At 49.6% G+C, this 57,671-nt stretch carries 47 protein-coding genes and 1 riboswitch (1 of these 48 running past the window's edge); of the genes, 42 read left to right on the top strand and 5 right to left on the bottom strand.

Going from position 1 to position 57,671, the window contains the following annotated elements; translation table 11 throughout:
* Positions 1-945, bottom strand: the 5' portion of a protein-coding gene (locus tag ACLTOQ_RS12210) for an ammonium transporter (protein WP_412319553.1). The gene continues 849 nt to the left of window position 1, outside the view; only the first 945 of its 1,794 coding nucleotides appear in the window; the start codon lies at positions 943-945; its stop codon lies beyond the left edge, outside the window.
* A gap of 425 nt (positions 946-1,370) precedes the next feature.
* Between ACLTOQ_RS12210 and ACLTOQ_RS12205 the strand changes: the two genes are divergently transcribed.
* Complete coding sequence (locus ACLTOQ_RS12205) at positions 1,371-2,678, top strand: IS30 family transposase (RefSeq protein ID WP_412319097.1); 1,308 nt, start codon at positions 1,371-1,373, stop codon at positions 2,676-2,678.
* Between the two features lie 500 nt (positions 2,679-3,178).
* Positions 3,179-4,141: a hypothetical protein gene (locus ACLTOQ_RS12200; RefSeq protein ID WP_412319552.1), complete on the top strand. Its 963-nt coding sequence runs from the start codon at positions 3,179-3,181 to the stop codon at positions 4,139-4,141.
* Between the two features lie 136 nt (positions 4,142-4,277).
* Here the strand turns inward: ACLTOQ_RS12200 and purF are convergent, their stop codons facing one another.
* Together purF and ACLTOQ_RS12190 are read right to left on the bottom strand one after the other, a co-directional pair.
* Complete coding sequence (gene purF, locus ACLTOQ_RS12195; protein WP_412319551.1) at positions 4,278-5,687, bottom strand: amidophosphoribosyltransferase; 1,410 nt, start codon at positions 5,685-5,687, stop codon at positions 4,278-4,280.
* 24 nt (positions 5,688-5,711) lie between these two features.
* On the bottom strand, positions 5,712-7,811 hold the full coding sequence (locus tag ACLTOQ_RS12190; RefSeq protein WP_412319550.1) for a glutamine synthetase III: 2,100 nt from the start codon (positions 7,809-7,811) through the stop codon (positions 5,712-5,714).
* Between the two features lie 322 nt (positions 7,812-8,133).
* On the opposite strand from ACLTOQ_RS12190, the gene ACLTOQ_RS12185 reads away from it, so the two are divergent.
* On the top strand, positions 8,134-8,571 hold the full coding sequence (locus ACLTOQ_RS12185; protein ID WP_412319549.1) for a LytTR family DNA-binding domain-containing protein: 438 nt from the start codon (positions 8,134-8,136) through the stop codon (positions 8,569-8,571).
* Positions 8,572-8,583: 12 nt separating this feature from the next.
* Positions 8,584-9,030, top strand: coding sequence for a DUF3021 domain-containing protein (locus ACLTOQ_RS12180; protein WP_412319548.1), 447 nt, complete (start codon positions 8,584-8,586; stop codon positions 9,028-9,030).
* Here the strand turns inward: ACLTOQ_RS12180 and ACLTOQ_RS12175 are convergent.
* On the bottom strand, positions 9,027-9,494 hold the full coding sequence (locus ACLTOQ_RS12175) for an acyl-CoA thioesterase (RefSeq protein WP_021914463.1): 468 nt from the start codon (positions 9,492-9,494) through the stop codon (positions 9,027-9,029). The two genes, ACLTOQ_RS12180 and ACLTOQ_RS12175, sit on opposite strands and share 4 nt — an antisense overlap.
* Positions 9,495-9,684: 190 nt before the next feature.
* Positions 9,685-9,766: riboswitch (Fluoride riboswitch) on the top strand.
* A 343-nt stretch (positions 9,767-10,109) separates the two neighbouring features.
* Here ACLTOQ_RS12175 and ACLTOQ_RS12170 point away from each other — a divergent pair.
* From ACLTOQ_RS12170 to ACLTOQ_RS12140, 7 genes are all read left to right on the top strand, one after another.
* Positions 10,110-11,336, top strand: a complete 1,227-nt coding sequence (locus ACLTOQ_RS12170) for a cation:proton antiporter (protein WP_412319547.1) — start codon at positions 10,110-10,112, stop codon at positions 11,334-11,336.
* A 413-nt stretch (positions 11,337-11,749) separates the two neighbouring features.
* Positions 11,750-13,372: a CTP synthase gene (locus ACLTOQ_RS12165; protein ID WP_412319545.1), complete on the top strand. Its 1,623-nt coding sequence runs from the start codon at positions 11,750-11,752 to the stop codon at positions 13,370-13,372.
* A 15-nt stretch (positions 13,373-13,387) separates the two neighbouring features.
* A complete protein-coding gene (gene gltB / locus ACLTOQ_RS12160; protein WP_412319544.1) occupies positions 13,388-17,938 on the top strand; it encodes a glutamate synthase large subunit in 4,551 nt (1,516 codons plus the stop codon).
* A 15-nt stretch (positions 17,939-17,953) separates the two neighbouring features.
* Positions 17,954-19,438, top strand: a complete 1,485-nt coding sequence (locus tag ACLTOQ_RS12155) for a glutamate synthase subunit beta (protein ID WP_337672888.1) — start codon at positions 17,954-17,956, stop codon at positions 19,436-19,438.
* 146 nt (positions 19,439-19,584) lie between these two features.
* Positions 19,585-20,910 (top strand): type I glutamate--ammonia ligase, encoded by a 1,326-nt coding sequence (glnA, locus tag ACLTOQ_RS12150; protein WP_337598518.1) that lies wholly within the window; start codon positions 19,585-19,587, stop codon positions 20,908-20,910.
* A 12-nt stretch (positions 20,911-20,922) separates the two neighbouring features.
* Positions 20,923-21,471 (top strand): ANTAR domain-containing response regulator, encoded by a 549-nt coding sequence (locus ACLTOQ_RS12145; RefSeq protein ID WP_308728688.1) that lies wholly within the window; start codon positions 20,923-20,925, stop codon positions 21,469-21,471.
* Positions 21,472-21,482: 11 nt separating this feature from the next.
* Positions 21,483-22,706: an LL-diaminopimelate aminotransferase gene (locus tag ACLTOQ_RS12140; protein WP_412319543.1), complete on the top strand. Its 1,224-nt coding sequence runs from the start codon at positions 21,483-21,485 to the stop codon at positions 22,704-22,706.
* A 259-nt stretch (positions 22,707-22,965) separates the two neighbouring features.
* On the opposite strand, the gene ACLTOQ_RS12135 is transcribed toward ACLTOQ_RS12140, so the two are convergent.
* On the bottom strand, positions 22,966-23,820 hold the full coding sequence (locus ACLTOQ_RS12135) for a helix-turn-helix domain-containing protein (RefSeq protein WP_412319542.1): 855 nt from the start codon (positions 23,818-23,820) through the stop codon (positions 22,966-22,968).
* Between the two features lie 402 nt (positions 23,821-24,222).
* Here ACLTOQ_RS12135 and ACLTOQ_RS12130 point away from each other — a divergent pair, with 402 nt between their 5' ends.
* From ACLTOQ_RS12130 to spoIVB, 31 genes are all read left to right on the top strand, one after another.
* The gene (locus tag ACLTOQ_RS12130; protein WP_308728041.1) at positions 24,223-25,581 is read left to right on the top strand and encodes an ABC transporter substrate-binding protein; all 1,359 of its coding nucleotides are present in this window, start codon (positions 24,223-24,225) and stop codon (positions 25,579-25,581) included.
* Between the two features lie 78 nt (positions 25,582-25,659).
* Complete coding sequence (locus ACLTOQ_RS12125; RefSeq protein WP_021915478.1) at positions 25,660-26,544, top strand: carbohydrate ABC transporter permease; 885 nt, start codon at positions 25,660-25,662, stop codon at positions 26,542-26,544.
* Positions 26,537-27,343, top strand: a complete 807-nt coding sequence (locus ACLTOQ_RS12120; protein WP_262585861.1) for a carbohydrate ABC transporter permease — start codon at positions 26,537-26,539, stop codon at positions 27,341-27,343. The genes ACLTOQ_RS12125 and ACLTOQ_RS12120 overlap by 8 nt, the downstream gene beginning before the upstream one ends.
* Complete coding sequence (locus ACLTOQ_RS12115) at positions 27,340-27,801, top strand: hypothetical protein (RefSeq protein WP_308728042.1); 462 nt, start codon at positions 27,340-27,342, stop codon at positions 27,799-27,801. Before ACLTOQ_RS12120 ends, ACLTOQ_RS12115 begins: the two co-directional genes overlap by 4 nt.
* The gene (locus ACLTOQ_RS12110) at positions 27,752-29,065 is read left to right on the top strand and encodes a polyhydroxyalkanoate depolymerase (protein WP_412319541.1); all 1,314 of its coding nucleotides are present in this window, start codon (positions 27,752-27,754) and stop codon (positions 29,063-29,065) included. Before ACLTOQ_RS12115 ends, ACLTOQ_RS12110 begins: the two co-directional genes overlap by 50 nt.
* Positions 29,062-31,224, top strand: coding sequence for a 1,3-beta-galactosyl-N-acetylhexosamine phosphorylase (gene gnpA, locus ACLTOQ_RS12105; protein ID WP_021915474.1), 2,163 nt, complete (start codon positions 29,062-29,064; stop codon positions 31,222-31,224). Before ACLTOQ_RS12110 ends, gnpA begins: the two co-directional genes overlap by 4 nt.
* 420 nt (positions 31,225-31,644) lie before the next feature.
* A complete protein-coding gene (locus ACLTOQ_RS12100) occupies positions 31,645-32,676 on the top strand; it encodes a hypothetical protein (RefSeq protein WP_412319540.1) in 1,032 nt (343 codons plus the stop codon).
* Between the two features lie 130 nt (positions 32,677-32,806).
* The gene (locus tag ACLTOQ_RS12095) at positions 32,807-33,997 is read left to right on the top strand and encodes a radical SAM/SPASM domain-containing protein (RefSeq protein WP_412319539.1); all 1,191 of its coding nucleotides are present in this window, start codon (positions 32,807-32,809) and stop codon (positions 33,995-33,997) included.
* Positions 33,998-34,036: 39 nt separating this feature from the next.
* Positions 34,037-35,455 (top strand): aldehyde dehydrogenase, encoded by a 1,419-nt coding sequence (locus ACLTOQ_RS12090; RefSeq protein ID WP_412319538.1) that lies wholly within the window; start codon positions 34,037-34,039, stop codon positions 35,453-35,455.
* A gap of 201 nt (positions 35,456-35,656) precedes the next feature.
* Positions 35,657-38,407, top strand: a complete 2,751-nt coding sequence (locus ACLTOQ_RS12085; protein ID WP_412319537.1) for a cation-translocating P-type ATPase — start codon at positions 35,657-35,659, stop codon at positions 38,405-38,407.
* Positions 38,373-39,446, top strand: coding sequence for a stage III sporulation protein AA (spoIIIAA, locus tag ACLTOQ_RS12080; protein WP_412319536.1), 1,074 nt, complete (start codon positions 38,373-38,375; stop codon positions 39,444-39,446). The genes ACLTOQ_RS12085 and spoIIIAA overlap by 35 nt, the downstream gene beginning before the upstream one ends.
* Positions 39,434-39,991, top strand: a complete 558-nt coding sequence (locus ACLTOQ_RS12075) for a stage III sporulation protein AB (protein WP_412319534.1) — start codon at positions 39,434-39,436, stop codon at positions 39,989-39,991. The genes spoIIIAA and ACLTOQ_RS12075 overlap by 13 nt, the downstream gene beginning before the upstream one ends.
* 36 nt (positions 39,992-40,027) lie before the next feature.
* Positions 40,028-40,222, top strand: coding sequence for a stage III sporulation protein AC (spoIIIAC, locus tag ACLTOQ_RS12070; protein ID WP_021915466.1), 195 nt, complete (start codon positions 40,028-40,030; stop codon positions 40,220-40,222).
* A gap of 27 nt (positions 40,223-40,249) precedes the next feature.
* Positions 40,250-40,639, top strand: coding sequence for a SpoIIIAC/SpoIIIAD family protein (locus ACLTOQ_RS12065; protein WP_262585847.1), 390 nt, complete (start codon positions 40,250-40,252; stop codon positions 40,637-40,639).
* Between the two features lie 3 nt (positions 40,640-40,642).
* A complete protein-coding gene (locus tag ACLTOQ_RS12060; RefSeq protein ID WP_412319533.1) occupies positions 40,643-41,716 on the top strand; it encodes a stage III sporulation protein AE in 1,074 nt (357 codons plus the stop codon).
* Positions 41,717-41,727: 11 nt separating this feature from the next.
* On the top strand, positions 41,728-42,372 hold the full coding sequence (locus tag ACLTOQ_RS12055) for a stage III sporulation protein AF (protein WP_412319532.1): 645 nt from the start codon (positions 41,728-41,730) through the stop codon (positions 42,370-42,372).
* Positions 42,365-42,958, top strand: a complete 594-nt coding sequence (locus ACLTOQ_RS12050) for a stage III sporulation protein AG (RefSeq protein ID WP_412319530.1) — start codon at positions 42,365-42,367, stop codon at positions 42,956-42,958. The genes ACLTOQ_RS12055 and ACLTOQ_RS12050 overlap by 8 nt, the downstream gene beginning before the upstream one ends.
* A gap of 76 nt (positions 42,959-43,034) precedes the next feature.
* Positions 43,035-43,760 carry a SpoIIIAH-like family protein gene (locus ACLTOQ_RS12045; protein ID WP_021915463.1) on the top strand — a complete coding sequence of 242 codons (726 nt, stop codon included), beginning with the start codon at positions 43,035-43,037 and terminating at the stop codon, positions 43,758-43,760.
* Positions 43,761-43,993: 233 nt separating this feature from the next.
* Complete coding sequence (locus ACLTOQ_RS12040) at positions 43,994-45,589, top strand: peptide chain release factor 3 (protein WP_118495951.1); 1,596 nt, start codon at positions 43,994-43,996, stop codon at positions 45,587-45,589.
* Between the two features lie 18 nt (positions 45,590-45,607).
* Positions 45,608-46,966: a transglutaminase domain-containing protein gene (locus ACLTOQ_RS12035; protein WP_412319528.1), complete on the top strand. Its 1,359-nt coding sequence runs from the start codon at positions 45,608-45,610 to the stop codon at positions 46,964-46,966.
* Between the two features lie 99 nt (positions 46,967-47,065).
* Positions 47,066-47,455, top strand: a complete 390-nt coding sequence (locus ACLTOQ_RS12030) for an Asp23/Gls24 family envelope stress response protein (RefSeq protein ID WP_021915460.1) — start codon at positions 47,066-47,068, stop codon at positions 47,453-47,455.
* Positions 47,456-47,480: 25 nt separating this feature from the next.
* Positions 47,481-47,879, top strand: a complete 399-nt coding sequence (gene nusB / locus ACLTOQ_RS12025) for a transcription antitermination factor NusB (protein WP_021915459.1) — start codon at positions 47,481-47,483, stop codon at positions 47,877-47,879.
* Positions 47,876-49,093, top strand: a complete 1,218-nt coding sequence (xseA, locus tag ACLTOQ_RS12020; RefSeq protein WP_412319526.1) for an exodeoxyribonuclease VII large subunit — start codon at positions 47,876-47,878, stop codon at positions 49,091-49,093. Before nusB ends, xseA begins: the two co-directional genes overlap by 4 nt.
* Positions 49,069-49,284 (top strand): exodeoxyribonuclease VII small subunit, encoded by a 216-nt coding sequence (xseB, locus tag ACLTOQ_RS12015; protein WP_021915457.1) that lies wholly within the window; start codon positions 49,069-49,071, stop codon positions 49,282-49,284. Before xseA ends, xseB begins: the two co-directional genes overlap by 25 nt.
* Positions 49,274-50,191 carry a polyprenyl synthetase family protein gene (locus ACLTOQ_RS12010; protein ID WP_412319524.1) on the top strand — a complete coding sequence of 306 codons (918 nt, stop codon included), beginning with the start codon at positions 49,274-49,276 and terminating at the stop codon, positions 50,189-50,191. The genes xseB and ACLTOQ_RS12010 overlap by 11 nt, the downstream gene beginning before the upstream one ends.
* 14 nt (positions 50,192-50,205) lie before the next feature.
* The gene (gene dxs / locus ACLTOQ_RS12005) at positions 50,206-52,068 is read left to right on the top strand and encodes a 1-deoxy-D-xylulose-5-phosphate synthase (RefSeq protein WP_118495949.1); all 1,863 of its coding nucleotides are present in this window, start codon (positions 50,206-50,208) and stop codon (positions 52,066-52,068) included.
* Complete coding sequence (locus ACLTOQ_RS12000; RefSeq protein WP_262585840.1) at positions 52,065-52,946, top strand: TlyA family RNA methyltransferase; 882 nt, start codon at positions 52,065-52,067, stop codon at positions 52,944-52,946. The genes dxs and ACLTOQ_RS12000 overlap by 4 nt, the downstream gene beginning before the upstream one ends.
* Positions 52,947-52,969: 23 nt before the next feature.
* Positions 52,970-53,821 (top strand): NAD(+)/NADH kinase, encoded by an 852-nt coding sequence (locus ACLTOQ_RS11995; RefSeq protein ID WP_262585839.1) that lies wholly within the window; start codon positions 52,970-52,972, stop codon positions 53,819-53,821.
* A 25-nt stretch (positions 53,822-53,846) separates the two neighbouring features.
* The gene (gene argR / locus ACLTOQ_RS11990; protein ID WP_021915452.1) at positions 53,847-54,299 is read left to right on the top strand and encodes an arginine repressor; all 453 of its coding nucleotides are present in this window, start codon (positions 53,847-53,849) and stop codon (positions 54,297-54,299) included.
* A 13-nt stretch (positions 54,300-54,312) separates the two neighbouring features.
* Positions 54,313-56,004 carry a DNA repair protein RecN gene (gene recN / locus ACLTOQ_RS11985; RefSeq protein ID WP_412319523.1) on the top strand — a complete coding sequence of 564 codons (1,692 nt, stop codon included), beginning with the start codon at positions 54,313-54,315 and terminating at the stop codon, positions 56,002-56,004.
* Between the two features lie 188 nt (positions 56,005-56,192).
* Entirely contained in the window at positions 56,193-57,560 is a 1,368-nt protein-coding gene (gene spoIVB / locus ACLTOQ_RS11980; protein WP_412287313.1) for a SpoIVB peptidase, read from the top strand.
* The last annotated feature ends 111 nt before the right edge of the window (positions 57,561-57,671 follow it).

Here is a 57,671-nt window from a genome sequence, read left to right as displayed (position 1 = left end):
CACATGGAGCTTGTAATCCAGAAACCATACGCCAAAGACAACCAGAACACCGGCAACTGCGCCGATCACGATGGAACCAAAAGCATCTACAACATCACAGCCTGCGGTAATGGCAACCAGACCGGCAAGGGAAGCATTTAAGCACATCGAAACATCAGGCTTGCCATATTTTACCCAGGTCAGGATCATGGTAACAACGGTTGCAATGGCGGGGGCGATGGTTGTAGTAACAAAGATGGAGCCGAGCTCTTCAACGGAGGTTGCAGCAGCACCGTTGAAACCGTACCAGCCAAGCCACAGAATGAAAACGCCCAATGCACCGATCGGAAGGTTATGTCCGGGAAATGCGTTTACCTTTGTTACTTTGCCTGCCTTATCCTTTACAAACTTACCGATACGGGGACCAAGCATTGCTGCACCGATCAGAGCGGAAATACCGCCGACCATGTGGATGCAGTTGGAACCTGCGAAATCGTGGAAGCCGATCTGGGAAAGCCAGCCGCCGCCCCATGTCCAGTGTGCTTCGATCGGATAAATGACTGCGGAAATGACTCCGGAGTACACACAGTAGGAAATGAACTTTGTACGTTCTGCCATTGCACCGGATACGATGGTAGCGGTTGTTGCACAGAACACAAGGTTGAATACGAAGTTTGACCAGTCAAAATTTGCATAATCGGTAAAAATGTCAAATCCGGGTTTTCCGATGATGCCGGCCATGTCTTCTCCGAGCAGAAGGCTGAAGCCGATCAGAATGAAAACAACGGTACCGATACAGAAGTCCATCAGGTTCTTCATCAGGATATTGCCGGCATTCTTTGCTCTTGTAAAGCCGGTTTCCACCATTGCGAATCCGGCCTGCATCCAGAATACCAGCGCAGCGCCGATCAGAAACCAGACACCGAATACTTCGCCGTTTAAAACGCTTAAGATTTCTTCTGTCATAATAGTTCCTCCTCATTTTGTGGTATAAAAAAAACGATGCCAGGGATTTTCTGTGTTTCGAAGCCCCATTGCATCGTTTCAGGTGGATCTCAGACAATCCGGTTTGCCCAAGACCCGAAGTATGTTTATCCGACCGCATGCGAAATTGAGTTGGAATGTCGGATAAAAAAAAGGTGCTGCGACGTTTTGTCGTAGCACCTTTGCTATGTTGGCAGTATAGCACCGTGCTAAGAACGTGTCAAGGAAAAAATGAAAAATTTATAAACTTGAAAATCCAAACTCATTTGTAAAACTTACTTCCACCCCTATCTAATTCGATGTGGAACTTACTACCTCCAAACATCAGGTGTGGAAGTTACTTATTCTTAATGCTATCTTATTCTTATTCGTCCATCTCTAAGCTCCGGCCGGAACTGGAGAAACATATGAATAAGAATAAACATTTAGTTTTTGATGAAAGATACGTAATTGAGCATTCTCTTAATAAAAATATGAGTTTTAAAGCCATTGGCAAACAGATTCTTAAGGACTGTACCACTGTATCCAAAGAAGTGAAAGCTCATATCATATTTGAAAAGAAAGGTGCTCCTTATAGACCTTTTAACGACTGCCTGAACAGAAAGCACTGTTTCCATTACGGCGATATATGCCTTGCCTGCGAACGTCATAAAAACCGTAACAAATGCAGTGCCTGTGGGCATTGTACAACCTCCTGTTCGGACTACTCCAAAGAGGAATGTCCCAAACTATCCAAGGCTCCCTACGTATGTAATGGTTGTGATCTGTTAAACAGCTGCACCCTTGAGAAAAGATTCTATAAAGCTCTTTCCGCGCAAAAAGAGTATGAATTGGTGCGCAGCGAATCACGTTCAGGCTTTAATCTCTGCGAAGATGAATTGAAACAGCTTGATTCCGTAATAAGTCCTTTACTCAAAAACGGTCAATCTATCCATCACATACTTGCTAACAATCAGGACAAGATTTCCTGCTGTGAAAAAACCGCTTATATTTATGCCGATAGTGGTCTTTTTTCTGCCAGAAACATAGACATGCCCAGAAAGGTCCGATTTAAGCCCAGAAAGAAAAAGTCAGTCCCTCTCAAAGTTGATAAATCCTGCAGAATAGGCAGAACCTATGATGATTATAAGCTTTACAGAATGAACAATCCTTCGCTCCCTGTTACTGAACTTGATTCTGTAGAAGGGATAAAGGGCGGTTCTGTATTACTCACCATTCACTTTGTACTTCCAAAGCTTCAACTGGCATTTTTGCGGGAAGCAAATGACTCTAAATCTGTGACTGACATATTTGATCATCTATACGAATTACTTGGGTTTGATAACTTCACCAAACTATTCCCCCTATGTCTGGCCGACAACGGAACCGAGTTTTCAGATCCTTTCGGTATTGAAGTTGACTCAGATGGTGTGATAAGGTCTCGGGTATTTTATTGTGATCCCTCTTCTCCCGGTCAGAAGGGAGCTTGTGAAAATAACCATGAATTCATAAGAAGAATCATTCCAAAATTCACGGATCTTGGGCAGTACGCTCAGGCGGAAATCAATCTCATGATGGATCACATCAATTCCTATGGAAGACCTGAACTTGGTGATAAATCACCTTATGAAATGTTTGAATTCTACTATGGCAAGGAAATATTAGACTTACTCGGTATTCACAAAATACCTGCAAATGAAATCATTCTGAAACCGGAATTATTGAAACACAAATAAAGAAAGAAGCACTCTCTTTATCTGTGTGCATTGCACACTTCTATCCTTACTTCGCTTGATTAATACAATTCTGATGAGAATTAACTGTGTCAAGGCTGCCGCAGGCACCTTTTTAAAGCTTTGGCCTTGACACAGCTAATTTCATCAGATAAAAAGTACCCCGGCGAAGTAAGGATAAAGATTTCTGCATCTGCAGAAATTTCCTTATAAACAATCAAAAGGCCGGAGTCCTACGCAGTTGGATGAGTTTCCTATCGTTACCTTAAGGGGTGGAATTCACTAACTCTTACCAGGACCACGTGAATTCGACTTCTCATTTTGATGCGCATTTTTCCGGCTTTTGGTTTATTATAGATGCTTTTTGACATAAATACCACCATTTTTGTAAGAAAAAACTTCCACCCCGTGGAAGTTAGTCCTACAAGGTGGAAGTTACCCTTACAAAGTGGAATTAACTTTTACAAGTGACGCTTGAAAATCCAAAGAGCAAGTCCGTTTTTTTGGACACATTATCTGTTATGCTGGAATTGTTCCAGACAGGGACAGAAAGAGAGAAGATGAGTATGATCGTGCAGATGAGCAGTAAGTCAAAAATATATCACAGACCGGGATGTCAGTATTTGAATCGTATCAAGGAAGGATATCTGACATTAGTGGAGCTACAGAAGAAAACAGCTGGAAAATTATCTCCCTGTAAATGTTGCTGTAAGCTCAGCAAAATGTACAGGGACTACGAACCGGCGATGAAAAAGATTCTTGAAGAGATTGACGGATTAGCGAAGCTGGAAGAAAATCAGATCAAAATCCAGGCGAAAAATTATTGTTGGGAAATCCGGTTTGATCCAGCAAAGCAGCATTTCAGGCTGTATAAGAAAATTTGGGATGAGACGATAGGACGGACGAATCTGATACAATGCAGCGGATATGATGGGAAAGAAGAGACAGGGCAGCTTGAGAAGATAATAGCTTTGCTTGTAGGAAAAGAGAGAACAGCATCTTATCCGGAAGCTTACCGGAAAGCTGCGTGGAATATTGAGCGTCAGGCAAAAGAGCATCATATGAGTATTGAGTATGACGGAGATATTTTATATGTACTTACGGATATGGCTGCATGGAAAATAGTATTTTTTGACCGGAAGCAGTGTTACAAGCTGTTCCACTGTCCGTTTGGCGGGAAAAAGATGACAATGGAGCAGGCAAAAAAAGCCAGGTATCACAGACAGGTGGATGCAGGAGAAAATAGTCATCCTGCGAAATATCTGAAATATATTGCCGGTCATGACCGTGCTAAAAAGATTATGGAACAGGATTATCATTTGCTTCCGCAGAGAAGCAATAAAGAAAAAATGTATTATAATCAGGCGAGAAAGAGAGAGGCAAGGAAAAGTACCAGACAGGTCTGGAACCTGTTTGCGGAGCTGGAAGCACAACAGGAAGGCTTTCAAAAACTGTCGTTTTGTTGATAAGTAAAGAATTTTTACGGGACGTTTTTATTGTACATAACACCAGCCCGCAGAATTTCTGCGGGCTGGTATTTTCCATACCGGTGCAGTTCCGGTACAGATATATAAAGTATGCATTTGACAGTCAGGGGGAGAGTTATACAGGGTAGTGACTGTCAAAGCATGCTTTGCAAAGTGGAAGATCCCCGGTCATCTGCTTCAAGTCCTCCAGCTTCATGTAACCGAGGGAGTCTGCGCCGATAGAGGCGCAGATTTCGGCAGCAGTGTGGGAGGACGCGATCAATTGATCGTTGCTGGGAACGTCGGTTCCGTAGTAACAGGGGAAAAGAAAAGGAGGGGAGCTGATACGTACATGCACCTCCGTTGCGCCGGCATCCTTTAACATACGGATCAGGCTGGCCATTGTCGTGCCGCGGACGATAGAATCGTCAATCAGGACAAGACGTTTGCCTTTGACGACGCTGGAGAGTACGCTCAGTTTCAGGTGAACAGCGGACTCCCGCTCCTTTTGGGTGGGTTTGATGAAAGTTCTTCCCACATAGCTGTTTTTGTGAAACGCAAGGGCGAAGGGCAGACCGCAGGCCTGCGCATAGCCCATTGCTGCAGCCAGACCGGAATCCGGGACTCCGGTAACAAGATCCGCCTCAACCGGGTAGGAAGCAGCAAGCGCTTTTCCGGCGCGGATTCTGGCATCATATATGTTTACATTGTCCATCGTGGAATCCAGACGGGCAAAATAGATGTATTCGAAAATACAATGTGCATGAGGAATCTGTGCAGCTTTACTTTCCTCGATGAGACGGGAATCGGATTTGATCCCATTTTCGGTAATGGTAACGATCTCGCCGGGAAGAATATCACGTACAAATTCTGCGTCTACAGCTGTCAGGGCGCAGCTTTCCGATGCAAGAATGTAGCTGTCACCACGTTTGCCCAGACATAATGGTTTTAAACCGAGCGGATCTCGGACGCCGATCAGTTTTCTGGGGCTGATGATGACAAGAGCGTAACCGCCCTTTAATTTGCGTGCAGTCTGTAAAATTGCATCTTCCACACAGGAGGTGCGAGTTCTTTCCCGTGCGATATCGCAGGCGATGACCTCGGAGTCTGTCGTAGAGCGGAAAATAGCGCCGCCCTCCTGAAGAGACTGACGAAGCTCGGATGCATTTGTGATGTTGCCGTTATGAGCAAGCGCAAGCGTGCCTTTTAAATAGTTCAAGACGAGGGGCTGCGCATTTTCCACGATGCTTGCGCCGGTCGTGGAGTAGCGGACGTGCCCGATGCCGATATTTCCCTTCAGGGAATCCAGGGATTTTTCATGAAACACCTCGCTGACAAGCCCCATGTCTTTGTGCCAGGTGATATTTCCTTTCGGGCCATTTGTGTTACAGACGGCAATACCGCAGGCTTCCTGTCCGCGGTGCTGCAGAGCAGAAAGCCCGTAGTAGATAGAAGGAGCAGCGGCGCTGCCATCGGGATTATAAATCCCGAAGACGCCGCATTCCTCTTTCAGTTTATCCTCTTGTTCCGGATCAAAAAAACTCATTTTAAAGTGTCCCTTCCGGCTGTTTTAAACGGAAAACAGCAACTTCTCGTAGTTCGGGTAAGGCAGGATGCTGTCAGGAATATAGGTTTCTGCAGCATCTACAGCGCTGCGGACTGCATCCATATCAGGCAGGATTGTCTCGTGATAGAACAGGGACAGGGCAGGCTGATCGCTCATGCCTTCTGCTGTTGCAAGATCTGCTTCCAGCTTTTCTTCCGCGGTAAAAATGGCTTCGTAATAGCCGGAAAGTGTGGTCAGCAGTTTCTCCTGTGCGGTGCAGGGCAGTGTTGCAAGAACTGCTTTTTTCGCGGAGATCGATGCTGCAACCTCGTCTGTATAGGTCATCAGGGCAGGCAGGAAATCGCGGCGAACCATATCCTCCATGGTCTTTGCTTCGATATGGATGGTTTTGCTGTAGGTCTCCAGCAAAATTTCATATCTGGAGAAGATCTCTTCTTTGGAGAAGATGTGATGGCTGGTAAACAGGTCGATATTCTTCTCGTGAATGAAATAAGGAAGCGCATCAGGAGTGGACTTTAAGTTGTACAGACCGCGCTTTTCAGCTTCCTGAACCCATTCGTCAGAATAGCCGTTGCCGTTAAAGATAACCTTTTTGTGCTTCAGGATCGCTCTCTTTACCAGAGCGCGAACTGCTTCATCCATCTGATCTTCGGGGAAGGCCTTTAATTCTCCGTAGAACTGACGCAGTGCTTCTGCAACAGCTGTATTTAAAATGATGTTTGGACCTGCCACAGAGCTGGAAGAGCCAAGGCTTCTGAATTCAAATTTATTGCCGGTAAATGCAAAGGGTGAGGTTCTGTTTCTGTCGGTATTATCCTTAAAGAAATGAGGCAGTACAGTTGCGCCGGTATCCATCTGAACAAGAGGATGCTTGCCAAAGAAAGTATCATTTTCAATGGAATCCAGAACAGCAGTCAGCTCATCTCCAAGGAAGATGGAGATAATAGCCGGAGGCGCCTCATTTGCACCGAGACGATGATCATTTCCTGCGCTGGCAACGGAGATACGCAGCAGATCTGCATAATCGTCAACCGCTTTGATGACAGCCATCAGGAAAATCAGGAACTGTGCGTTTTCAGCAGGAGTACGTCCGGGCTCCAGCAGGTTTACACCAGTATTTGTAATCATGGACCAGTTGTTGTGTTTACCGGAACCATTGATACCGTCGAAGGGTTTTTCATGGAGCAGGCATACCAGACCGTGTTTGTCAGCAACTTTTTTCATGACTTCCATCGTCAGCTGATTGTGATCGACGGCAACGTTTGCCGTGTCGAAAATCGGAGCTAACTCATGCTGGGCAGGAGCAACTTCGTTATGCTTTGTCTTTGCAGGGATGCCAAGCTTCCAGAGCTCTTCATCCAGATCATGCATGTATGCGGATACGCGGGGCTTTAATGCGCCGAAATAATGATCTTCCATTTCCTGACCTTTGGGAGACATTGCGCCGAACAGAGTTCTGCCGGTAAAGATCAGATCTTTTCTCTGCTCATACAGAGCTTTGTCAACCAGGAAATATTCCTGCTCAGGACCGATGGTGGTGGAAACACTTGTAACATCCTTGTTTCCGAGCAGCTGCAGAATTCTGACTGCCTCTGTGTTCAGAGTTTCCATGGAACGCAGCAGAGGAGTCTTTTTATCCAGTGCTTCGCCGCTGTAAGAACAGAAAGCGGTAGGAATGTAAAGGGTTCCATCTTTAATAAAAGCGGGAGAAGTAGGATCCCATGCCGTATAACCTCTTGCTTCAAAAGTAGCGCGCAGACCGCCGGACGGGAAGCTGGACGCATCCGGCTCACCCTTTACCAGCTCTTTTCCGGAGAAATCCATGATGATCTGACCATCTCCGACCGGACTGATGAAGCTGTCATGCTTTTCAGCAGTGAAACCGGTCATGGGCTGGAACCAGTGCGTATAATGGGTAGCGCCGTGCTCAACGGCCCATTCCTTCATGGCAACCGCAACGGAATTGGCAACATCCAGTTCCAGATGGGTGTTATTTTCGATTGTTTTACGCAGCGCTTTGTAAATATCCTTGGGGAGCTTTTCGCGCATCACTTTGTCGTTAAAGACCAGGCTGCCGTAAATTTCAGGAATACTTTTTGACATAGATCAAATCTCCTTTCAACTGTAGGGTAAGCATTGTACATTTCGGTGTTTTGTCTGACGAAACGTTTCATTATGCAGAACATATCTTTAGAACGAAAAAAGGCACTTCGGAGAAGATTCTCCAAAGCGCCTTTGCTTTATGTGACGTATCATACTCACAAATAATAAAACTGTCAAGCCCCTTTTTTTAAAAAACGAAAATTTGTGCAGTAAAGCCATAGGTGCATTTGAGGGAGCTTTTTTGTCAACTTACCTCCGATTCTGAGACAAACCGCATGTTTTCGTGTATGCTTTTGTCAACGAAAGGAAAGGAGATCTGGGCATGAAAGTGAGCATTGAGCTTTCACCGGAATACCGGATTCCGTATGCAGTCATTTATGCGGATAAAATAACGGACGAAATTCAGAAGATTATGGAAATCCTCAGTCGGCAGAAAACGCCGATCACGGCACTGCAGAATGAGGAAAATCTCGTCGTTCTGCAGCCGGAGGATATCTATATGGTGCGTGTGGAGGTCGGGGATACGATTCTTTTTGGGGAGCATTTAAAATACCGTTCCCGAAAGAGACTCTATGAACTGGAGAAACAGCTTGGAAAGCAGTTTATGCAGATTTCGAAATCCACGCTGGTCAATCTTTCCTATCTGGACAGCATCGAAGCGGGTTTTAACGGAACGCTTCTTCTGAAGCTGAAAAACGGCTGTAAGGATTATGTATCCAGAAAATATTTGCCGGAATTTAAGAAATATCTGGGACTGTAGGAGGAATCGGGGATGAAAGCAATTGTAAAAGAAGCAGCAAAATATGCAGGAATCAGCACCGGGATTGCGCTTGGGATTTTCTGTTTTGTCGGAATGCTATTTGACCTGTATTATGGCGGAAATTTCAGCCTTTCAGGGTATCAGTTTACAAAGATGGTACTCGGTTGTGTGGTGGTCGGCTGGGGCTTTGGCGTTCCGGCTGTCGTTTACCGGAAAGAAAATCTGCCGATGCCGATCCGTGTTGTAATCCATATGGGAAGCGGCTGCGTGATTTATACGCTGGTCGCATGCTGGGTCGGCTGGATCGACCTGTCAGCGGGGCTCTGGCAGGGAATCGGCATGATTGCTGCCCAGCTGGCAGCAGCATTTCTGATCTGGTTTTTCTTTCTGCTGCATTACCGTCGGGAAGCGAAAGAGATGAATGAACGGATACAGGAGATGAAAAAAGGGAAGGATTAAAATCCTTCCTTATTTCGTTGGATGCGAAGCTCTTTTCTTTTCTGCCCGGCTTCCCATTCCGCCTGCTGACCGATGGATTCGATCAAAAGTCCCGGAACTTTGGTCGGTTTTCCGGTTTCGTCAACGGCAACGAGCGTGAGGTAAGCCCGGTTTACGGGATATCGTGTGCCGTTAAGTTTTTCCACATAGGTATCGACCCGGACTTCCATGGAAGTGCTGCCGACCCAGGTGAGGGTTCCGACCAGAACGACAAGGTCATTTTGAAACACGCCGCGGATGAATTTCAGGTTATCGACGGATGCGGTGATGACATTACACTGGGAATGACGGATGCCGACGAGCCCGGCGACTTCGTCAATCCACTCCATCAGCCTGCCGCCGAAAAGCCGTCCTGCACCGTTTAAATGTTCCGGGCGGATCTGATAGACCTGTTCCACGCGGGATTCGATTGCTCTTTTTTTCATAGTATTTTAGGAAGACCTCCATTCTGAGTACAGATTTTCCTGCAGGCGCGAAAATGGTCCGCAGGGAACTTAAAAGCCTTGAGATTATTTTATTTCTATAGTTTGGGACAGTCAAGTGGCAGAAGGTAAAGCGCGTCAGCGCGGGCTCACTCAATAATTTCCCTTTACACACCCGGGCAGTGTTGTTATAATACTTTCCGGGAATGAGGTTCTCCCGCGTCGTATGGCGAAACCGCTTGAAAGAATTTTAAGCTGATGGCTTCTGTGATTTTAGATGTGAAAGCGACAGACTTTGGGCATCGATGGCTGGCAGTAAATATCCGTAAAGATGTTTGCATGCAGCCAAAATCGCAGAGGGCATTGGCTTTTTTGATTTTTGACAGTAGAATGTTTGCAGAGCGTGTATTCTGTTATTTTACAGGAAAGCGGGAGAGCACACAGCCGAATAAAAAAACCAGCGCAAGAGGCTTTCAGTTTCGTTGCGTCCATCCCACAGGGAATAGAAAAGGAGAAAAGATTGAAAAATAAAATTTTTCAATCGCGAGATTTGTGTCTGCGCACACTTGACACAAACTCGGTATGCGCAAAAAGCGTGCGCAGAAATGAGAGGAAAATATGTTAACATCACTTGCGTTTATTTTTCTGGCAGGTCTTGCCATGGCGGCGGTCTGTGAGCGGATAGGGCTTCCGAGGATTATTGGAATGCTCTTTACGGGCATCGTGCTCGGACCGTATGTGCTGAATCTGCTGGATCCGTCGATTCTGGGCATTTCGTCGGAGCTTCGCCAGATGGCGCTGATTATTATTTTGTTAAAAGCTGGTCTGTCCTTAAATCTTGCGGATTTAGAGAAAGTCGGACGCCCTGCTATGATGATGGCATTTGTACCAGCGAGCTTTGAAATCTTTGCGTTCTTTTTATTTGCTCCGTATGTGCTTGGAATTACGCGCGTGGAGGCTGCCGTGATGGGTGCAGTGCTTGGAGCGGTTTCCCCGGCAGTCGTGATTCCGCGGATGGTGCAGCTGATGGAAAACAGTTATGGGACGCAAAAGAGCATCCCTCAGATGATTATGGCGGGTGCATCCTGCGACGATATTTTCGTCATCGTTCTGTTTACAACATTTGTGCGCATGGCGCAGGGAGGAAGCGCAAAGGCGTCGGACTTTGTGCAGATTCCGATTTCGATCGGGCTCGGCGTTGTGCTGGGAGCCGCTGCAGGTTATGTGCTGGCGAGGGCTTTTGAAACGGCATATGCCCGTGCCCACTGCGTCCGAAACAGCATGAAGGTGATCCTGGTGCTCGGTCTGTCGTTTCTTCTGATGGCAGTGGAAACGTGGCTGAAAGGAATCGTTTCGGTATCCGGGCTTTTGGCGGTTGTGAGCATGGCGTGCATGTTGAAGGCAAAATGTGTGCCGGAGGTTTCGAAGCGCCTGTCTGAAAAATTCGGCAAGCTCTGGCTGGCAGCGGAAGTCGTGCTGTTTGTGCTGGTCGGCGCGGCGGTCGATATCCGTTATACAGCAAGCGCTGGTGTGAGTGTGCTTTTGATGATCGGGATTGCGCTCCTGTTTCGTGCAGCAGGCGTGTTCTTGTGCATGGCAGGGACGCAGCTGAATAAAAAAGAGCGGCTGTTCTGTGTGATCGCCTATCTGCCGAAAGCAACCGTACAGGCGGCGATCGGGTCGGTTCCGCTGAGTCTCGGTCTGCCGTGCGGACAGCTTGTGCTCTCGGTTGCAGTGCTTGCGATTCTCGTGACCGCGCCGATTGGAGCGATCGGGATGGACAAAACGTATCGGAGGCTGTTGGTGCATGAAGGCGGCGCGGCTGGGGAGAACCCCGGCGCATGAAATTTGCCTGCGGAAAGCTACATGGGAACTGGAAAAATTAAAAAACCTCTTTACAAATGAAAAAAGATAGGGTAGACTACATTGCATGAAAAATAGTGTCGTACATAAGATGTAGGCTGACAAAGGGGTCAGGAAACTTGCATTGCAGGTTTCCTGACCCCTTTCTTTCTGTAACATGGGTTCCATGTTACAGAAAGAGGCACTGACGTGCCTGAGATGCGCACTCGCGCGAAGATGAAAAATGTCGCAAGCGACTGCGCTCGGCGCGAGAATGTGCCAAGGCACATTCTTTTGTGTGTAACATGGGTTCCATGTTACAGAAAGAGGCACAATCTTTTATGGATAACAAAGTATTTTTATGAACGGCACACTGACAGTAGGAAATGCTGTTGCAGGGCAGCAAGGAGGAGAGCATGGGCGTAAAATATGTATTTGTGACCGGCGGCGTTGTGTCCGGTCTTGGAAAAGGAATTACCGCAGCTTCGTTGGGACGGCTGCTCAAAGCGAGAGGATATCATGTAACCATGCAGAAGCTGGATCCCTATATCAATGTGGATCCCGGTACGATGAATCCGATCCAGCACGGAGAGGTATTTGTAACAGATGATGGCACGGAGACAGACCTGGATTTGGGACATTACGAACGGTTTATCGATGAAAGCCTGGATCAGAATTCCAACGTTACAACGGGTAAAATTTACTGGTCGGTTCTGCACAAGGAACGTCATGGAGATTACGGCGGCGGTACCGTACAGGTCATTCCTCATATTACAAACGAAATCAAATCGAAATTTTACCGGGAGAAGTCCCCGGAGGAAGATACCATTTCTATTATAGAAGTCGGCGGTACAGTCGGCGATATCGAAAGCCAGCCGTTTTTGGAAGCGATCCGTCAGTTTCAGCACGAGATGGGACGGGAAAATGCCATCCTGATTCAGGTTACATTGATTCCATATTTAAAGGCATCCGGTGAAATGAAAACAAAGCCGACCCAGATGAGCGTCAAGCAGCTGCAGAGTATGGGGATCTGGCCGGATATCCTGGTTTGCCGTTCGGATTATCCGATTGATGAAAAAATGAAAGAAAAGATCGGATTATTCTGTAACGTGAAAAAGGAACATGTTTTGCAGAATCTGGATGCACCGTCCCTTTATGAAGTGCCGATAATGATGGAAGAAGAGCATTTGGCTCAGGCGGTCTGTGAATGTTTGAATCTGCCCTGCCCGGAGCCGAATCTGGAAGACTGGAAAAAGATGCTGGAGGATCTGCATCATCCCACCAGTTCTGTCACCATCGCGCTGGTTGGCAAATATGTAGCTCTGCATGATGCTTATTTGAGCGTAGCGGAAGCCTTAAAGCACGGCGGCATCGCAAACCGCGCACAGGTCAACATCCGCTGGATCGATGCAGAAGAGCTGACACCGGAAAATCTGGAGGAATATCTGCACGATGTGGACGGCATTTTGGTACCGGGCGGATTCGGACAGAGAGGAACGGAAGGAAAGATTCTTGCAATCGGTTATGCAAGACGCAACAAAATTCCGTATCTTGGATTGTGTCTTGGCATGCAGCTTGCGATAGTTGAATTTGCAAGAAACGTAGCAGGACTTTCCAAAGCGGCGAGCATTGAGCTCGATCCCGAAACGCCTGATCCGGTCATCGCACTGATGCCGGAACAAAACGGAATTACCAATCTTGGCGGTACTTTAAGACTGGGCGCATATCCCTGTGTCCTGCAGCCGGAAACACTGGCCCATAAGCTGTATGGAAAGACAGAGATTTCCGAACGTCACCGCCACAGATATGAAGTTAACAATGATTACCGGGAAGTGCTGACGAAAAACGGCATGGTACTTTCCGGACTATCTCCGGACGGAAGAATCGTGGAGATGATCGAATTAAAAGAGCATCCGTTCTTCGTTGCAACACAGGCACACCCGGAATTCAAATCCAGACCGAACCTGCCGCACCCGCTGTTTGAGGGCTTTGTAAAAGCGGCAGTAGCATATGAAGCGGCAGGCAACAGCGCCGTTTAAATAAGGAGGACTACCATGGGAGAAAATCAGGTACAGCAGGGACTTTACAGCCAGAGCTTTGAACATGATAACTGCGGCATCGGAGCTGTTGTTAATATCAAAGGCAGAAAAGACCACCAGATTGTTGCAGATGCGTTAAAAATTGTAGAACAGCTAGAACACCGCGCCGGAAAAGACGCGGAGGGAAAAACCGGAGACGGCGTCGGAATTCTGACTCAGATTTCCCATCGCTTTTTTTCCAGAGTATGTCAGGAAATCGGCATCGAACTCGGCGGCGAAAGAGAATACGGAATCGGCATGTTCTTTTTCCCGCAGAACGAGTTAAAGCGCAGCCAGGCGAAGAAGATGTTTGAGATTATTGTAGAAAAAGAAGGCATGAAGTTTTTAGGCTGGAGAGAAGTGCCGACTGCACCGGAGGTGCTGGGACATAAGGCAAGAGAATGTATGCCTGTCATTTGCCAGGGCTTTGTCAAAAAGCCGGAAAATATTGCAGCAGGGCTGGACTTTGACAGAAAGCTCTATGTGGTACGCCGCGTATTTGAGCAGAGTAACGATAATACCTATGTGCCGTCCTTATCGAGCCGGACCATCGTGTATAAGGGTATGTTTCTGGTGGGACAGCTGAGAACCTTCTTTAAGGACCTGCAGGATGCAGAATATGATTCCGCGATTGCAATTGTCCATTCCAGATTTTCGACCAATACGAATCCCAGCTGGGAGCGTGCACATCCGAACCGGTTTATTGTGCATAACGGTGAGATCAATACGATCAAGGGCAATGCGGATAAGATGCTGGCGCGGGAGGAAACAATGTGTGCACCGCGGTTCTCGGCAGATGATTTAACGAAGGTGCTTCCTGTAGTCAATACAAATGGATCGGACTCCGCAATGCTGGACAATACACTGGAATTTCTGGTAATGAGCGGAATGGAGCTGCCGCTTGCGGTCATGATTACAATCCCGGAGCCCTGGGCCCACAATGATACGATTTCCCAGGAGGGACGCGATTTCTATCAGTACTATGCGACGATGATGGAGCCCTGGGACGGTCCTGCTTCCATCCTGTTTTCGGACGGTGACCTGATGGGCGCTGTTCTGGACAGAAACGGTCTGCGTCCCTCCAGATATTATATTACAGACGATGACAGACTGATCCTTTCTTCTGAAGTCGGTGTCCTGGAAATTCCCGCAGAGCATATTTTGAAAAAAGAGCGACTGCATCCCGGTAAAATGCTGCTGGTGGATACTGTAAAGGGCGAAGTTTTAACAGACGAAGAAATCAAGGAGACCTACGCGAAGCGGGAGCCTTACGGCGAATGGCTGGATTCCAATCTGGTTACGCTGCATGAGTTAAAAATTCCGAATGAAAGGATTCCTTCTTATAATAAAGAAGAACGGGCGCGTCTGCAGAAAGCGTTTGGTTACACCTACGAGGAATACCGGGAGGGTATCTGCTCGATGGCGTTAAACGGAACCGAACGGATCGGCGCGATGGGTGTGGATACACCGCTGGCTGTCCTTTCCAAAGAATATCAGCCGTTGTTTTATTATTTCAAGCAGCTGTTCGCGCAGGTAACGAACCCTCCGATCGATGCGGTCCGGGAAAAAATCGTCACTTCCACAACCGTATATGCCGGCAAGAACGGAAATCTTCTGGAAGAGAAGCCGGAAAACTGTCAGGTACTGAAGATCAATAATCCGATCCTGACAGACCTCGACCTGTTGAAGATCCGCACGATGAAAAAGCCCGGCTTTAAGGTTGTCTGTGTGCCGATCATTTTCTATAAGAGCACACCGATGGATCGCGTGCTGGAGCATCTGTTCGTACAGGTGGATAAGGCGTACCGGGAGGGTGCGAATATCCTGATCCTTTCCGACCGCGGTGTGGATGAAAACCATGTTGCAATCCCGTCGCTGCTGGCAGTTTCCGCCGTACACAAGCATCTGGTCAAGACGAAAAAATGTACGGCACTGTCCATTATCCTGGAATCCGGCGAGCCGAGGGAGGTGCACGATTTTGCGGCGCTGTTAGGCTACGGTGCGTGCGCGGTCAACCCGTATCTGGCCCATTCCACCATCGCAGAGCTGGTAGAAGACGGTCTGCTGAACAAAGATTATTATGCGGCAGTAGAAGATTATGACCATGCGATTTTGCAGGGCATCGTAAAGATTGCGTCCAAGATGGGCATTTCCACGATTCAGTCCTATCAGGGCAGCCAGATTTTCGAGGCGATCGGCATTTCGCAGGAGGTCATCGATGCGTACTTTACTGGAACCGTCAGCAGGATCGGCGGTATTACCTTAAAGGATATCGCAGCGCAGACGGATGCGCAGCATTCCAAGGCGTTTGATCCGCTGGGACTGGCAACAGACCTGACGTTGTCCTCCATGGGCAGACATAAGATGCGCAGCCAGGGCGAGGAACACCGTTACAATCCCCAGACGATCCATATGCTGCAGCAGGCGACAAGGGATGGCAGCTACGAAAAGTTCTGCGAATATACAAAGATGGTGGATAAAGAGGAAACCGGTTATCTGCGCAGCCTGATGGACTTCAACTTCCCGGAGACTGGTGTTCCGATTGAAGAAGTAGAGAGCGTAGAGTCCATCGTAAAGCGGTTTAAGACCGGTGCGATGTCTTACGGTTCGATTTCCGAGGAAGCGCATGAAGCGCTGGCGATCGCCATGAATAAACTACACGGCAAATCCAACAGCGGTGAAGGCGGCGAGAGCGATGAGCGTCTGGAATCCGCAGGAACCGATCATGACAGAAGCTCTGCGATCAAGCAGGTGGCAAGCGGACGTTTCGGCGTAACGAGCCGGTATCTGGTCAGTGCAAGAGAGATTCAGATCAAAATGGCCCAGGGGGCAAAACCCGGCGAGGGCGGACATCTTCCTGCCAAGAAGGTGTATCCCTGGATTGCAAAGACAAGACATTCCACACCCGGTGTGAGCCTGATTTCTCCTCCGCCTCATCATGATATTTATTCCATCGAGGATCTGGCACAGTTAATTTATGACTTGAAAAATGCGAATAAATATGCACGAATTTCCGTTAAACTGGTTTCGGAAGCCGGTGTCGGAACCGTTGCAGCCGGTGTTGCAAAAGCTGGTGCACAGGTAATCCTGATTTCCGGTTATGACGGCGGTACCGGTGCTGCGCCCATCAGCTCTATCCATAATGCAGGACTTCCGTGGGAGCTGGGACTGGCAGAAACCCATCAGACTCTATTGCAGAATGGTCTGAGAAACCGCGTTGTCATCGAGACAGACGGTAAGCTCATGAGCGGCAGGGATGTTGCGATGGCAGCGCTTCTGGGAGCAGAGGAATTTGGTTTTGCAACTGCTCCGCTGGTAACCCTTGGCTGCGTCATGATGCGTGTCTGCAACCTGGACACCTGTCCGATGGGTATCGCAACCCAGAATCCGGAGCTGCGCAAGCGCTTTACCGGAAAACCGGAATACGTCATTAACTTTATGACCTTTATTGCGCAGCAGCTGCGGGAGTACATGGCAAAGCTCGGTGTCAGAACGGTAGATGAAATGGTAGGGCGTACCGATCTGTTAAAGAAAAAGGATGGTCTGACCGGAAGAAAAGCGACGATCGATTTGAGCAGAATCCTGTACGAGGGTGCACAGGCGGAGAGAAAGGACAGTGTTTTCGATCCTGCATGTGCATATGATTTCAAACTGGACAAGACAAAGGATGAATCCGTTTTATTAAAGAAGAAAGAAGTAAAGACAGCCATTGCGGAAGGAACAGGAATTTCCTGCAGCGTGAAGCTGACCAATACCGACCGTACCTTCGGCACACTTCTGGGCGCAGAGATCACAAGACAGCATCCGGAAGGACTGCCCGAGGATACCATCACGATTCACTGTGAAGGCGCAGGCGGACAGAGCTTCGGTGCATTTTTGCCAAAAGGTCTGACCTTATCGCTGTGCGGTGACAGCAACGACTATTTCGGCAAGGGACTTTCCGGCGGCAAGCTGGCAGTCTTTGCACAGGAAAAAGCGAAATTTAAACCGGAAGAAAATATTATTATCGGCAACGTTGCCCTTTACGGCGCAACAAGCGGGGAAGCTTATATCGCAGGTGTGGCAGGAGAACGGTTCTGCGTCCGCAATTCCGGTGCAACTGCTGTTGTAGAAGGCGTCGGAGAGCATGGCTGCGAGTATATGACTGGTGGTCATGTGGTTGTACTGGGACCTACCGGCAAAAACTTTGCGGCAGGTATGAGCGGCGGCATCGCTTATGTACTGGATGAAGAAAGCTGTCTGTATAAAAACCTGAACAAGGAAATGGTACTCATGGAGAAGGTGGAGACCAAGTTTGACCAGGAGGAGCTCCGTGCCATGATCGAGGTGCATGTGCGCAATACCGGTTCCAAAAAGGGACAGGAGGTACTGGATCACTTTAAAGAGTATCTGCCGAAGTTCAAAAAGATTATTCCTGGAGATTACAAGCGGATGCTGCAGCTGTCCTCCCAGTTTGAGGAACAGGGCATGAGCCGCCAGGAAGCGCAGATTGAGGCATTCTATGCGAGTGTCGGCAGCAGAGCGTAACGGGAGGAAACAGTCATGGGGAAACCTACAGGTTTTTTGGAATATGAGCGTAAAGACGGACCGGTGACGGTTCCAAAGGAAAGAATCAAAAATTTTAAGGAATTTCACGGACAGCTGCCGGAAGAGGAGCAGCGTCTGCAGGGAGCGCGCTGCATGGAATGCGGCGTTCCCTTCTGCCAGGCGGGTACAATGATTGCCGGAATGGCTTCGGGATGCCCGCTGCATAATCTGGTGCCGGAGGTCAACGATCTGGTCTGGCACGGCAACTGGGAACAGGCTTATGTCCGTTTGTCAAAGACTCACTGCTTCCCGGAATTTACTTCCAGGGTCTGCCCCGCGCTGTGTGAGGCGGCCTGTACCTGCGGGCTGCACGCAAAACCGGTTTCCACGAAGGAAAATGAACGTGCGGTCATTGAATATGCTTACGCGAATGGTCTGGTAAAAGGCGAAGAACCAAAGGTACGCACCGGAAAGAAGGTCGCGGTCATCGGCAGCGGTCCGGCCGGATTGTCTGCAGCCTGGAACCTGAACAAACGCGGACACAGCGTAACGGTCTATGAACGTCATGACAGAGTCGGCGGTCTGCTGCGCTATGGCATTCCGAATATGAAGCTGGACAAGAGCATCATCGACAGAAGAATCGAAGTCATGAAGGCTGCCGGCATCAAGTTTATCTGCAATGCAGACGTTGGAAAAGATATTTCCGGCAAGGAGCTGGAAAAAGAATACGACCGCGTGATTCTTTGCGGCGGGGCCTCCCATCCAAGAGATATCCATGTGCCCGGCAGGGATGCAAAAGGCATCTGGTTTGCGGTGGATTTTCTGGGAACTGTAACAAAGCAGCTCCTGGATACAAATTTTGAAAAAGTGCCCTATGAGCTGGCAAAAGGAAAAAATGTGCTGGTAATTGGCGGCGGAGATACCGGAAATGACTGTGTCGGAACTTCGATTCGGCTGGGTGCGGCAAGCGTGACACAGCTGGAGATGATGCCGAAAGCGCCGGAGTGTCGGGCAGCATCCAATCCCTGGCCGGAATGGCCGAAGGTCTTAAAGACCGATTACGGTCAGGAAGAAGCGATCGATGTATTCGGTCATGATCCGAGACTTTACCAGACAACAGTAACAGAATTTAAAAAGAAAAAAGACGGAACCGTATGCAGTGCGGTGCTGGTAAGCCTTGAGCCGAAGAAGGATGAAAAGACCGGACGGCTTTCGATGGTTCCCATCGAGGGCACACAGAAGGAAATTCCGGTGGATCTGGTGCTGATTGCAGCCGGATTTTTAGGCAGTGAGGGTTACGTTGCAGAGAGTTTTGGTGTAAAATTAAATGCGAGAACCAATGTGGAAACCGTAAACGGCTCTTACCGCACCGGAAAAGAGAAGATTTTCACTGCGGGAGATATGCACAGAGGTCAGTCACTGGTCGTATGGGCGATTGCCGAAGGCAGGGAAGCCGCAAAGGAAGTGGACAAGTCGTTGATGGGATACACCTACGAGTGACACCACACCGGATCTCCGGCCCAAAAGCCGACCGTGCTTGCACGAAGAAGGCTTTTGGGCTGGAGACCCGCCGAAGCATTCGAAAATTCACAACAACAATTCAGGGAACAGGCGGACAGACTGTCCGCTAAAGAGGAGAGAGAAGCATGAAAACCAGAGAAGAAATTCTGCAAATGGTAGAGAATGAAGACGTTGAATTCATTCGTCTGCAGTTTACAGACATGTTCGGCACGCTCAAAAACGTTGCAGTGACCGCTACTCAGCTGCAGTATATGAAAGACAACCGCTATCTGATTGATGGTTCCTGCATGTACGGAGAATTGAGAACCGGGGAAGAGGATATGTATCTGTGCCCGGATTTGGACACCTTTGTAATCCTGCCATGGAGACCGCAGCAGGGAAAAGTTGCAAGACTTTTGTGTGATGTCTGCAGGGCAGATGGAACACCGCTTGCGGTCAGCCCGAGAGAAATCCTGAAAAAGACGATAGAAAAGGTCGAAAAGGAAGGATATACGTTTCAGATTGATCCGGAATGTGAATTTTTCCTGTTCCACGAGGACGAAAACGGCGTGCCGACAACCGTAACCCATGAAAAGGCCGGATATATGGATATCAGCCCGCTGGATCTGGGAGAAAACGCCCGTCGTGATATGGTGATGACGCTGGAGGATATGGGGTTTGAAATCGAATCCTCTCATCATGAAAAAGCGCCCGGGCAGCATGAAATTGACTTCCGTTATGCGGGTGCGATGGAAACCGCGGACCGGATTGTGACGTTCAAGACGGCAGTGCGTTCCATTGCAAAGCGGTTCGGTCTTTATGCGACTTTTATGCCGAAGCCAAAGGCTGGTACGGCAGGTTCCGGCATGCATATCAATATTTCTCTGTTTCAGGACGGAAAAAATATCTTCAGCGATCCGGAAGCGGAAGATGGTTTAAGTCAGGAAGCAAAATGGTTCATGGGTGGTATTATGGCCCATGTCAAAGGCATGTGTGCCGTGACGAACCCTCTGGTTAACTCTTATAAGCGTCTGACCTCCGGCTGCGATGCACCCAGAGATATCATCTGGACAACCAAAAATCATAATACCCTGCTTCGGATTCCTTTTATGCGGGGAGAGGATACCAGGATCGAGCTGCGTTTTCCCGATCCGTCTGCAAATGCGTATTTGACGATTGCACTCTGCATGGCCGCAGGGCTGGATGGAATCGCAAAGCATCTGGATCCCGGAGCGGAATCTGCGCGACTGTTTGCAAGCAGAACGGAGGCGGAAAAGGCCGCAGCCGGTATTGATCATCTGCCGGATACGCTGCGTGAAGCAGTTGCGTTCATGGAAGAGGATTCTTTTGTAAAAATGGTTCTCGGACAGGAGTTCGTGGATCTTTATGTAGAAGCAAAAAAAGCTGAGTGGAATGAGTACATGTCCCAGGTATCCGAATGGGAAGTAGATAAATATCTGTATCGCACTTAAAGGAGTGACAGGATGAGCAGCATCATAATTGTTTTGCCGAAGCTCGAGGACGCAAAACATATCAAAGACATCCTCGCCCGACGGGGACTGACGGCTGCTGCACTCTGCACAACAGCTTCCATGGCGCTTTCACAGGTACACCAGCTAGACAGCGGTGTCGTGATCTGCAGTTATCGGATCAGGGACATGCACTATACACAGCTGGCGGAATATCTGCCCGATTATTTTGATATGCTGTTGCTTGCTTCTACGTCGGAACTGGAAAGTGCGCCGCACGATATGGTGACATTGACATATCCGATTCGTCCAAACGATCTTGCCAGTACTGTGGAGATGATGCTGACACAGCTGGACAGACGGTTAAGGAAGCGCAAAAGCCAGCCGAAAAAGAGAACGGAACAGGAACAGAACTATATTAACAATGCAAAATGGTTGCTGATGGAAAGAAATCATATGACAGAGCAGGAGGCGTTCCGCTATATTCAGAAAAGCAGCATGGATTCCGGCACGAACATGGTTGAAACCGCGCAGATGATTCTGCTGCTGATTTATGACGGATGAGGAAAAAGAACATGTTTACAATCAATGAAAATTACTTAAAACTGCAGGGAAGCTATCTTTTTTCCACAGTAGCAAAAAAGGTGGCTGCCTACAAAAGCATGCATCCGGACAAAACAGTCATCAGTCTCGGGATCGGAGATGTGACGCTGCCGCTTGCACCTGCGATTATCGAGGCGCTGCAGAAAGCGGTTGCCGAGATGGGCACAAAGGAAGGCTTTCATGGCTATGCACCGGAGCGGGGCTATGATTTTTTATTAAACGCGATTGCAAAAGAGGATTTTGCAGCACGGGGCTGCGAGATTTCTCCGGATGAGATTTTTGTATCGGACGGTGCAAAGTGTGATGTCGGAAATATTCAGGAGATTTTTGGAACCGATAATCTTGTTGCGGTCTGCGATCCGGTTTATCCGGTCTATGTGGATACGAATGTCATGGCAGGCAGAACCGGTGTATATGACAAAGCGCTGGGCACATATGAGGGACTGGTATACATGCCCTGTACCCAGGAAAACGGCTTTGCACCGAAGCTTCCTGATAAGACACCGGATCTGATCTACCTGTGCTTTCCCAATAATCCGACTGGTGCGGCGATTACAAAGGAAGCACTGCAGAAATGGGTCGATTATGCAAATGAAATTCATGCGGTCCTTCTTTTTGATGCGGCATATGAAGCCTATATTACGGAAGAGAATATCCCACACAGCATCTATGAGTGTGAGGGAGCAAAGACCTGTGCCATCGAGATGCGCAGCTTTTCCAAAAACGCGGGCTTTACCGGACTGCGTCTCGGTTACACGGTTGTTCCCAAGGAACTTGTCAGCAATGGTGTGTCCTTAAATGACTTATGGCTTCGACGTCACGGCACGAAATACAACGGCGCGCCTTATATCGTCCAGCGCGCAGGTGAGGCGGTTTATTCGGAGGCAGGTAAGGCGCAGATCAGGGAGCAGATTGCCTACTACATGGAAAATGCCCGCCAGATACGCGAGGGCTTAATTGCAGCGGGTTATCAGGCCTTTGGCGGCGTCAATTCTCCCTATGTCTGGTTAAAAACCCCGGACAACCTGACCTCCTGGGAGTTCTTTGATAAGCTTTTAAATGAAGCACAGGTAGTCGGTACGCCCGGCTCAGGATTCGGCGCAAGCGGCGAAGGGTATTTCCGCCTGACTGGCTTCGGAACACATGAAAATACAAAAGAAGCGATCAAACGGATTCAGGCTTTGAAGACGAAATAAGGATTCAGCTTTTGATCCGGAGAAAAAAAATAAAAAACAACAGAATGTACGATCTGCGGACACTCTGTTGTCGAAAATTGAGAGGTTGTCGCACCTGCGGCAGCCTCTTTTTTATCGTATAGGAAACTTCGTTTCTATACGATAAAAAACGCTCCGCGAGGATGCGCACTCGGCGCAAGGGTAGATGGTTGCCGAAGCAACCGCGCCTCGGCGCGAGAATGTGCCAGGGCACATTCTTTTTCATCGTATAGAAACGCATTTATTTCGCAGTTGTCTCGTCCTGCCGGCTTGCCCTGCGAAATGCGCTGGGGGACATTCCTGACAGCTTTTTAAAGGTCTGGGAAAAATAGCTGGAAGAGGAAAAACCGCAGGAGCGGCTGATGACGGAGAGGGAAAAGTCTGTTGTGGAAAGCAGGGTTTTCGCTTTTTCGACGCGGGCGCGCATCAGATAGTTGATCGGAGAAATGCCGTACACGTTGGAAAACGCATGCACCAGATAGTATTTGTTGACGTGTGAAAACTGCGCCAGCTGCTCCAACGAAATATCCTCACTGCAGTTTGCGTCGATATAGCGCCGGACAGATTCACACAGGTGAGAGGATTTTTTATTGGTTGGCGTCAGGATGGTCTTAAAGTTTGTCTGTCTGCCAAACAGCACGATCAGGATTTCCATCAGATCCTGACAGACTGCCTCATAGCCGGGCGCACGGGTTTCAATTTCCCGGAGCATCATTTTCAGGTAAAAGTTCATCGTTTCTTTGATCTCCCGAAAGCTGACGATACAGAAATTTTCCCCTTCATTTGCGACGGACAGCTCCAGGTTTTCAATCCCCAGGACGATATATTTAAGCGGATTTGCATGAAAGCCAAGCTCTGTATGGGAAACGTTTGGATTGATAATGACGAGATCGTTTGCGGATACTGGGAAAATCCGATCCTCCACCTGAAACTGACCGACGCCGTCTAAAACATAGAACAGCTCAGAACAGTAATGTGTGTGGGGCGTGGAGATCCAGTCTCCGCCGTAGGTAGAGGAAGAGACATAAAGAAGCTTCGCCTTATCTTTCATGAAATAATCTTTTGGAATACTCAGATCATGCCGGTTATTACCCATCGAAAAATATCCTCCTATCAGAACAAATAAAACTGTCAGAACAAACAATAGAATGCACGCTCTGCGAGCATTCTATTGTCATGAATAAAAAAGGAAATCCTGATTTCATTATACTATAGAATGTATGGAAACCGGTACAATATATTGCCCTAAAATATTAAAATATTGCGCAGCAATAAAAGAAAATATATGGAAAAATGATGTGCAACCTGTATGTTGAAAAAGCGTATTATAGAAAAAATATAAAAAATATGACGAATGGAAAAGCTGAAAAATGCATTTTTTAATAAAAAACAGCAATATAATAATAAATTATAACAACATAGAAATTGAATCGCTGCCCAGGGACAGATATAATAAATACATCAACAAGTGATGGAACGTTTACAAGGAGGAACGGGTATGAAAAAGAAATTAGTAGGCGTGTTATTGACCGCAGCAATGGCTGTATCGGCACTGGCAGGCTGCGGCAGCAAGCAGGCGGCAGCACCTGCAGAAAGCAAGGCTGCAGAAGAAAAGACAGAAACCGTGCAGGAAGCGACAGAAGAAGCTGAGGCTGCAGAAGGGGAAGAAGTCCTGACTGTATGGTGCTGGGATCCTAACTTTAATGTATATGCAATGAAGCAGGCAGAAGCACTTTATCAGAAGGAGCATCCGAATTTCAAGCTGGATATTCAGGAAAAGGTATATACCGATATTGAACAGAGCCTGATCACTGCAGCAGAAGCTGGAAACTACGATACTCTGCCGGATATCTTCCTGATGCAGGATTATTCCTTTCATAAAGATGTTGCAAACTATCCGGAGATCTTTACAGAGCTGACAGATTCCGGCATCGATTTCTCTCAGTTCTCCGGCGGTAAGCTTGCAGATTCTACCGTAGATGGCAAGCATTACGGAATTCCCTTTGATAACGGTGCAACGATCATGGCGATCCGCTCTGATATGGTAGAAAAAGCAGGACTGACGGTAGAAGATTTCAAGGATACTACCTGGTCTGAATTTATGGAACTTGCAAAGAAGGTAGTAGATGCCAATGGCGTACCGATGCTGACAAGCTCCGGCGGTTCGGAAATCGTAATTGAAATGCTGCAGTCCGCAGGTGCGTCTCCCATGCAGGACGGTGAAGTGAAGCTGGTAGATAATGCAGCACTGAAGAAAGCGATCGAAGTATACAAACAGCTGATTGAGGAAGGCATCATGGTAGATTACACAGACTGGGATCAGTACATCGCTTCCATGAACAAAGGCGAGGCTGCCGGTGTGATCCAGGGCTGCTGGATCATGTCCTCTATTCAGGCTGCAGAAGACCAGAGCGGTGAATGGGCGATCGTGAACATGCCTGCACTGGACGAAATTGACGGCGCAACCAATTATGCAAACTGCGGCGGCGCAAGCTGGGCAGTATCCTCTAACTGCAAAAACACAGAGCTTGCATTTGACTTCTTAAATGCAACCTTTGGCAGCAGTGTAGACCTGTATGACGAGCTGCTTCCGAATGCAGGCGTGATCGCAAGCTACCTGCCTGCAGCAGCTTCTGATGCATATGGCGAAGCTTCTGAATTCTACGGCGGACAGGCTGTTTATAAGGATATCGTGGAATTTGCAGGAAAGGTTCCCGGAATCGATTACGGCGCATATTATTCTGATATCAGAAGCGCGTTGACTGATGCTATCACCAATGTCGTACAGAATGGTGCGGATGTTGAGACAGAAATCCAGAATGCACAGGATACGGTAGAATTTAACATCAGCGAATAAACATATGAACCAGTACCGGGAATGCAGCGTATTGCGTTCCCGGTATTTTTATCCAGGAAGTATACAGGAGAGAGCAGTATGCAGAAAAAAGCGAAGATGAGTCTGGAAAAAAGACATAATCTGACCGGTTGGGCTTTTCTGATCCCAGCGGCACTTCTGATCTTTATTTTTTGCTTTTACCCGATGGTGCAGGCACTGATCCTTTCTTTTTCCAAAAAAGGAACGGGTGGGAGCACCTTTGTCGGATTGGCAAATTACCAGAGAATTTTAAAGGATAAGACATTCCAGCAGTGTCTGTTCAATACCGTTTTTTATTTTATCATTCAGGTTCCGGTGATGCTTGTGCTGGCGCTGGGACTTGCACAGCTGTTAAATAATCCCAAGATCAAAGGAAAAGGTATTTTCCGTACGCTGATCTTTTTGCCCTGTGCAACATCACTGGTATCCTATTCGATGATCTTTAAATCTTTGTTTGCCCAGGATGGTCTGGTCAACAATGTGATCACTGCCATCGGTTTTTCCAGAATAGACTGGTTTCAGAATGCCTGGGCAGCCCGCTGGGTGATCATCCTTGCACTGATCTGGAGATGGACGGGCTACAACATGGTCTTTTATCTGGCTGGACTGCAGAATATTGACTATTCCGTATATGAAGCGAGCTATATTGACGGAGCGACACCGTTTCAGCAGTTTTTGAAGATTACGGTTCCGCTGCTGAAGCCTACGATTTTGTTGACTGCGATTATGTCCACATCAGGAACCCTGCAGCTGTTTGATGAATCGGTCAACCTGACAGCAGGAGGCCCTGGAAAATCGACGATGACGCTGGCACATTATATTTACAATATTTCCTTTGTAGAAACGCCGAAATTTAACTATGCGGCGGCATTATCTGTGTTTATCCTCGTCAGCGTAGCAATTTTGTCAGCCATTCAGATGAAAGTAGGTGACAAGCGTGACTAAAGTAAAAACAGCTTTTTCTTATGTGATTTTAATTCTTGCCAGTTTTTTGTCGGCATTTCCGCTTTACTATATGATCTGCGGGGCGACCAATACCAGTATCGACATTGTGCGCGGAAGATTACTGCCGGGAACCCATCTTCTGGAAAATTTCCAGACACTGATCGCGACGCAGAATCTCGGACGTGCGATGTTTAATTCCTTCCGAAATGCCATTGTCATCACGGTAGTTGCGCTGCTGGTCTGCTCGATCGCAGGCTATGGCTTCGAAATCTACCATGATAAAGGAAAAGATATTTTGATGAGCATCCTGCTGCTGGCAATGATGCTGCCCTTTGTTGCAATCATGATTCCGCTGTTTAAAATGTTTTCTGCATGGAAGCTGGTCAATACCTGGATTGCGCTGGCACTGCCGTCGATTTCGACGCCGTTTTTGATCATGATGTTCCGACAGGCTGCACGCTCTTTTCCACATGATATCATCGAGGCCTCCAGACTGGAAGGACTCAGTGAGATCAAGATCTTTTTTACGATGTTTCTTCCGATCATGAAGTCTACTTACGGAGCAGCAATGACGGTAACATTCATGAATGCGTGGAATAACTATCTGTGGCCGACGATTATTTTACAGGATAAAAATCAGATTACGATGCCGATGCTGGTTGCCAATTTAAAGAGCGGATACAGCGTGGATTATGGAATGCTGATGCTTGGAGTCCTGATCTGTACCCTTCCGACTGCGGTCATCTTTTTATGTCTGCAGAAGAGCTTTGCAAACGGAATTGCAGGAGCAGTGAAATGAGAAGAGCATACGCGTTATCAGAAGAGGAATTTTGCCGGGCAGAGGCAGAGCTTGAACTCGCGGTATCACTGGGGCTGATTGGGCAGGCGGGCTTTGATGCGCTGGAACAGCGGCGCCTGCAGAAAAACGAAGAAAACCGCAGAAAAAAAGCTGCCGGAGAAGTTTTTTACGGACCCTGCAGCTTTACCAGACCGATGTATCTGCAATATGAGCTGACCAGATTCCGACTGGAATTTGCTCTTCCTTCCAGGACAGTACGGGATTCTGGATATTGCCCTGAGATAACAGAAGCACAGAAAAGGACATTTTATCAGGAAAATCAGGATCTGCTGACGCGCGCGCAGGGAGATCTGTTTTCCTATGAAGAAATCGAGGCAGTGATCGAAAAAAGACTGAGGGAGGCGGCTTATGACAGACTGGTGCAGGACATATTATGTCAGTCAGAAACACGGGAATGACCAAAACAGCGGAAGAAGCAGTGCAGAGCCATATGCCAGTCTTTTTGCGATCAACCGTCTGAAGCTGCAGCCAGGCGACCGGATTTTGCTGGAAAACAATTCCGTATTTGCCGGACAGTTTTTACAGATTACGGACAGCGGGACGAAGGATTTACCGATTGTGATCGGTGCATATGAGGATCGGACGCAAGCAGAGCAGAATCCGCCGATTATCGCAGCAAACGGGCAGGGAATCTGGTATCAGGATTATGGATGCGAGCTGGATTCTCCGGCACATACCAGGAGCGGATATGTATCGTCTGCGGTATTGTTGTATGATGCAGAATATGTGACGCTGCAGGATCTCGAGCTGACAAACAGCGGGCAGGATATCATCGGGGAATGCTACAGTGCACCGGATAAAATGAACCGAACCGGAGTTGCCGTCGCTGCGAGGGATAAAGGTGTCAGAAGCGGGATTACGCTGCGCAATCTCGTCATCCACGACGTCAATGGAAATGTGTACGACAAGCATATGAACAACGGCGGTATCTATATGACGGCGCTGAAGCCGATCGCAAGGGACACAGAAGCTGCACGTTTCCGGAATGTGACAGTAGAAGGCTGTTATGTAGACCGGGTGAGCCGCTGGGGAATTGCAGTCGGCTATACTTATGCGCATGCCGCTTTTGCCGGAGCAGAGCTCTCGGAAGAAGCGTTTTTAAAGTATGGACACGAAAATATTACGATTCGGGATAATTATGTGAAGCGATCAGGAGGCGATGCGATTACTGTAATGTATGCGTTAAGACCTGTGGTGGAGCATAACTGTTCGGACAGCGCGGCGCAGGAGATCAACGACCGGATTTACCAGGAGCCTCAGAAGCGGGGCGGAAAAGTAGCAGCTGCGATCTGGCCATGGAAATGTAAGGACGCGCTGTTTCGGTTTAATGAGGCAGCAGATACGAGGCTGAATCAGGATGGAATGGCATACGATGCGGATTCCGGAGATGGGACGGTGTATGAATATAATTTCAGCAGGCAGAATGAGGGCGGCTGCGTGATGTTCTGTCTGGAGGAAGCAATTCACAGCCGGTTTTGCAACAATGTGAGCTTCGATGACCTTTCCGGGACGATCAGCCCGGCGCAGAATCCGGATGCCCTGCTTTCTCACAACAGGTATTATGTCCGGAAAGGAATACCGTTTGTCCGAAAAAATATGGACGGCGGAACGTATACGCAGAAAGCGGATGAAATTATTTTGCTGGAGGAGGAAGAACGATGAGGGAGCGGACAGGGAGAGTGACGATTCCGACAAATCTGGACATCGTGCCGGAAACGATAGAATTGATGAAACGATGGGGCGCAGATGCGATCCGGGATTGTGATGGAACAGAATTTCCCAGGGAGCTGGTTGAAACCGGTGCAAAGATTTATGCGACCTATTATACGACCAGAAAAGACAATGAATGGGCGAAGAAAAATCCGGATGAGGTGCAGCAATGCTATATCATGTCGGCTTTTTATACGGCGGTTGATAAAACGCTGAAAATTCCGCTGATGAAAGGCATTTCCAAAGAGTTGATGGAGGTCAATACACGGGATGATATTCGGCGCTGGTGGGAGGTAATCGACCGCTCGACCGGAGCTGTTGTGGATTGCACGCAGTGGGAATACGAGGAAGAAAGCGGAAATGTGATCATTCATGACGCAGAGCTGTTCCATGAATATACCGTCAGCTTTTTAGCCTATATCATCTGGGACCCCGTGCATATGTACAACGCCGTGACGAATGAGTGGAAGAATTTTGAACATCAGATCACCTTTGATGTCCGGCAGCCCAAAACCCACAAATATTCGATGGAGCGGCTGAAAAAATACTGTGAAGAGCATCCGTATGTGAATGTCATCCGCTATACGACGTTTTTCCACCAGTTTACGCTGTTGTTTGACGAATTAAAACGCGAAAAATATGTGGATTGGTACGGGTACTCCGCGTCTGTCAGCCCGTATATTTTAGAGCAGTTTGAAAAAGAGGTTGGCTATCGGTTCCGCCCGGAATTTATTATCGATCAGGGCTATTACAACAACCAGTATCGCGTGCCTTCGAAGGAATTTCTGGATTTTCAGGCATTTCAGCGTCGGGAAGTCGCAAAGCTTGCAAAGGAAATGGTGGATATCACCCACGAATACGGCAAGGAAGCGATGATGTTTTTAGGCGACCACTGGATCGGAACAGAGCCCTTTATGAAGGAATTTGCAACGATCGGTCTGGATGCGGTAGTAGGAAGCGTCGGAAACGGAAGCACGTTGCGCCTGATTTCTGATATTGAGGGTGTAAAGTATACAGAGGGAAGATTTTTACCGTATTTCTTTCCGGATACCTTCCATGAGGGCGGCGACCCGGTAAAGGAAGCAAAGGAAAACTGGATCACGGCGCGTCGTGCGATCTTGAGAAAGCCCATCGACCGGATCGGGTATGGCGGTTATTTAAAGCTCACGCTGGATTTCCCGGAGTTTCTGGATTATGTGGAAAGCGTCTGCAACGAGTTCCGGGAGCTGTATGAGAATATTCGCCAGACGACGCCGTACTGCGTCAAAAAGGTTGCAGTGTTAAACAGCTGGGGAAAAATCAGGAGCTGGGGCTGTCATATGGTGCATCATGCACTGTATCAGAAGCAAAATTACAGCTATGCCGGTATTATTGAAGCACTCAGCGGTGCACCCTTTGAGGTATCGTTCCTTTCGTTTGACGATATTTTAGCCGATCCGAGCCTGTTAAAGGAAATCGATGTCATCATCAATGTAGGTGACGGGGATACAGCGCATACCGGCGGAGCAGCGTGGGAAAATCCTGCGGTAGCGGCGGCAATCCGGAAGTTCGTATACGAGGGTGGAGGCTTTATCGGAGTCGGAGAACCCTCCGGACATGCATATCAGGGACATTATCTGCAGCTCGCTGACCTGATCGGTGTGGAAAAAGAAACCGGATTTACCTTAAACTATGACAAGTACAACTGGGAAGAGCATCCGGAACATTTTATCCTGCAGGATATCACAAAGCCGGTGGATTTTGGCGAAGGCAAGAAAAACATGTACGCCTATGCCGACACTGAGATTCTGGTGCAGCGCGACCGGGAGGTGCAGATGGCTGTCAATGAGTTTGGAAAAGGGCGCAGCGTTTACATCAGCGGTCTGCCCTACAGCTTTGAAAACAGCCGGATTTTGTACCGCAGTATTCTGTGGAGTGCCCACGGTGAGGACATCCTGCATTGCTGGTACAGTGAAAACTTCAACGTAGAAGTGCATGCATATGTGGAAAACGGAAAATACTGTGTGGTCAACAATACTTACGAACCGCAGGAAACGACTGTATACTGCGGCGACGGCAGCAGCTTTTTCCTGAAGCTGGAAGCTAATGAGATCAAGTGGTATAGCATCTGAGGCTGCATGTAAAAGGTAAAATTCGTATCCAGGCAGGAGACTGAGTTTGGCTTCTGTCGGGGCGGTACAAAACAGAAAAAAAGGAAAAATGGAAACCGGCAGGGCTGATTGGGCACCTGTCGGTTTTTTCGTTCATGACAATAGAATGCTCGCAGAGCGTGCATTCTGTTGTTGTGCAGTGGTGCGCCCGGCGGTGTTATTGGCACAAAGAACTGTTTTGTGCGATTCTTTCGGAAAGGATTGTGTAAAAGATAAAAACGGTGCATAATCGTAAAGAGACGGGTTGGCGCAGATCTGGCGCAGACCCGTCGTCGGGAATCGTATTTTCGGCAGCGATTGGCGGAGTTTTGCGCAGCACCGAAATCATATTTTTTGGCTGTACGGCAGCGGAAAATCAATTTTGGGACAGGAATTTTTGACATGACACAACAGGAAGCATATAAAATCCTTGGAATCACGGAGGAAGAAATCGAGGCGGCCGGGGCAGTGCCGGAAGGTAAAGAAGCAGCAGGAGCGAGTACGGAAACGTCCCAAAGCTTTGACAACGCGTTTCAAAATTTTAACCGACAGGCAGTTGAGCGCCTGATCAAGAAAAAATATCGGCAAAGGATACTAAGCGCACATCCGGACGTCCAGCCGGAGGAAGAGACGGAATACAGTGCGCAGCTGTTAAATTATGCGTATGCGTATTTGAAAAAGAACGGCTGGTATGATGGACATGTGTCTAAAAAGTCGTATCAGGTGAAATCCCGTGCGTCAAAAACACAGGTCTGGGATGCACCAGTCAACCTACGGGCGTGGCGCGAACGGGAAATTTATTCCTATGCGGAGGACAGTGAAGGCGAGAAAATCGGGTATTTTAAAATCGCAGCAGGAAAATATATCTGGAAGACAGAAGAGGATTTTTCCCTGTTCCAGAAAAGCATTTTCGCCTGCGCATCGCAGATTTTGGAAGAAGTAGAGCGCAAAAAACAGATATATAAAAGTGAGCGGCTCCGCATACAGACACTGGCGGCGCTGGTCTATTTATTGGCACAGCAGTTTCTGGACAGTACGGCGCTGTTAAAAGAGCTCGGACAGGAGCAGAAAGCGGACGCAGAAGGCAACTGGATTTTTCTGGTTCCGGCGATGCTGGAACTGACCGGAAACATCCAGGCAGCCGAGGGCGAAGTGATCTCCCCGAAGCGCCTGACCAAACACCGCCTTTATGTAAAAAACAGCCAGGGCGAAGAACTGGGCTACCTTTCGTTTCGGGACGATTGCATGTACTATGTTGTCATCCCGCTGATGGAACAACGCCGTGTAAAGGTTCGCATGAAAGCTGCTGAGGGCAAAAAGGCAGCCTGCCAGAAGCTGAATTTTTATGTAAAGCTTTTGGAAAAAGATACGGCAGGCATGCCGGAAAGCGTGAATCTGCAGATCGAACAGCTGCTAAACGACTATACGAGGTAGCGCGCAGCAAGAGAATGTCGCTTGCCCGAAACCGGAAAGCATAGTATGATGATATCAGGGATCCAAGTTCAGAAGCCGCCGTGCTTGCACGGGGCGGCTTCTGAATTTTAAATAGAAAAGGAGTATACGCATGTCAGAAAAAAAACTCAACGGAACTGTCATTGTAACCTACCGCTGTAACGCGAGATGTTCGATGTGCAGCCGTTATAAAAAACCTTCCAGACCGGATGAGGAAATTTCAATCGAAACGATAAAAAAACTGCCGAAAATGTACTTTACCAACATCACAGGCGGGGAACCGTTTATCCGCACGGATTTAAAGGACATCGTCCGGGAATTATATAAAAAGAGCGACCGTATTGTAATTTCCACGAACGGATTTTTTACGGATCGGATCGTTGATCTGTGCAAGGAATTTCCAGACATCGGCATCCGCATTTCGATCGAAGGATTAGAGCAGACGAATAACGAAATCCGCGGTCTGCAGGACGGTTTTAATAAGGGATATACGACCCTGAAAACCCTGCGGGAAATGGGCATGAAGGATGTCGGCTTCGGCATGACGGTGCAGGATAAAAACGCACCGGACCTCGTTCCCCTTTACGAGCTTTCCAATGAGATGGGCATGGAGTTTGCAACGGCGAGCCTGCACAACAGCTTTTATTTCGTGGAAGCCAAAAATATCATTCATGACCGCTCGATGGTGGCTGAAAATTTTGAAAAGCTGGTCAACGAGCTGTTAAAATCCAACAGCCCGAAAAAGTGGTTCCGCGCGTATTTCAACCACGGTCTGATCAATTATATTTACGGACAGAAGCGCCTGCTGCCGTGTGATATGAGCTTCGATACGTTTTTCATCGATCCCTATGGAGATGTCATGCCCTGCAACGGTACAAAGGACAAAGAAGTGATGGGCAATTTAAACACCCAAAGCTGGGATGAGCTGTGGAGTAGCCCGGAGGCGGAAGCCGTGCGCAAAAAGGTGCGCTGCTGCGACAGAAACTGCTGGATGATCGGTTCGGTTTCCCCGGCAATGCATAAATATATCTGGGTTCCGGCAGCATGGGTGATCTGGCACAAATTCAAAGCCCTTTTTATAAAAAAGCCTTACTCCATGTATGAAAATAAAATTGTCCGCGATTATCGGGACGGCAAGGTGACAAAGGAGCAGCTGGACCGCTGCAGCACCTGCGACCAAAATGCAAAGGTAAACGATGGCTTAAGCGCCGCATCTCGCGCACAGCTGGCGCATCAGACCGGAGAAGAAATCGTGGACGCAGATATCGCAAGACAGACTGTAGAGCAGAAAAAGCAACAATAGAATACACGCTCTGCAGGTAGATCGAAAGGGGAGGTTCGTATGCTGACCAAAAAGAAAGAGCTGTACAACCGCAGAAGGCAGAGAAGTGAGATTGATCGGATTCTGCAGAAGCAGCGCGCCTTTTTTGCAGAAGGAAAGACCTATGAGATCCGTTTCAGAAAGGCTGCCCTAAAACGGCTCGAGGCTTCGATCCTGGCGCACGAAAAAGAAGTCTGTCAGGCGTTGACAGAAGATCTTGGAAAATCGGAAACGGAAGGCTATATGTGCGAGGTCGGGCTGACGCTTGCGGAAATCCGCGGGCTGTACCGGAATATCAAAGCCTATAGCAAAACAAAACGTGTCCCGGTCAGCATGGCGAATTTTCCGGCAAAAGGATATCTGGTGCAGGAGCCATACGGCGTCACGCTTGTGATGTCCCCGTGGAATTATCCGTTTATGCTGGCGATGGAGCCGCTCGCCGGAGCAATTGCGGCGGGAAACTGCTGCGTGGTAAAGCCGTCCGCCTATGCACCTGCAACTTCGGCTGTCATTGCAGCGATTGTAAAAGAATGCTTCCCGGAAGGCTATGTTGCGGTGATCGAGGGCGGCAGGCAGGAAAACCAGGAGCTGCTGGAACAGCGGTTTGACTATATTTTCTTTACGGGAAGTGTCTCTGTCGGAAAGCTTGTTATGGAAAAGGCGGCAAAGCATCTGACGCCGGTTTCCCTGGAGCTTGGGGGAAAAAGCCCGTGCATCGTTGACCATACGGCGAAGCTGTCGCTGGCAGCAAAACGGATTGTATTTGGAAAATTTTTAAACTGTGGGCAGACGTGTGTTGCACCGGATTATGTGCTGGTGGAGCGCCGGGTGAAGGACGCATTTTTAAAATATCTGATCTACTGGACGAAAAAAATGTACGGCGAAAATGCGTTTGCAAATCCATCCTATGGACGAATCGTCAACCGGAAGCATTTTGACCGGATCAGCGGGCTGATAGAGGAGAACAAAGTCGTTTACGGCGGCAGGACAAAGGAAGAAACACTGCAGATCGAGCCGACGATCCTGTTTCCGGTTTCTGAAAAAGATGCCGTCATGCAGGAAGAAATTTTCGGACCTGTTTTACCGATCCTTGTCGTGGAAAATATGGACGAAGCGCAGCGCTTTGTGCAGAATCGGGAAAAACCGCTCGCCTGCTATATCTTCACTTCGAGCAGAAAGACGCGCAGAAAATTTGTCCGTTATACGTCCTTTGGCGGCGGCTGCGTCAATGACACCGTGATGCACCTGACAACGCCTAAGCTGCCCTTTGGAGGCGTGGGAAACAGCGGCATGGGCGCTTACCACGGCAAAAGGAGCTTCGAAACCTTCAGCCATCAAAAGAGCATTCTGGACAAATCTCAAATCGTGGACATTCCCGTGCGCTATCAGCCCTACCGGATGTGGAAAAAGGCGGTCATCCGGCTGATTGGGACGAAGTGAGGACATTCAAACCCGAATCAAACAATAGAATGCACGCTCTGCGAGCATTCTATTGTCATGAATATCATTTTTATAAACACACTACCGGATTTTTCCGATAGTGTGTTTTTTTCTCGTGCCGGATTCCCTATCATAAGCTGTCCTTTTTTTGCATAGGTTGTACCTGTAAACAGAAGTGTTCAGGGCAGAGTCGGAGGAAGCATGGTACAGAAACAGGAATTTTACCGGCAAACGATACAGGAGGCTGCAGCCAGCCTGCATACCGATCCAAAGCGGGGACTTTCTGCGCAGGAGGCGGAACGCAGGCTTTGGGAAAACGGAGAAAACCGATTGCCGGAGGCAGAAAAAAAGTCGGTGCTGCAAAGCTTTTTAGAGCAGTTAAACGATCCGTTAATCTATGTGCTGCTCGCAGCAGCGCTTATTTCCATGTTGCTTGGAGAATACAGTGACGCAGGAATTATTGCATTCGTTGTTTGCTTGAATGCTGCGGTCGGCGTTTTGCAGGAGGGGAAAGCGCAGCGGGCACTGGATTCCTTAAAGCAGCTGATGCAGCCGCGTGCGGTCGTGATCCGGGACGGTTCAGAGCAGGAAATTCCGGCGGCAAAGCTTGTTGTGGGTGATCTGGTCTGCCTGCAGGCGGGGGCGATGGTTCCCGCGGATCTGCGGCTTGTGGAGGCGGAGAATTTACAGCTCCAGGAGGCGGCGCTGACGGGGGAGAATCTTCCGGTGCAAAAACAGACGGCGAGACTTTCCGGAAAACAGGGCGGCAGGATCCCGCTGGGGGACCGGAACAATATGACGTTTTTATCGACGATGGTGAGTGCAGGGCGAGGGACGGGGATGGTCTGTGCGGTGGGCTTGCAGACCCAGATTGGAAAAATCGCGGCACTGATGCACGAAAGCCGGGAGGAGACGACGCCGCTGCAAAAAAAGCTGGGAGAGCTTGGAAAATTCTTAAGCCTGGGCTCCCTTGGAATCTGCATCGTGTTGTTTTTGCTGGCGATTGTGCAGAAGCGTCCGGTGTTCGATATGCTTCTGACGGCGATTTCCCTTGCGGTGGCAGCTGTCCCGGAGGGATTGCCGGCGGTGGTCACTTTGTGTCTGGCACTGAGCGTGACGCGGATGGCAAAGATCAATACGATCATCCGTCGTCTGCCGAGCGTGGAAACATTGGGCGCGGTTTCTGTCGTCTGCTCGGATAAAACCGGGACGCTGACGCAGAATAAAATGACGGTGGAAGCCTGTTTTGCAGATCAGAAGCTGTTGCCTGCAGAGCGGATGAACGTAAAAAGAAACAGGGAGCTGTTTCTGGCGATGCTTCTCTGCAACGACGCACAGATCGAAAAAAGCAGGGTAGGAGATCCGACGGAGCTCGCGCTGTTGGATTTCGGGGTGAGATATGGATTTGAAAAAAACGCACTGGGAACTTCTTTTGAACGGAAAAAAGAGAATGCCTTTGATTCTGACCGGAAAATGATGTCCGTGCTCTGCCGGGAACAGGGAAAGCTGACATGGTATGTTAAAGGCGCGGCGGATCGGATTTTAAAGCGCTGCAGTCAGGTGATGGTGTGGGGACAGCCTGTGCCGATGACGCAGGCGCACCGGCAGCAGATTTTGGCAGGAGTGGAAAAGATGGCGGCAGAAGAGCTGCGGACGCTGGCGTTTGCCTGCAGACCGTATCAGGAAGGGGAACCGGAAAACATGGCGGAGATGAACCTGATTTTTCTGGGAATAACCGGTATGCGGGATCCGATCCGCCCGGAGGCAATCCGTGCGGTGGCGGATTTTCAGAAGGCGGGCGTCAGCACGGTTATGATCACAGGAGACCATGTAGCGACAGCGTTTGCGGTCGGGAAAAAACTCGGAATCGTATCAAAACAAAGCCAGTGCATGACGGGAGAGGTATTGTCCGGATTGTCGGAGGATGATCTTGCAGGACATCTGGATGAGATCCGGGTGTTTGCGAGGGTTTCCCCGAAAGATAAGGTGAAAATTGTGCGGGCGTTCCAGAAACGGGGACAGATCGTGGCGATGACAGGGGACGGTGTCAACGATGCGCCGTCGTTAAAGGCAGCGGATGTTGGAATTGCGATGGGAAAGGGCGGAACGGATGTGGCGCGGCAGGCATCCGATATGATTTTGACAGACGACAACTTTGCGACGATTCGCAGGGCGATGGAGGAGGGCAGGGGCGTCTATGAAAATATCCGAAAATCAGTGCTGTTTCTATTGTCCTCCAACCTGGGGGAAATCCTGACGATGTTTGCAGCAGTGCTGATGGGACTTCCCTCGCCGCTGCAATCCGCACATATTTTGTGGATCAACCTGATTACGGACTCGCTCCCGGCACTGGCGCTCGGTGTTGATAAAAACGATGGAAAAAAGTTGATGGGCAGACCGCCCCGAACAGCGTCGGAAAGCCTTTTAGCAAACGGTGGACTTTCGGTAATCTGTTTTTACGGCGCACTGATTGCCGGCATCAGCCTGACAGCGTTTTTTACTGTCCCGTATATGCTGATGAAACAGGAGAGGGCGGATTTTTCGGTTGCGGTGCTGGCTGCGTTTCTGGAACAGAAAAAGGTGTTAAAACGGGCGCAGACCTATGCCTTTACCGTGCTTGGCATGTCGCAGCTGTTTCACGCGGTCGGAATGCGGGATGTGAGGCAGAGCATTTTTTCACGCAGGCCGTTTGAAAACCGGCTGATGCTGGTTGCCGGTGGGATTGGATTTTTGCTGCAGGCAGCGGTGACAGAGCTGCCGTTTCTGACCGGGGTGTTCGAAACGCTAAGACTCTCTGTAGGGGAATGGCTGTATCTGGCGGGGCTTTCCTGTTTTCCGCTGCTGGCCCATGAGCTGTTTGTCCTTTTGGAAAAGAACGGTACTCAGAAACCGATGGAAAAATTTGGGAGGGATGCGTATGAATCAGACAGAGATCATGAAAGAGCCGCGTGACTGTTTTGCAGTGCTGCAGCTGTTCCCGGAGCCATACCGGCAGAAGGTCCGCACGGCACTGGAGAGCGCCGGAGGCAGGGGTGTGCCGGACAGGCAACCGCTCAGTATCGGCGGCGCGTCACACAGCCGCCAGCGCTACACCTGTGGCCTGCAGGAAATCCGCTTCCGCATCGGACGTCCGGTTTTGTTTTACATAGACAGCGAGGAATGGTTCGCAACGGAGGACGGCAGTTTGCAAAAGACACTGCAGCCTGCGCTGCAGTGGATCGCCAGCCGGAAGGAGATTTTGCAGATCATTCAGCACATCTGCCGGTATTCCATGTATGCGTATGAAGAGGAACTGGGAAAGGGGTTTATCAGCACGGCGTTTGGCTGCCGGGTCGGCGTCGCCGGGGAGGTCTTAATGGGAACGGACGGCAGCGTCAAAAATATCCGCTGCATTTCCAGTCTGAACATCCGCGTCGCCTATGAAGCGAAAGGAATCGCGGGCGTGGTGCTGCCCTATTTATATGAAGAAAAAAAGCTATGCAGTACGTTGTTGATTTCTCCTCCGGGCTGTGGAAAAACGACGCTTCTTCGGGACATCATCCGGATGGTTTCCGATGGAAACAGGCTGGCTGGCGGAATGACAGTCGGCGTTGTGGATGAGCGGTCGGAGCTTGCAGGCTGCTGTGATGGGATTGCGGTCAATGATCTTGGAATGCGGACAGACATTTTAGACGGGTGTCTAAAAGCTGCCGGAATGCTGATGCTGCTGCGTTCCATGGCGCCGGATGTTGTGGCGGTGGATGAGCTGGGAGACCGGGAGGATACCACTGCGCTGGAGCAGGTGCTCAAATGCGGGTGCAGCGTGCTCGCTACGGTTCATGGAGGTTCGTATGAAGAGCTGAGCCGGAAACGGTTTTTACAGCCGCTTTTGCAGGCTGGCGCGTTTCAACGGTATCTGGTGTTAAAACACTGCGACGGCACCTTTTTCGTCGAGCAGGTACGGGACGGAGACGGACAGCTGCTGGCGTCCGGTCTGGCATGCTGCGCCTGATCGGTATCTGCCTGACGCTTGCCGGGAGCTTCGGGAGCGGGCTCGCCTTGTGCCGGGAAAAAAGCAGACATGCCGGAACGCTTTTTTTGCTGGCGGAGCTGTTTTTGCGGATGGCGGAGGAAATTGGCTACAGCGCAGAGCGCCTGCCGGACGTATTTTCCCAAATGTCAGTCTGGCTGGCAAAGGACGCAGAAAACGATAGTTTCGGAAAAGAAGAAGCGTCAGCGCTTGCAGAGGCACTCCTTCACTGTGCAGACCGCCTGGAGCAGGAGCGCAGCGAGCCACTGGAAGTAGTGTGGAACGCAGAACTCGGTGCATGGGCAGCTCAGACAGTGCTCTCGAGGGAAGAAGCCAAAAAGCTGCTTTCCTTTGCAAAGGAGCAGGGCTTTCCAGACCGGGAACGACAAAGACAGTGGATGCTCAGGCTGTCCGGCGAATTCAAAAGCCGGGCGGAATCTGTTTTTGAAAAGGCAGCGTCAGAAAAAAGGATGGTGTTGTCTGTCAGCCTGGCAGCTGGAGCGCTCGTGGTTGTGCTTTTTTGGTAAAAACAGATCATCTGAAAGAAGGGGTGCAGGGACTAGATGGAAGTTGGACTGATCTTTAAAATAGCGGCGGTGGGGATTTTAGTGACAATTTTAAGCCAGGTGCTCAAGCACAGCGGCCGGGAAGAACACGCATTTTTGCTCTCTCTGGCGGCGCTGATTCTGGTGCTAAGCTGGATTGTACCCTATATTTTCGATCTGTTTTCGACGATTCAGACGTTATTTTCCTTATGAATTTTTGAAAGAAAGGGAGGGATGCAGATGGAACTGGTGAAAGTGTGCGCGTTCGCTCTGATGGGAGTGCTTCTTGCACTGCAGTTTAAAGGTGGAAAACAGGAATATGGCATCTATCTGGGGGCAGCATTGGCGGTTGTGGTATTTTCCTGCACCCTTTCCTATATGGGACAGGCAAAAAAACAGCTGATGGGATTATGGCAGCAGCTTTCCGGCGGGCAAAGTTATCTGACACTTCTGTTTAAGGTGGTCGGAATTACGTGGATCAGCGAGCTGGTTTCCGGAATCTGTAAAGACAGCGGTTACAGTGCGGTTGCATCCCAGGTGGAGCTGTTTGGAAAAATCGCTATTCTGTTTGCCGGAATGCCGATTTTCCTTGCACTGGCGGAAACGATTGCAGGATTTGCAGGAGGGTAAGGGGTGGAACCTGGGAATACAGAGCATTATCTGGAACAGTTGAATCTCACAGAGCTGATGGAGCAGTTAAACCGGTGCTTTTCTTCTGCGTTTTTGGCAGATTTTAGTCTGGAGCAGATTTTTTCAGATATTCTGTCCGGAAATGGAAAGGAGGCACTGCAGCTTTTGGGGCGCCAGATCACAGGCAGCGTGGGACAGGAGTTTTCCGGGATGCGGCAGATTTTATCGGTTTTATTGCTGCTCGGCATCCTGTCGGTGCTGGTCTCCTGCCTGATGGGAAGCTTTGAAAATCAGCAGGTGGCGCAGATCGCCCATGATATGTTTTTTTTGTTGGTGTTGACCGTACTGTTAAAGGTATTTTCGGCGGTGTACCGGATTACCGGCAGCACGCTGGAAACGCTGAAGCAGTTTTCGCACCTGACCCTGCCGGCGCTTTGTCTTTCGTTGGGACCTGCAGCGGGCAGTGTGACGGCGGCAGGGTATTATGAGCTTACGCTGGGGTTCATTTTTCTGATAGAAAGGTTCCTTTCCGGGTTCTGCCTGCTGTTGCTTCCGCTCTGGATGCTGCTGGTCGTGCTGTCCGGCGTATGGGAGGAGGGGCGACTGAGTGCGATGATGGAGCTGGTGGAAAAATCCTTGTCCTGGATTTTGAAGTTTTGCCTCGGAACGGTGACCGGTCTTGGCGTGCTGCAATCGATGGTGGCACCAGCGCTGGATGCCTGGAAGCGGACGGCTGCGCAAAAGGCGATTGCTGCAATTCCAGGTCTTGGTGATCTGGCAGAAGGAACGGCGCAGGTGCTTTTAGGTTCTGCGGTTCTGGTTAAAAACAGCCTCGGCATGTTCGTCGGAATTTTGCTCGCTGTCCTGCTCATCGTCCCGCTTTTGAAAATCGCGGCATACGGTGTGGTGCTAAAGCTCGCCGGGGCGTTTGTCGGACTTGTGGCGGATAAACGTCTGACCGCCTGTATGACAAAAACGGCGGATGTGGTGTTTTCTTCGCTGAAGCTGGCGGGCACCGGCGCAGCATGCTTCTGGATACTGGCGGCGATTGTGAGCTGCCTTGCAGGAAGGCTATAGAAAGGAAGAGCATGGAAAATCTGCTGCAGGTATTAAAAGAGGCAACCCTGTTTATTCTGACGACACAGTTGTTTCGTCATCTGCTTCCCGGCAAAAAATATCTTCCATATGAAAATGTGATTTTATCGATGGCAGTGCTTTCGATGCTGATTGTGCCGATCCTGTCCGTCGCAGACGCAGATCTTCCGGGAGAATTCGGGGAGAGAGTTGCTTTGCTGGAGACGGAAAATGAGATGTTTTCGCAGCATCTGGAGAAGCTGGAGGAACAGGAAACGGGATTGTTTCGTAATAATATGGCAGATTCGATCGAGGTGCGTGTGCAAAAGGAGGCGGAGGCGGCAGGCGTCAGAGTAAAAGGAGTGCGGCTGCTGGAGGATGGGACGGTTTTTATCAGCGTTTCCGGGCAAAAGCACGCAGAAGGGGGAGGGCAGGCGGTGGGTGCGCCCGGTCAGAGCAGTGAAGAAGGGGCAGGGCAGGACTCCGGCATATCGGTCGAGCCGGTCAGACCGGTCGAGAGCACCAAAGCCCGGCAGGAACAGTTTGTCCTGGCGGATGGGGAAGCTTTAAAAGGCACTGCGCGGGAGGATTTAAAGGAGCGGTTTGCCGCCGTGATTGGAATCGGTCAGACCCAGCTGGAGGTGGTAGAAGTTGAATAAGCTGTTTTCCTGGTGTCGGAAAAAGATGACAAAAGAAAATATGATCGTACTGGCGCTGTCAGGCGTTCTTTTGATGGTGGTCGCGATTCCGACCGGAAAAGAAAAAAATAAGACGGACGAAAGCAAGTCCGTTCAATTGGACACCCAGATGGTTACAATGGATTCAGAAAGCAACAGTGCACAACAGGAAGCGATGGAAGAAAAGCTCGCTCAGTTTTTATCCCGGATGGAGGGTGCAGGCAGGGTGGAGGTACTGATCACCTACGCTTCCACAGAAGAACAGGTCATAGAAAAGGAGACGCCGTCTGTCACGAATTCGCAGACGAGTGAGAACGACGCAGGCGGCACGAGCCGGGTGATTTCCGAGTCCTCGCGTCAGGAAAACACGGTCTATCAGACCGGCAGGGACGGCAGTAAAACACCGTATGTGACCCATACGCTTTCCGCAAAGGTGGAGGGCGTGACGGTGCTTGCACAGGGTGGGGATTCCCCCGTTTTGAAGAAGAACATTACCGAAGTCATTGAGGCATTATTTGATATAGAGCCTCATAAAATAAAAGTAGCAAAGATGGCGGACACCCGGTAAGCCTGCTGTAATGCATACCGGAGGCGTGCCGGATCAAAACAAAGAGCAATGCGGAAGGGAGCAGGAATTGAAAAACATGTTCAAACGCAATCAGGTCATGATTACAGCACTTGCTATTATGATAGCGGTGGCTGGGTATCTGAATTTTGCAGGGACAAAGGTTGGGGAAGAAGAGCTGGCGGACGTCGGGGCGTCTGCCGGTCAGGAATCGGACATGGAAGCACTGTTGGAGCTTTCAGATGAAGATGGAAAAGAGGACATCGCAAGCCTGGATTCGGATACGGAGGATGTGGCGGCGGAGAATTTCCTGAATGAAAATATGCAGACGATCAGCGATCAGGATGTTGCAGCGTTGACGGATGACGCAGCAGATTCTGCGGAAGAGGCGCTGGATGCCGAGGTGCAGGAGGGAGAGATCCCGGGCGAAGCGGTCTATACCAACTCCGGTTCTGTCAGCAGCCTTTCCGGGGCGCGGCTTTTAAAAGAACAGACGCGTGCCAAAAATAAAGAGACGCTTTTAGAGATCATCAATAACGCCAACATCGCAGAGAATCAGAAGCAGGAAGCGGTCGATGAGATGATCGCGCTGACTGATCTGACAGAGCGGGAGACGGCGGCAGAAATTTTGCTGGAGACAAGGGGCTATGCGGACGCTGTCGTGACGATCACGGATGAATCTGCAGATGTTGTGGTCGGCATGTCCGTGCTGTCGGACGCGCAGTGTGCGCAGATCGAGGACATCGTGGCGCGCAAGACCGGAATCGCCGCGCAGAATATCGTCATCAATCCACTCTCCCGGTAGGAGAGGCGCCAAGCGCGTTGTCCCAGGCAGAAAAAGCAGCGTTGTTACGGCTGTTTCGAATCCCCAAAAGAAATGCGTGCCAAACAGAAGAAAATATGATACACTGATTCTAATTGTGCAGATATGCGGCTGCCTGCATGGAAGAATGGAGGCGGCTGGTTTGGATTATGAAGACAGGAGGCATCCGGCAGACGGTCCGGATGTTTCCTGATAGAAAGACGAGGAGAAATACGTTGGGCAATCTGAAAGAAGAAATCAACAGAAGAAGAACATTTGCAATTATCTCTCACCCGGATGCCGGAAAGACTACTTTGACAGAGAAATTCCTGCTGTACGGCGGAGCGATCAACCTGGCGGGTTCCGTGAAAGGTAAGGCGACAGCCAGACACGCAGTTTCCGACTGGATGGAGATCGAAAAGCAGAGAGGTATTTCCGTAACCTCTTCCGTCCTGCAGTTTGAATACGATGGCTTTTGTATCAACATTCTGGATACGCCGGGACACCAGGACTTTTCAGAGGACACATACCGTACCCTGATGGCGGCGGATTCTGCAGTCATGGTTATCGACGCGAGCAAGGGCGTAGAGGCGCAGACCCGAAAGCTGTTCAAGGTCTGTGTTATGCGCAAAATCCCGATTTTTACCTTTATCAATAAGATGGACCGCGACGCGAACGATACGTTTGACCTGTTGGACGATATTGAAAAGGAGCTGGGCATCGCAACCTGTCCGATGAACTGGCCGATCGGTTCCGGTAAGAGCTTTAAGGGAGTCTACGACAGAGAAAAGCGCTGTGTGATCACCTATTCCGATACCGAAAAGGGAACCAAGGAAGGCGAAGCAACCGAGATTCCGCTTAGCGAGCTGGACAAGCTGACAGGCTTTGTTGGCGAGAACTTAAAGGAAAAGCTTCTGGAAGAAATCGAGCTTTTGGACGGTGCGAGTGCAGAATTTGATCTGGAGCAGGTACAGGCAGGCGAACTGACCCCTGTATTTTTCGGTTCAGCGCTGACCAACTTCGGCGTGGAGGACTTTTTACAGCACTTTTTACAGATGACGACGACGCCTCTGCCGCGCCGCGCGGACATCGGACTGATTGACCCTGTAGAGCATGACTTCAGCGCGTTCGTGTTCAAGATTCAGGCGAACATGAACAAAGCGCACCGTGACAGAATCGCATTTATGAGAATCTGTTCCGGCAAATTTGAGGCGGATATGGACGTCAAGCATGTCCAGAGCCAGAGAGTTATGAGACTTTCCCAGCCGCAGCAGATCATGGCAAACGACCGAAAAATCCTGTCGGAAGCCTATGCCGGAGATATCATCGGCGTATTCGATCCGGGCATTTTCTCCATCGGCGATACGCTCTGTATGCCGAAAGAGCAGTTCGCATATGAAGGGATTCCGACCTTCGCACCGGAGCATTTTGCAAGAGTACGCCAGGTCGATACCATGAAGCGGAAGCAGTTCGTCAAGGGTATTACGCAGATCGCGCAGGAGGGCGCAATCCAGATCTTCCAGGAGTTCAATACCGGTATGGAAGAGATCATCGTCGGTGTTGTCGGCGTCCTGCAGTTTGACGTTTTAAAATTCCGTCTGGAAAGCGAATATAATGTTGAAATTCGTCTTGAGCCGCTTCCTTATGAGCATATCCGCTGGATTGCAAATAAAGAAGAGGTTGATTTGACGAAGTTAGTCGGCACCTCCGATATGAAGAAGATCAAGGATATGAAGGGCAATCCGCTGCTCCTGTTTGTCAATTCCTGGAGCGTCGGCATGGTGCTTGACAGAAATAAGGGACTGGAACTTTCCGAATTCGGGAAAAACTAAACAGACCGGGAGATGCCTATGGAAAAAATCCTTGCAGGCGGAGCAAATACGGATGGAAAAGAAATCGCTGCCTTTGAACAGAAAGCTTCTTTTAAAATTCGCGTTGTACGAAACGCCTACAGGTTCTGCAGTGTCATATTCACAGCTCTGCTGCTGTGCCTTGCAGGCTGCGGCAACGAATGGGATGTGTCCAAAGACTTGACGATTGGACAAGACTGGCTTGAGGAAGCAGAAACGGATACGGCAGATCGACTGGAATCAGACCTGTTCCGGGAAGACGAAGGCAGCGAACCGCAGTCCGGCTGGACGAACACTGCCGACGGCGCTCCGTTTGGCGAAAAGGACCTGTCGGTACAGTCCGATACAGACTTTTCCTACGGGTATTCGCAGCTGTCCGGAGACGAAGAGCAGCTGTACCGGGAGATTTTAAACAGCCTTATAAGCTATCAGGAAGAAACGGAGCTTTCTGTAAAGGATCCGGAAATGGTAGAGCGCGTGTTCCGGTATGTGATGGCGGATCACCCGGAAATTTTTTATGCGGACGGCTATGAGGTGACGACTTATCGGCTTGGAACAGAAATTCGCAGGATCACGTTTACCGGAACCTGGACGCTGGAATCAGACGAAGTTCTTTCGCGCCGGGCACAGCTGGAAGCGGCTGCAGCGCTTTGGCTGGAAGGGCTGCCGGACGGGACGGACGATTTTGAAAAGGTGAAATATATTTACGATGAACTGATTTTGCGCACGGAATACGAGCAGGGCAGTGCGGACAGCCAAAATATCTGCTCCGTTTTGTTAAACCAGCGTTCCGTCTGCCAGGGCTATGCCAAGACATTTCAGTATCTGTGCCAGCTTGCAGGGATTCCTGCGATGCTCGTTACCGGAGAAGTGAACGGGGAAGGACATGCCTGGAATATCGTTTTCCTCGACGGGGACTGGTATTATATCGATCCGACCTGGGGAGACGCTTCCTATCAGAGAGAAGAAGGGGAAGAAACGCCCACGCTGACGGAAACGGTCAACTACGATTATTTTTGCGTGACGACACAGGAGATCGAACGGACGCATTCGATGGATGACAACCAGCTGCTTCCGGTCTGCAATGCGGTGCAGGATCAGTATTACCGCCATGAGGGACTGTATCTGCAGAGTGCGGACAAAGAAAAAATCGACGAAATCTTTGCACGTGCAGCGCAAAAGGGCGCGCCGATGGTTTGTTTTCAGTGTGCGGACGATACCGTTTATCAGGAAGTGTACCGGCTGTTAATTGAGGAACAGGGGATCTTCGCATATCTGCCGGAGTCGGAAACAACGGCAGCGTACCTTGATTCCGACAGAGAAAGGACGTTTTATTTCTGGTTTACAGGTGTCTCGTGACGGATGCCGGACAGATTTCGTGCCTGTACAGGAAACGAAGTCTAGCCAAACCAGAAGGATTTTGTTATAATGAGATGTGAGAGTAAAGGAGGCGCCATTATGGGAAAAGAAACCGTTAAAAATACCTATGTACTGCAGGAGGATGAAAACATCGGCACTGTTCAGATTGCTGATGAAGTTGTTGCAATTATCGCATCTTTGGCCGCTACGGAAGTAGAAGGTGTTTCTTCCATGGCAGGCAATATTACCAACGAGCTGATGAGCAAGGTTGGCGTAAAAGGTCTGACAAAGGGCGTAAAGGTAGAAGTGTTCAACCATCAGGTAAGAGCTGAGCTGGCAGTACTGATGGAGTACGGATACAACATCCCTGCTACCAGCCAGAAGGTACAGGAACGTGTTAAGAATGCAATTGAAAATATGACTGGTCTGACTGTAACGGATGTTAATATCCGTATTGCAGGCGTGAATATGAGTGCCGGAAAACACTGATGCAGAAAGCCGGATGGGAGAACAGATGAACAGAAGAGAGCTGAGAGAACAGATTTTTATGCTGCTGTTTCGGGTAGAGTTTAATCAGAAGGACGATATGCCGGAGCAGTGTACCCTTTTCCTGGAAGATGGAGATACCGAGATTTCCGAAAAGGATGCTGCCTATATCCGTTCCAAATATGAAAAAATTGCAGAGAAACTGCCGGAGATTGATAAGCTGATCAATGAAACAGCGATAGGCTGGGATACCCAGCGTATGGGAAAGGTGGAACTGACGATCATCCGCCTTGCGGTTTATGAGATTCGGTTTGACGAGACGGTTCCGACCGGCGTCGCAATCAACGAAGCAGTAGAGCTTGCAAAGAAATTCGGACAGGAAGGTTCCTCCGGATTTGTAAACGGTATTCTGGCGAAATTTGCATGAAAAATGTCTATACAGTAGCCCAGGTAAACGGATATATCAAAAATATGTTTACCCAGGATTTTTTACTCCAGTCCATTCTGGTCAAAGGCGAAGTGAGCAATTGTAAATACCATTCTTCAGGGCATATTTATTTTACCCTGAAGGATGGAAAGGGCGCAATTGCCTGTGTTATGTTTGCCGGCAACCGGAGCGGACTGAAATTTCATATGCAGGAAGGACAGCAGGTCGTCGTCGGAGGGACGATCGACGTGTTTGAACGGGACGGCAGATATCAGCTGTACGCAAAGTCGATTACGCTCGACGGGGCAGGACAGCTGTATGAGCGTTTTGAACAGCTCAAGCGGGAGCTGGCGGAGCAGGGGCTGTTTGCACCGGAATATAAACAGCCGATTCCTCGTTTTGTCCGGACGCTCGGCGTTGTGACTGCACCGACTGGAGCTGCAGTGCGCGATATTATCAACATTGCGACGCGACGCAATCCATATGTGCAGATTATCCTGTATCCTGCGATCGTGCAGGGAGAGCAGGCGCCTGCGAGCATTGTCAACGGAATACGGGCGCTGGAACGCTGCAAGGTTGATGTGATGATTGTCGGGCGTGGCGGCGGTTCCATTGAAGACCTCTGGGCATTTAATGAAGAGATTGTCGCACAGGCGATTTTTGACTGCAGCGTTCCGATTATTTCCGCAGTCGGTCATGAAACGGATACGACAATCGCCGATTTTGTTGCAGATCTGCGTGCGCCGACGCCGTCTGCAGGTGCAGAGCTTGCAGTTTACGATTATTCGCTGATGCAGACGCAGCTGGATGAGCTTGCACTGCGCTATACCAGACGGATGAAACAGCAGATCGCATCTGCGAGGATGCGCCTGTCGAACGACCAGATCCGCCTTTCTCATTTAAGCCCGGCAGGACAGATCCGGGAGAAGCGAAGCTATCTGGTTTCCCTGGAAGAAAAGCTGGAACGGCAGATGCAGGAAAAGCTTCGGGAACGCAGGTATCAGGTATCCTTATATGCGGAGAAATTAAAAGGCCTGTCGCCACTGGAAAAGCTCAGTCAGGGATTTTCCCATGTGGCGGACGCAGAAGGGCGGACGGTAACCGACGTCAATCGGATACAGGTCGGAGAGCTGGTGACGATCCATGTCAAAAACGGACGGATTGTTGCACAGGTGAAGGAGAAAGAAGAATGGAAACAGCCGAAAAAGAGCTGACGCTGGAAGAAGCATTCTTACGTCTGGAAGAGGTGACAAGGGCGCTGGAGGATGAAAATATCTCTCTGGAGGAGTCCTTTACCGTATACCAGAAGGGAATGGAGCTTTTGAAATACTGTAATGAAAGCATTGATAAAGTGGAGAAAAAGGTTCTCGTCTTAAACGGGGAGGGAAAACTGGATGAATTTTAAAGAAACGCTTGCGGAGAAAACAGTTCATGCAGAAGACGTTTTAACAAAATATCTGCCGGAAGAAAAAGGCTATCAGAAAAAAGTCATCGAGTCGATGAATTATAGCGCCCTGGCGGGTGGAAAACGTCTGCGCCCGATTCTGATGGAAGAGAGCTTCCGGCTGTTTGGCGGGAACTCTGCAATTGTGGAGCCTTTTATGGCAGCGTTGGAAATGATTCATAACTATTCCCTGGTACACGACGACCTGCCTGCGATGGATAATGACGAATACCGCCGGGGACGCAAGACAACCTGGAATGTGTATGGCGAGGGCATGGCGGTGCTGGCCGGGGATGCGCTGTTAAACAAAGCGTTCGAGACGGCAGCAGAAGCGTTTTCCATGATCGGGGAAGCAGCAGACATCGCAGCCCGGTACGCTGCTGTCGCAAAGGCACTGCAGATTCTCGCCAACAAAGCGGGCATCTATGGTATGATCGGCGGACAGTGCGCGGACATCTGCGCAGAAGAGCTGCCGGCAGATCAGGTGACGAAAGAGCTGCTCTGGTACATCCACAAAAATAAAACGGCAGCGCTGATTGAAGCGGCGCTGATGATCGGAGCCGTTCTGGCAGGAGCACCGGACGAGGCGGTAAAGAAGCTGGAGCAGGCGGCGGAAAATATCGGCATCGCATTCCAGATTCAGGACGATATTTTAGATGTGACCAGTTCTCTGGAGGTGCTTGGTAAACCGGTTGGAAGCGATGAAAAGAATCATAAGGTAACCTATGTGCGGTTAAACGGACTGGAACAGTCGAAAAAAGATGTGGAAGCGCTGTCGGAAGAAGCACTGAAGATTCTTTCTTCCTTTGACCGGCGAAATGAATTTCTGGAAGATTTGGTTCGCGCACTGATTACAAGAGAAAAATAAAGAGGGGGCTGCTTATGCTTCTGGAACAGATACAGCAGACAAATGATATCAAAAAAATAAATCCAAAGGATTATCCGCTTCTTGCAGAGGAAATCCGTCAGTTCCTGATTGAGAAGATCAGTGTAACTGGCGGGCATCTCGGCTCGAATCTGGGAGCTGTCGAGCTGACGATGGCGATGCATATCGCGCTGAATCTGCCGGAAGATAAGATCGTATGGGACGTCGGGCATCAGTCCTACACCCATAAGCTGCTGACCGGCAGACGTGAGGGCTTCGACCATTTGCGCAAATACGGCGGAATGAGCGGATTTCCGAAACGCAAAGAGAGCGACTGCGACAGCTTTGATACGGGACATTCCTCCACTTCGATTTCTGCCGGACTGGGACTTGTGCGCGCAAGAGATATTCAGGGTAAAACCAATACCGTTGTTTCCGTGATCGGAGACGGTGCGCTGACAGGTGGAATGGCATACGAAGCGCTGAACAATGCGGCGAGGATGGAGACGAACTTTATCATTATTTTAAATGATAACAACATGTCTATTTCCGAAAATGTGGGCGGTGTTTCCAAATATCTGAACAACATCCGTACTTCGAACGCCTATTTGGACATCAAGGACAACATTTACGACGCACTGCGCAACACGCGTTACGGAGACGGCGTTGTGACCGGTGTGCGCCGCGCCAAAAACAGCTTAAAACAGCTGGTGATTCCGGGTATGTGGTTTGAGGATATGGGGATCACCTATTTAGGGCCTGTGGATGGACACGATGTCAACGGACTGGTTCGGGTCATCCGCGAGGCGAAGCGGCGCAAAAACTGCGTCCTGATCCATGTTCTGACCCAGAAGGGCAAGGGCTATGCTCCGGCAGAGAAGCATCCGGCGAGATTCCATGGGGCAGAGCCCTTCGATGTGGCAACCGGTGTTCCGGTAAAGAAAAAAACAAAAGCCAACTATACAGATATTTTTTCTACCGTCATGGTAAAGCTTGCGGCGCGCCATCCCGATGTGGTGGCGATTACGGCGGCGATGCCGGACGGAACCGGATTAAAGCGTTTCCGTAAGGCATACCCCGAACGTTTTTTTGACGTTGGCATTGCGGAAGAGCATGCAGTGACCTTTGCAGCAGGTCTGGCGGTTGGCGGACTGCATCCGGTTGTGGCGATTTATTCTTCGTTTTTGCAGCGTGCCTACGACCAGATTTTACACGATGTCTGTCTGCAGAATGTTCCGGTAATCTTTGCGATTGACCGGGCGGGGCTGGTCGGAAGCGACGGTGAGACCCATCAGGGCATTTTTGATCTGTCGTTTTTATCGTCCATCCCGAATATGCACATCATGGCGCCCAAAAACAAATGGGAACTTTCCGATATGATGAAGTTTGCCTATGATTTCAAAGGGCCGATCGCAATCCGGTATCCCCGCGGTGAGGCGTATGACGGGCTGGCGGACAAGCGTGCGGACGTTGAAATGGGCAAGAGTGAGATGCTGTTCGAAGAAGAAAAGATTGCTCTGTTTGCAGTCGGCAGCATGGTAAAGACTGCGGTAGAGGTGCGGGAAGCATTGAAAGAAAAAGGCATTTCCTGTACAGTTGTCAACGCAAGATTTGTCAAGCCCATCGATGAGAATATGGTTCGATACCTTGCAAAGAACCACGACCTGATCGTGCCGATGGAAGAAAATGTGGCGAGTGGCGGTCTGTCTGAAAAGGTAATTACGCTCGTGGAGCAGGAAAAGCTGCCGATCGAGGTACTGCCGATTACGATTCCGGACGAATATGTAGAGCACGGCAATGTAGATATTTTGAAACAGGAGATCGGAATCAGTACATCCGCTGTCCTGGAAAAGATAGAAAAGGAACTGGAAGCAAAATGAAGGAACGCTTGGATGTCCTGTTAGTGAAGCAGGGACTTGCAGAATCAAGAGAAAAAGCCAAGGCTGTGATTATGGCGGGAGAGGTCTTTGTCCAGGGACAGAGAGAGGACAAGGCGGGAGCCATGTTCGATGAATCGAAGGTGACGATCACGGTAAAGGGAAGCTCGCTGCGTTATGTGAGCCGCGGCGGTCTAAAGCTGGAAAAGGCGATGGCGTGCTTCCCGATCACACTGGAGGGTGATATCTGTATGGATATCGGTTCTTCGACCGGGGGCTTTACGGACTGCATGCTGCAGAACGGGGCGAAAAAGGTTTATTCCGTCGATGTCGGACACGGTCAGCTCGCGTGGAAGCTGCGGCAGGACGAGCGCGTTGTCTGCATGGAAAAGACGAATTTCCGGTATCTGACGAGGGATCAGATTGCGGATGACCTCGATTTTGCATCGGTGGATGTTTCCTTTATTTCCCTGACGAAAATCCTGCTTCCGGCATGGAGACTTTTAAAATGCGGCGGACAGATGGTTTGTCTGATCAAACCACAGTTCGAGGCAGGTCGGGAAAAGGTCGGGAAAAAGGGTGTTGTCCGCGATCCGGCAGTGCATCGCGAGGTCATTGCAAAGGTTATGGATTTTGCGGCGCTTTTACATTTTTCCGTGTTGGGGTTGACCTGGTCGCCGATCAAGGGACCTGAGGGAAATATTGAATATCTGATTTTTATACAGAAAGAAGAGCAGCCGGAAGCCTATGAAAGCGAACAGGCGGCAGAGGCTGCACTGGAAGAGACACAGGCTGCTAAAGGCGGTATTTCCGAAACAGAAGAAAATCGCCAGCTGATTGCGAGGATCGTAGAGCAGGCACACGAGACGCTCAAAGAATAAAAATCCGGGCAGGGGAAAGAATTATGAAACATTTTATTATCATTACGAACCGCCCGAAAGATCCGGATCTGGAGATCACCCGACGAGTGCAGGAGCTGTTGAAGCTGCGGCAGGCGTCATGCAGTGTTTATGCGGACGAAATTCCGAAAGAGGAATGGAAGCGAATTCTTCTGAGGGAGGGAGACCGGACAGATGCGATTTTGGTACTGGGTGGGGACGGGACGATGCTGCGGGCGGCGCGGGATACGGCGGATAGCCAGATTCCGATGCTCGGGATCAATCTGGGAACCCTCGGCTATTTGACAGAAGTAGAAAAAAGTGGAATGGAAGATGCAATAGACCGGCTGGTGGCGGGCAGCTATCAGGTAGAAGACCGAATGATGCTGTGCGGACAGATTTACCGGCAGGGTAGGATGGAAGAGGAAAACAGTGCACTAAATGATATCACGATCACGCGCTGCGGCCATCTGCGAATGTTGTATTTTCAGATCTATGTAAATGGAAAATTGTTAAAGGAATATCATGCGGACGGCATTATCATTGCGACGCCGACTGGTTCAACCGGGTATAACATGTCGGCAGGCGGTCCTCTGGTAGAGCCGGGCGCTCAGATGATTCTGCTGACGCCGGTTTGTCCGCATACCCTGCAGACGAGAAGCATCGTCCTGCGGGCGGACGATGAGATTATTATCCGGATTATCGGCAAGGCGGGGCGGGAAGAGACCGGGATTGAGGCATGCTTTGATGGGGCGAGAAACGTGGAGCTGGCTCCGCTTGACGAGGTGCGGGTGACCAAAAGCATTAAGACGACTTCGATTATCAAAATCAGTGAAGCCGGTTTTTTGGACGTGCTGCATCGGAAGATGAGCGATTAACCGTCTGTAAGGGGAGAAAACAGGAATGAAACAAAACAGACATCAGAAAATTGCAGAGCTGGTATCCCGCTATGAGATCGAAACCCAGGAAGAGCTTGCGGAAAAATTAAAAGAAGCCGGATTTACGGTGACGCAGGCGACAATTTCCCGCGATATTCGTCAGATGAACCTTTCCAAGCTTCCGACCGGAAACGGGCGGCAGAAATATGTGATTCTGAAAAAAGAAAATGAGCTGCTGTCGGACAAGTATATCCGCGTGCTGCGGGACGCCTTTGTATCGATGGATATGGCGCAGAATATTTTGGTCATGCGGACGGTTTCCGGAATGGCGATGGCAGTGGCGGCTGCGCTGGATGCCATTCATTTCGGGGAAGTGGTCGGCTGTATCGCAGGCGATGATACGATTATGATTGCAGTTCGTTCCGTAGAGGATACCCGAATTCTGATGGGAAAAATCCGGGAACTGATGAAACAGTAAAGGGAGTACAAGATTGAGCCAAACAATGTTAGTGAGTCTGCATGTCAGGAACCTGGCGCTGATTGAAGAGACGGAAGTGTTCTTTCAGCCGGGGCTGAACATTCTGACGGGCGAGACGGGCGCCGGAAAATCCGTCATTCTTGGCTCGGTGGCGCTGGCGCTTGGCGCAAAGGCGGATCGGGATATGATCCGGACGGGTGCGGAATATGCGCTGATCGAGCTGACCTTTGAAGGGTCAGAAGAAGTGAGGGAGGCACTTCGCCGGATGGATCTTCCGGCGGAGGACAATCAGATTATTTTACAGAGAAGGGTCATGCCAAACCGAAGTATCTGCCGGATTAACGGGGAGACTGTACCGATCCGCCAGATGCGCGAACTGGCAGGGCTTTTGATCGACATTCACGGACAACATGATAGCCAGATCCTCTTGCAGACGAAGAGGCATCTGGAAATTCTGGACGCATATGCGGAAAAAGAGCTGCCCCATGTAAAAGAAGCGTATGCTGCCTGCTGGCATGAGCACAGCGCGATTCTGCAGGAGATTGCGGAAAACGAGCTGGACGAACAGACACGTAAACGGGAAATTTCCCTCGCGGAGTTCGAGCGAGATGAAATTGAAGAAGCAAATTTGCAGGCAGGTGAGGACGAGCAGCTGGAACGTGATTACCGTAGGATGGTGAACGGGCGCAAGATTGCAGAGACGTTGAATCTGGTACACGGACTGACCGGAGAGGAAGAAGGAAACGGAGCCGGGGAGCTGACCGGGCGTGCGCTTCGGGAGCTGTCACAGGTATTATCCTGTGATGACGGACTCGGACAACTGGTACAGCTGCTGGCGGATGTGGACGGACTGTTGAACGATTTTAATCGGGCGGTTTCGGAATATCTGTCCGATCTCGAATTTGATGAAGAACAGCTTTCAGAGACGGAAAATCGTTTAAATACAGTCAATCACCTGAAAGATAAATACGGCAGCACTATAGAAGAAGTTTTGGCTTACGCAGAGCAGAAAAATAAGGAGCTGGATCGCCTGCTGCACCAGGAGGAATGGCTGGAACAAAAGCGCGGGGAGCTTTCCGAGAACGAAAAAATGTTAGCGCAGCTGGCACAGAGTCTGACAGCGCTTCGAACAAAGGCGGCGCAGGGGTTTCAGAAGGACATGGAAAGCGCATTACAGGATATGAACTTTCTGCATGTGGAATTTCAGGTTTCCCTGACGCAAAAAGACAGCTTTGGTGCAGAGGGAAAGGACGAGGTTGTATTTTTGATTTCGACCAATCCCGGAGAGCCGGTCAAACCGCTGGCGGCGATTGCAAGCGGCGGCGAGCTTTCCAGGATCATGCTTGCACTAAAGACGATTACGGCGAAGCAGGAAAAGATCGGCACGTTTATTTTTGATGAAATTGATGCCGGAATCAGCGGAAAGACCGCCTGGAAGGTTTCGGAAAAATTGGGAATTTTAGGCAGAACGCACCAGATTATCTGCATCACACATCTGCCGCAGATCGCGGCGATGGCGGATCATCATTTTTATATTGAAAAAAATGCAACCGACCATTCCACGGCGACGACGATCACAGAGCTGTCCGAGGCAGACAGCCTGAAAGAGCTTGCAAGGCTTTCGGGAGCGGCGCAGCTGACAGAGTCGGTGCTTGCCAATGCAAAAGAAATGAAAGATTTGGCAGAAAAAAAGAAACAGAACTGAGCATACTAAAGAGGACGTCAGAGATGATGTTCTCTTTTTTTATCGTACAGGAAACTTTGTATCTATACGATAAAAAACGCTCTGCGGGGATCGCATATGCGGCGGAGTGGAATGATGTCGCTTATGCGACCCGCCGCAGGCGCAGGATTCTAGAGGCTATTGGAAGGAAATCAGAAAGGAGAAGCTGCATGGAGAAAAAAGACGTTGTCAAAAAACGGAATCCGGAAAACTGTATGCAAAACAGTGCAGCTTCGCTGCCCCATGCACCAAGCAGCGTTTTTTCTGCGCATGCAGCTGGGAAGAAACGAAAGCCTTGTCTTCGGAAGATTTTAGCATTCTGGATTTTGATGGCGGTGCTTGGTGGTGCTGGCGGCTGGATTTACCAGACCTGGCAGAAAATTCCCTCCTCCATCCGGATTCGCGCCGGAGAAGAGCAGGAGTTGTTTTTGGATGTGCCGGTGAGCGGAACGATTTACGGCGAAAAGACGGCGCAGAAGGACGTGATTCCGGTCAATTTGAACAGACCGCTGACCGTGCAGGCGAGTCAGATTCAGGATTACACGATGGATGTAAAGCTGTTTGGAATCGTGCCGTTCAAACAGGTGGACGTCCATGTGGTCGAAGGACAGCGGTTGATTCCGGCAGGCGTCCCGGTGGGAATTTACATCAAAACCGAGGGGATTCTTGTGATCGCAGAAAGCGATTTTGAAGGATTGGATCATAGCAGAAAGGAACCGGCAAGATACCTGTTGAGGGCGGGAGATTACATTTTAAAGGTGGACGGAGTAGAACTGGAAGGAAAAAAGCAGTTCACTGAGCAAGTGGCAGCGTCGGAGGGAAAGGAGCTGTGTCTGACGATCTGTAGGGACGGACAGACCTTTGATGTGACGGTTACGCCGCAGCAGAACACAGAGGGGGTATACAAGCTGGGTATCTGGATTCGGGATAACGCGCAGGGCGTGGGGACGATGACCTATCTGGATGAGAAAAACGGCTTCGGCGCACTGGGACATGGAATCAACGATACGGATACGGCGGACTTGATGGAGGTACAGAGCGGCAGTCTTTACAAAACCAAAATCGTCAACATTCGAAAAGGCATTAGTGGAACGCCGGGAGAACTGACCGGAGTGATCGATTATAAGAAAGAAAACCGGATCGGCGCGATCTCTATAAATTCTGTCGAAGGAATCTTCGGCACCCTGAGTCAGGAAGAAGCGGACGAAATACAGGGCGAAGCACTGCCGGTTGGATTGAAACAGGAAGTAAAAAAAGGAGAAGCACAGATCCTGAGCTGCCTGGAGGAGGACGGAGCGCCGCAGCTCTATACGATCGAAATCAAAGCCCTTCACCTGGATCACGACAACATCAACCGCGGAATCGAAATCCAGGTAACGGATGAAAGACTGCTGGAAAAAACCGGTGGAATCGTCCAGGGTATGAGCGGTTCCCCGATCCTCCAGAACGGGAAAATTATCGGTGCCGTCACCCACGTCTTTGTAAATGACCCCACGCGGGGATACGGAATCTTTATCGAAAATATGCTCTCCCATTGAGCCGGGCAAAATACTGTCCAGACTGCTCCGCTTGCAAGTTTACTTGCAGCGGTGCATCTGGACAGTATTTTAAGGGGCGAAAGCCCCACAGTCATCAAAGCGCCAACAGCG

This window comes from Gallintestinimicrobium sp. (assembly GCF_046968865.1).
GTDB classification, from domain to species: Bacteria; Bacillota; Clostridia; order Lachnospirales; family Lachnospiraceae; genus Gallintestinimicrobium; species Gallintestinimicrobium propionicum.
This window is presented reverse-complemented; position numbering and strand designations above follow the sequence as displayed.

Bases quoted from the DNA above. Each gene is read 5' to 3' on its own strand.
- ACLTOQ_RS12205 (WP_412319097.1), top strand. From the start codon at position 1,371: ATGAATAAGAATAAACATTTAGTTTTTGATGAAAGATACGTAATTGAG.
- purF (WP_412319551.1), bottom strand. From the start codon at position 5,687: ATGAGTTTTTTTGATCCGGAACAAGAGGATAAACTGAAAGAGGAATGC.
- ACLTOQ_RS12190 (WP_412319550.1), bottom strand. From the start codon at position 7,811: ATGTCAAAAAGTATTCCTGAAATTTACGGCAGCCTGGTCTTTAACGAC.
- ACLTOQ_RS12185 (WP_412319549.1), top strand. From the start codon at position 8,134: ATGAAAGTGAGCATTGAGCTTTCACCGGAATACCGGATTCCGTATGCA.
- ACLTOQ_RS12180 (WP_412319548.1), top strand. From the start codon at position 8,584: ATGAAAGCAATTGTAAAAGAAGCAGCAAAATATGCAGGAATCAGCACC.
- ACLTOQ_RS12175 (WP_021914463.1), bottom strand. From the start codon at position 9,494: ATGAAAAAAAGAGCAATCGAATCCCGCGTGGAACAGGTCTATCAGATC.
- ACLTOQ_RS12170 (WP_412319547.1), top strand. From the start codon at position 10,110: ATGTTAACATCACTTGCGTTTATTTTTCTGGCAGGTCTTGCCATGGCG.
- ACLTOQ_RS12165 (WP_412319545.1), top strand. From the start codon at position 11,750: ATGGGCGTAAAATATGTATTTGTGACCGGCGGCGTTGTGTCCGGTCTT.
- gltB (WP_412319544.1), top strand. From the start codon at position 13,388: ATGGGAGAAAATCAGGTACAGCAGGGACTTTACAGCCAGAGCTTTGAA.
- ACLTOQ_RS12155 (WP_337672888.1), top strand. From the start codon at position 17,954: ATGGGGAAACCTACAGGTTTTTTGGAATATGAGCGTAAAGACGGACCG.
- glnA (WP_337598518.1), top strand. From the start codon at position 19,585: ATGAAAACCAGAGAAGAAATTCTGCAAATGGTAGAGAATGAAGACGTT.
- ACLTOQ_RS12145 (WP_308728688.1), top strand. From the start codon at position 20,923: ATGAGCAGCATCATAATTGTTTTGCCGAAGCTCGAGGACGCAAAACAT.
- ACLTOQ_RS12140 (WP_412319543.1), top strand. From the start codon at position 21,483: ATGTTTACAATCAATGAAAATTACTTAAAACTGCAGGGAAGCTATCTT.
- ACLTOQ_RS12135 (WP_412319542.1), bottom strand. From the start codon at position 23,820: ATGGGTAATAACCGGCATGATCTGAGTATTCCAAAAGATTATTTCATG.
- ACLTOQ_RS12130 (WP_308728041.1), top strand. From the start codon at position 24,223: ATGAAAAAGAAATTAGTAGGCGTGTTATTGACCGCAGCAATGGCTGTA.
- ACLTOQ_RS12125 (WP_021915478.1), top strand. From the start codon at position 25,660: ATGCAGAAAAAAGCGAAGATGAGTCTGGAAAAAAGACATAATCTGACC.
- ACLTOQ_RS12115 (WP_308728042.1), top strand. From the start codon at position 27,340: ATGAGAAGAGCATACGCGTTATCAGAAGAGGAATTTTGCCGGGCAGAG.
- ACLTOQ_RS12110 (WP_412319541.1), top strand. From the start codon at position 27,752: ATGACAGACTGGTGCAGGACATATTATGTCAGTCAGAAACACGGGAAT.
- gnpA (WP_021915474.1), top strand. From the start codon at position 29,062: ATGAGGGAGCGGACAGGGAGAGTGACGATTCCGACAAATCTGGACATC.
- ACLTOQ_RS12100 (WP_412319540.1), top strand. From the start codon at position 31,645: ATGACACAACAGGAAGCATATAAAATCCTTGGAATCACGGAGGAAGAA.
- ACLTOQ_RS12095 (WP_412319539.1), top strand. From the start codon at position 32,807: ATGTCAGAAAAAAAACTCAACGGAACTGTCATTGTAACCTACCGCTGT.
- ACLTOQ_RS12090 (WP_412319538.1), top strand. From the start codon at position 34,037: ATGCTGACCAAAAAGAAAGAGCTGTACAACCGCAGAAGGCAGAGAAGT.
- ACLTOQ_RS12085 (WP_412319537.1), top strand. From the start codon at position 35,657: ATGGTACAGAAACAGGAATTTTACCGGCAAACGATACAGGAGGCTGCA.
- spoIIIAA (WP_412319536.1), top strand. From the start codon at position 38,373: ATGAATCAGACAGAGATCATGAAAGAGCCGCGTGACTGTTTTGCAGTG.
- ACLTOQ_RS12075 (WP_412319534.1), top strand. From the start codon at position 39,434: ATGCTGCGCCTGATCGGTATCTGCCTGACGCTTGCCGGGAGCTTCGGG.
- spoIIIAC (WP_021915466.1), top strand. From the start codon at position 40,028: ATGGAAGTTGGACTGATCTTTAAAATAGCGGCGGTGGGGATTTTAGTG.
- ACLTOQ_RS12065 (WP_262585847.1), top strand. From the start codon at position 40,250: ATGGAACTGGTGAAAGTGTGCGCGTTCGCTCTGATGGGAGTGCTTCTT.
- ACLTOQ_RS12055 (WP_412319532.1), top strand. From the start codon at position 41,728: ATGGAAAATCTGCTGCAGGTATTAAAAGAGGCAACCCTGTTTATTCTG.
- ACLTOQ_RS12045 (WP_021915463.1), top strand. From the start codon at position 43,035: ATGTTCAAACGCAATCAGGTCATGATTACAGCACTTGCTATTATGATA.
- ACLTOQ_RS12035 (WP_412319528.1), top strand. From the start codon at position 45,608: ATGGAAAAAATCCTTGCAGGCGGAGCAAATACGGATGGAAAAGAAATC.
- ACLTOQ_RS12030 (WP_021915460.1), top strand. From the start codon at position 47,066: ATGGGAAAAGAAACCGTTAAAAATACCTATGTACTGCAGGAGGATGAA.
- nusB (WP_021915459.1), top strand. From the start codon at position 47,481: ATGAACAGAAGAGAGCTGAGAGAACAGATTTTTATGCTGCTGTTTCGG.
- xseA (WP_412319526.1), top strand. From the start codon at position 47,876: ATGAAAAATGTCTATACAGTAGCCCAGGTAAACGGATATATCAAAAAT.
- xseB (WP_021915457.1), top strand. From the start codon at position 49,069: ATGGAAACAGCCGAAAAAGAGCTGACGCTGGAAGAAGCATTCTTACGT.
- ACLTOQ_RS12010 (WP_412319524.1), top strand. From the start codon at position 49,274: ATGAATTTTAAAGAAACGCTTGCGGAGAAAACAGTTCATGCAGAAGAC.
- dxs (WP_118495949.1), top strand. From the start codon at position 50,206: ATGCTTCTGGAACAGATACAGCAGACAAATGATATCAAAAAAATAAAT.
- ACLTOQ_RS12000 (WP_262585840.1), top strand. From the start codon at position 52,065: ATGAAGGAACGCTTGGATGTCCTGTTAGTGAAGCAGGGACTTGCAGAA.
- ACLTOQ_RS11995 (WP_262585839.1), top strand. From the start codon at position 52,970: ATGAAACATTTTATTATCATTACGAACCGCCCGAAAGATCCGGATCTG.
- argR (WP_021915452.1), top strand. From the start codon at position 53,847: ATGAAACAAAACAGACATCAGAAAATTGCAGAGCTGGTATCCCGCTAT.
- spoIVB (WP_412287313.1), top strand. From the start codon at position 56,193: ATGGAGAAAAAAGACGTTGTCAAAAAACGGAATCCGGAAAACTGTATG.